The organism is Micromonospora sonneratiae, assembly GCF_042679305.1.
GTDB classification, from domain to species: domain Bacteria; phylum Actinomycetota; class Actinomycetes; order Mycobacteriales; family Micromonosporaceae; genus Micromonospora_H; species Micromonospora_H sonneratiae.
The window spans coordinates 54,850-112,314 of record NZ_JBHTMP010000014.1; the positions used below are offsets into that span (position 1 = coordinate 54,850).

The window sequence follows — 57,465 nt, forward strand, 5'->3', positions numbered from 1 at the left end:
CGGAAACCGGCGCCCGTTGCGCCGGCGCCATGGGAGGTTGGAGGTCATCCGGGCGGTAACGGGGACGGTGAGCATGGGCGAGGACGTCGGCACACAGACCTTCACCCGGGAGGACCGCGCCCGGCACCGCGAGAAGGTCCACGCCTGCCTCGACGTGTTCGCGGCAATGCTGCGTGAGGCGCGATTCGACTTCGAACAGCCGACCACCGGGTTGGAGATCGAGTTGAACCTGGTCGACGAGCGGGCGATGCCGGCGATGCGTAACGCGGACGTGCTGGCGGCCATCGCGGATCCCAGCTTCCAGACCGAACTCGGCCAGTTCAACGTCGAGATCAACATCGCGCCACGACTGCTGGCCGGCACCGGCACCGCGGAGTACGAGGAACACATCCGGGCCAGTCTCAACGCCGCTGAGCGCAAGGCCCGGGCGGTGGGCGCCGGAATGGTCATGATCGGCATCCTGCCGACCCTGGACGCCGACCACCTCACCGCCCGGACGTTGTCGACCAATCCGCGCTACGCCCAGCTCAACGACCAGATCTTCGCCGCCCGGGGAGAGGATCTACAGATCCACATCGACGGGGTGGACCATCTAAACACGACCGCCGACACCATCACCCCGGAAGCGGCATGCACCAGCACGCAACTCCACCTACAGGTCGGTCCGGCCCAGTTCGCCGCGTACTGGAACGCCGCTCAGGCCATCGCCGGCATCCAGGTCGCGCTCGGCGCCAATGCCCCCTTCCTGTTCGGCCGGGAACTGTGGCGGGAGACCCGGATCCCGCTGTTCGAACAGGCCACCGACACCCGGCCGGATGAGATCAAGACCCAGGGCGTACGTCCCCGGGTCTGGTTCGGGGAGCGCTGGATCAACTCGGTCTTCGACCTGTTCGAGGAGAACATCCGCTACTTCCCCGCCCTGCTGCCGGTCTGCGACGACGACGACCCCGCCCGGACCCTCGCCCACGGCGAGATCCCCACCCTGTCGGAGCTGCGGCTGCACAACGGCACGATCTATCGCTGGAACCGCCCGGTGTACGACGTCGTCGACGGCCGGCCGCACCTGCGGGTGGAGAACCGGGTGCTGCCGGCCGGCCCGACCGTGATCGACACGATCGCGAACAGCGCCTTCTACTTCGGTCTGGTACGGGCGTTGGCCGAGGCCGAACGCCCACTGTGGTCCCGGATGTCGTTCAACGCCGCCGAGGAGAACTTCCACACCTGCGCCCGGTACGGCATCACGGCCCAGGTCTACTGGCCGGGCCTGGGCTATCTCCCCGTCGCCGAACTGGTCCTACGCCGACTGCTGCCGCTGGCCAGGGAGGGCCTGACCGGACTGGGGCTGGCCGACAGTGAACAGGACCGACTGTTGGCGATCATCGAACAACGTTGCCTGACCGGCCGTAACGGTGCAAGTTGGCAGGTGGCGACGCTGCACCGGCTGCTGGACGACGGAAACCTTGATCGCCCGGCGGCTCTACGCGAGGTCCTGCGCCGCTACATCCCTCTCATGCACAGCAACCAGCCGGTACACGAGTGGCCGCTGGCCGGCTGACCAGAAGACCGGTCGGCCCGGCCTACCGCGAGGCTGCTCGGCTCAGCTTCCCGCGAGACTGCTCGGGCCGGGCAACCGTGAGACCGGTCGCCCCTCGGCCGCCCCGGCGACGGCTGGCGTAGACCAGGGCGGCGAAGGCAACGGTCGACGTCCACAGGACGTACACCCCGGTCATCAGCAGCAGGGCCGTGACCGCGCCGAACGACAGCACCGCCGCGCGTCGCGACCAGCTACCGCGCGGAAGCAGACGCACGGCGGCAGCTGTTCCCAGCACGTACACCAGGGTGAACGAAGCGCTGGTCAGTCGTACCAGCAGAGTCGATCCGATTCCGGTCACCGCCACCACCGCCAGGAACAGACCGGCCAGGGTGGCGAGGACCAGCAGGCTGCGGCGCGGCACCTGTCCCACCGCACTGCCCGGGGCGAACCAGCCAGGTAGTGCACCGTCGCGCCCCAGTGCCGCACCGAGCCGGGACGCTCCGGCGAAGTAGGCGTTCATGGTCCCCAGGGTCAACAGGACGGCTACCGCCGCAGTCAGCACTCGTGCCTCACCACCGACACCGATCACCAGCAGTTCCGCCAGCGGGGCCTCGGTGGATCCGGTGGCCGCACCGAGCACGAGCACACTGGCTGCGGCGACGCCGAGATACAGCACGCCGACGACCACGAGGGCGACGGCAGTGGCCCGGGGCAGGTCCCGCTCGGGACGGCGGAAGTCCGCGGCCAGCGAACTGACCGCCTCCCAGCCGGCGAACCCCCAGACGAGCACGGTTGCCGCCACGCCCACCGAAAGCCAGCCGTTCGGCGCGAACGGTTGCAGGTTCTCCAGCCGGGCATGCGGCAGGGCGGTGACCATGGCGACCAGCAGCAGCACTGCCAGCAGTCCGGCCAGGGCCAGTTGCACCCGTCCGGAGACCCGCAGCCCACCGGCGTTGGTCGCGGTGACACACACGATCAGCAGGGCCGCTGTGATCAACGTCGTACGCTGTCCGCCACCGAGCACCGACTCGACGTAGGCGCCCGCGAACATGGCTGCGGGCGGCGCACCGGCGGGAACCGCGAAGTAGAAGCACCAGCCGACGACCGTGGCGGCACGGACGCCGAACGCCCGGCGCACGTAGGTGGCGACCCCGCCGGTATCGGCGTTCCGGGTGCCGAGGGCGGCGAAGGTGGCCGCCAGCGGCACGGACAGGATGATCAACGCTAGCCACGCCAACAGCGCGGCGGGACCGGCGATCTGCGCCGCAAGCGCCGGTAGGGCGATCACTCCGGTGCCGAGCACCGCGCCGATCGACAACGCCGCCCCCTGCGGCACCGTCATGCCACTCATGGCTCTCTTCTCTCCCGGTCTCGTCGGTCGGCTTCTTCCGATGTCGTCAGTCGAAGCTCGGCGACCGGGTACGGGTGCGCTTGAGCTCGTAGAACCCGTCGGTGCCGGAGACCAGCAGCACGCCGTCCCACAGCCGCCCGGCGGCCTCACCGCGCGGGATCGGGGTCACCACCGGCCCGAAGAACGCGATCGGCCGGCCATCCGGACCGGGTGTGTGGATGACCGGGGTACCCACCTCGTCGCCCACCGGATCCATCCCGGCATGGTGGCTGGCCCGCAGGGCCTGGTCATGCTCGGTGGTCTCGGCCGCGGCGGCGAGTTCCGACGGCAGGCCGAGCTCGGTCAGCACCGCAAGGTAGAGGTCGTGACCGACCGGCATCTTCGCGTGGTGGATCCGGTCACCGAGCGCCGTGTAGAGGTCCCGCAGCACCTCGTTGCCGTACTTCTGCTCGACGGCGATCGCCAGCCGCACCGGTCCCCACCCGTGGCTCAGGAACTCCCGGTACCACTGGGGCAGGTCCTCGCGGCCCTCATTGAGCACGGTCAGGCTCATCACGTGGAAGCGGGTACGAACGTCACGTACCCGCTCCACCTCGAGCAGCCAACGTGAGGTGATCCAGGCCCACGGGCAGATCGGATCGAACCACATGTCTACGACAGTCAACGTTCATCCTCCTGGTCGACGCCGGGACAGGAGGATGAGCTGGCCCGCCTGCCCCCGCAAGGCGTACGAAGATCAGGCTAGGTGGCACATTGGCGCTGTCTTAGATCCAATTCACGGCTACTTGATTGGGCCAATATAGGTTTGGCCGATGGACTTCCACGTCAGCCTCGGCGGCCGGGGCGATCTGGCCGCCCGGATCTACCGCCAACTCCTCGACGCGGTACTGGACGGACGGCTCCGGCCCGGCGAACGCCTGCCGCCGACCCGCGAACTGGCCCAACGGCTCGACGTCTCCCGCAACACTGTCGCCGCCGCCTACGAACGGCTGGCCGCCGACGGGTTCCTGATCGGCAGGGTCGGCTCCGGCACGTTCGTCTGTGACCAGCCCCTGGGCCGGGTACGCAGCCGCAACGCGCCGAGCGGGACGGACGTCCGGCCCCGCCGGCACTGGACGTCGGTCCCCGTACCGGAAACCGCCGGGCCGGTCGAACCGGACTACAACTTCGACGTGGGCATCCCCGACCAGCGGCTCTTCCCGTTGGAGACCTGGCGTCGAATCGTCACCGGTGAGCTACGGGCCAGTGCCCTGCCCGGTCGGACCTACGGTGAGCCGGCCGGGCTCACCAGACTCCGGACCGCGATCGCCCGGCACATCGGCGTCTCCAGGTCGGTACGGGCGGGAGCCGACGACGTGATCGTCACCCAGGGCGCCCAGCAGGCGCTCGACGTCATCGGGCGGGTTCTGATCGAGCCGGGCGACTGCGTGGTGGTCGAGGAGCCGGGCTATCGAGCCGCCCGCCTGTTGTTCCAGTCGCTGGGTGCCAGGGTCGTCGGCGTACCGGTCGACGCGGAGGGACTCGACGTCACCGCCATCCCCCCGAACACGCGACTGGTCTACACCACGCCCTCCCACCAGTTCCCGGTCGGCATCCCCATGTCCCTGGCCCGCCGTGCCGCGCTGCTCGACTGGGCGGAACGACACAGCGCGGTGATCGTCGAGGACGACTACGACAGTGAATTCCGGTTCGACGACCGCCCGCTCGAACCCCTACAGAGCCTCGACCACAGCGGCCGGGTCGTCTACGTCGGCTCCTTCTCGAAGGTGATGCTGCCGATGCTGCGGCTCGGTTTCCTGGTGGCACCGGCCACGTTACGTCCGGCGCTACGCTTCGCGAAGCAGCTCACCGACTGGCACGGTGACCTCACCACCCAGGCGGCGATGGCCCGCTTCATCGAGGAAGGGCTGCTCGGTCGGCACGTCCGCCGGGCCAACCGGGAGTACGCGGCCCGGCACGACCGCATCGTCGGGATTCTGCGGCGGGACTTCAGCGAATGGCTCCAGCCCGTACCTTCCGCTGCCGGGCTGCACCTGTCCGCCCGGCTCGACCCGGCCGCGCCGGTCGACATCGCCGCGGTGCTCCGCCACGCCGGGCAGGCCGGCGTCCTGGTACGCGACATCGCCGACTACCACGCCGGGCGGGTCTCCCAGCCGGGCATCGTGCTCGGTTACGGCTCGATCCAACGGGACCGGATAGCGGAAGGGCTGCGCCGGCTGGCGGCAAGCTTCCGTACCCTGGCCGACGGCTGACCGCCCTGGTTGGTGGCTGACGCCGGTACGGCCGCCGCCCTGCCGGGTCGACGGCCGTACCGGACCGGGTCAGCGCTCGTCGATCGGCTGGTAGTTCCGCTCGTCCGAGCCGGTGTAGATCTGCCGGGGACGGCCGATCTTGGTCTCCGGGTCCGAGATCATCTCGCGCCACTGGGCGATCCAGCCGGGCAGCCGGCCGAGCGCGAACAGCACGGTGAACATCTTCGTCGGGAATCCCATGGCCTTGTAGATCAGGCCGGTGTAGAAGTCGACGTTCGGGTAGAGCCGACGGGACACGAAGAAGTCGTCCGCGAGGGCGATCTCCTCCAGCTGCATCGCGATGTCCAGCAGCGGGTCCGGCTTGGCCATCCGGGACAGCACGTCCTGCGCGGCCTGCTTCACGATCGCCGCGCGCGGGTCGTAGTTCTTGTAGACGCGGTGCCCGAAGCCCATGAGCTTGACGCCCTGCTCACGGTCCTTGACCCGGCGTACGAAGGACTGCACGTCGCCGCCCTCGACCCGGATCCGCTCCAGCATCTCCAGAACCGCCTGGTTGGCACCGCCGTGCAGCGGTCCGAACAGTGCGTTCACCCCCGCCGAGACCGAGGCGAACAGGTTGGCGTTGCTGGAGCCGACCAGCCGAACGGTCGAGGTGGAGCAGTTCTGCTCGTGGTCGGCGTGCAGGACGAAGAGCATGTCCAGCACCTTCGCCATCACCGGGTCGACCTCGTACTGCTCCGCCGGCACACCGAACGTCATCCGCAGGAAGTTCTCGACGTAGCCCAGCGAGTTGTCCGGGTAGAGCATCGCCTGCCCGATCGACTTCTTGTAGGCGTACGACGCGATCGTGGGGACCTTCGCCATCAGTCGGATGGTGGAGATCTCCACGTGTTCCTGGTCGAACGGGTCCAGGCTGTCCTGGTAGAACGTGGAGATCGCGCTCACCGCGGAGGAGAGCACCGCCATCGGGTGCGCGTCACGCGGGAAGCCGTCGAAGAAGCGACGCATCTCCTCGTGCAGCAGCGAGTGCCGGCGGATGCGCTCGGCGAAGTCCGCTAGCTGCTGCTCGGTCGGCAGCTGGCCGTAGACCAGCAGGTAGGAGACCTCCAGGAACGTCGACTTCTCGGCCAGCTGCTCAATGGGGTAGCCACGGTAGCGCAGAATGCCCGCATCGCCGTCGATATAGGTGATCTCCGAGGAACACGCGGCGGTGTTGACGAAGCCGGGGTCGTACGTTACGAGCCCGGTCTCCTTCAACAGCTTGCCCGTGCCGATGCCTGAGGGGCCTTCGACAGCAGGGTGCACCGGCATCGAAAGTTGCCCTCGGGGGTGCTCGAGCTTGACTTCCGTCATCTAATCCTCGTTTCGCCGGCAAGATTTTCACTGAATTGCCTTCGCTTTTACCGTAATTCGCGGGCGCTGCCTACCTCCCGTCATGGCCTCGCGGTGAGGGATACGTCACCCCGAGGCCGATTCACCAGGTCAACAGGGGTGCCGTGGCGCTCACAGGCGCAGCCGTCGCAGGGTGGACGTACCGTCGGCCACCTCGAACAGCTCAAGTCGGTTGGCCCCCGGATTGAACAGCGCATCGTCCCCGACCAGCGCGGCGAACCGGCGTCCCTGCGGGTCCGGCGACACGATCGGGACGACCGCCCCGATCCGCCCGTTGACCGCGACCGCCAGCCGGGTGCCGTCCGGAACCGAATCCGGCACCGTTCCGTAGAGCAACGCCGGCAGTTTGCCCTCGGTCGGATCGACCCGGCCGAGGGCGGCGACGTTCGCCACCCTGGCCGTCGTACCCGTGTCGACCACCGGGAACTCGGCGACGGACCGGCCCACCAGGTCCGGCTTGGCCGGCGGGGTGACCGCACCGCCGATCACGGCCGCGAAGGTGGGCGGACCCGGTACGACGATCCGCCGGCCCGGTTCGTCGTAGTAGTGCTTGTCGGTCCGGTCCCGAGTGCCCCGCGCTGCCGAGAGTCCGTCGACCCGCCACGGCACGTTGATGTTCACCTGGTCGGCGATGGTCGGCAGTAGGTCGACGTGTTCCCAGTTCCGATCGTCGACCCGGCCACTGCGCTGGCCGGGTTCCTTGACGAACATCGGCACCCAGAGCACCTCCGCCGGTGACCGCTGTACCGAGTCCAGTCCCCGCCCCTGTGCACCCGGGGTGAAGCTCACCCCGTGATCGGCGGTCACCACCACCAGGGAGTCGTCCCAGCCGCCGCTCTCCGCCAGGGCCCGCAGCGTCTCACCGATCAACCGGTCGGTGTAACCGAGTTGGGCGATATGGCGCTCGTACGCCAGCGTCACCCAACCGTCGCCGTCGTTGGCCAGGCCCTCCGGTGCGTCGTACCGGACGCCCGAGGGCAGGTAGCTCCACGGGCTGTGCGGCATCAACAGGTGCAGGAAGTTCAGGGTGGGACGGGCCGACGGGGCCGTACGCAGCCCGGTGAGGAACTCGCTGAACCGGGCCGGTTGGTTGTCGTCCAGGGTGTCCCAGCGGAACCGGGGATCGGTGGGTGCGGGCTGCTGGTCGTCGCGCTTCGCCGCCTCCCGGGTCACCTCCCGGTACGAGGCTGTCGGGTCACGGTCGTCGTCGGTCGGTGACAGCAAGCGGACCAGCAGACCGGCACTCTCCCGTAGCAGCGTGGGCAGACCGGAACCCGCCGTCGCGCTCCGCGGGCCACACCGGCTGGGTGGGCAGAGCTGGGCGATGCTCTCCTGTGCCCGAATGTCGTACAGGCCGCCGAGCAGGGTGAACAGATTGTCCGGGTACTTCGAGTAGTGCGGCGCGCCCCCGGTCGTGGGGTATCGACCGGTCAGCATCGCCGGCAGCGCATACGGCGTCCAACCGCTGACCCCGGTGGCGTTGCGGTACCAGGTCGACTGGCCTGCCAGCCGGGCGAAGTTGGGATATCGCCGCGCGTCGACGCGCCCATCCGGCCCGAGCAACGAGGTCAGCGGCAGTTCGTCCAACACGATCAGCACGACCGGTGGATGTCCGGCCGCCCGGGCCGTTCCGGGACCCGCCCCGGCCCGCTCGCCCGGCAGCACCACCGTGGCGGCCGGTGAGGCGAACACGAACAGCAGTACGAAGACCGGCGGTCCGGCCGAGGCGAATCTGAGCAGCTGGCCCGGTGCCGACCAGCGCCAGTGGGCGTACCCGCCGGCGACGCCGACCAGGATCGCGACCAGCACCAGCGGCACGCCCCGAAGCGGCAGCAACTGCTTACCCACCTGGGTCGCGAGCCCGGTCACCAGCACCACGACGGTCACCGTGTGCGTCGCCGTCCTCGTGGCCGGGCCGAACAGCCGGGTCGACACGCCGATCCCCCACAGAACCAGCGGCGGCACCAGGGCGCACATCGCCACGAAGAGCAGGATGTCGCGGGTGCCGGCCCCGTGGAAGAGGAAGAAGTCGGGACTGCGTCCGGTGATGTCGAGCAGCGGCTGGGTGACGACGAGGCCACACAGTGCGGTGATCTCCAGCGCCGCCCGCAGTTCGGATCGCCGGTGCGACGGTGGTCCGGCTGCGGAGACCAGGTCGGCAGCCGTCTCAGCCACGCGGAATCCCGACATACAGGGTACGGGTCCCCGACGGCAGCTCCTCCCGGCGGGCGATCACGCACCGCTGCCCGAGCAGCCGCTCGAACTCGTCGCGCCGATAGTCCGGGAACAACCCGGCCGGCTTGTTGGCCAGCAGGCGGCGCGCCATCGGATCCTCGGGATGCACGAACTCGGCGACCAGCCGGCCGCGTGGCCCGGCGCTGCGTAGGAAGCCGACCAGCCAGTCGACCACCGCGGCCAGTGGCACGTTGCGTCCGATCGCCAGATGGTGGATGACCGCCAGGGCGAGCACCACGTCGGCGTCGGCCCGGTCGGCGAACGAGGCCCGTTCCGTCCCCTGCCAGCCGCCACCCGGCGACGGGTCGGCCAGGTCCATCACCAGTGGCAGGATCCGCTGTTCCCGATCGGCGCGCAGCCTCTGGTAGAGCTGGTCGACGACGGCCGGATCGCTCTCCACCGCCACCACGTATCCGGCCCGTCGGGCAGCGATACGCGAGTAGGTGCCGTCATTGGCTCCGAGGTCGAGCACCAGCCCCGGCATACCGGCCTCGACGAGTGCGGCGTCGACGAATCGCTGTTTGGCGGCCCGGTCGTCGGTCGAGTAGCCGCATGTCTCCTGGTAGTCCGACCAGTGACTGTCCGGTGGCCGGCAGTCCAACCGGCGGATCAGCTTGGCCACCGCGCGGACGGTGGCCAGCACCAGTTCCCGGGAGAAACCGGCCGCCCGCAGCTGGTCCCGTACCTCCCCGGTGCTGGCGCTCGCGTGCCGGGACTGCATCGTGTCGTGCAGGTGGACGTGCTTGAGCACGCCGGCGGAGAAGCGGCGGGTGCCACGGAGGATCCGCCGCAGCTGCCCCGGCTCGATGCCATCTATCCGGGCCCGCAACCAGGGCTGGAAGTCCACGCCGAGATGCGCCTGCAGCAGCAACGGATAGAGCATCGTCTGGCAGAACTGTCGGTAACCGGCCCACGGTTCACCGTCGCGAGCCGGCTCGAACGAGCCCACGTCGATGAACACCGGGGCGGCCCCGCGCCACTGGAGGTTGTACGCCGAGCCGTCCTTGGTGGTGAACCCGGCGGGGAGCGCGGCGTCGAGGATCTCCAGGTGCAGCAGGGCGGCATCGCGCAGCATCGCGAACGACCACTCGTACGGGTACGAGACGAACGGAATCCGATCGTGGCGCAGCACCGTGGTCCAGCCGGTCACCCCGGTGGACAGCATCGCCGTCGGTTCGGTGGCCTCCGTACCGCAGATCTTGCCGGCGGCCAGCAGCGGAGGAAAGAAGTCACTGGCGGCGAGGGCCTGCCAGTCCTCGGCCGCCCGGGGACCGAGCCCACGCAACACCTGCTCCCCGGCGTAGAAGACCCGGTTGGCCGGGTCACGGAACGAACCGGGCTCCGGCCGGTGTCCGGCGTCGGGTGCGACGGGATGCGAGACCATGAGCCGGACCCGACTCAGTCCTGGTTGGCTGCTGGAGCCTGATTGGTCGATGGGGACTTGCGGAACCGTGCCACCAGGCGACGCCAGTAGAGTCTGGTCGCCACCGCCACGCCGGCCACGCCCCCGACCACGGCCTGCACGATCAGACTGCCGGATCCGGCATCCAGATAGGCCAGGTCCATCTCGGCCACCTCCTTCCAGTCACTGCCAGTCACTTCGCTGCTGGGAAGAGCCCGCCCAGAGCCGCGCCGCATCCGCCCGCATCGGTGACGGCATGACCTGGTACGTGGGACGGCAGGTGGAGAAAGAGGCCACAGGCCGCCCGACATATCCTGAACAATCATCGTTCACGTGCCGATAAGCCCACCGTACGCCGGAGATCGGCCGGCCACAGAGGCACACCAGAACCGGTGCCATGTGTCCGATTCGTTCAAGACGGGCCCGATCACGGACGGCTACGTTGGTCGCATGGCACCTAGATTCGACCTGATCGGCCTGGCAGTCGCCGACATGGGCCGCTCCCTCGCCTTCTACCGCAAGCTCGGGCTGGACATTCCGGCCAGCGCCGACACCGAGTCGCACGTCGAGGTGACCCTGCCCGGCGGCCTGCGGATGGCCTGGGACACCTTCGACGTGATCCGCTCCTTCCACCCGGGCTGGACCCCGCCCCCCACTGACGGCGGTGCCAGCGGCCCGAGCTTCGCCTTCGCCTGTGACATTCCCGCCGAGGTGGACGCGGTGTACGCCGAAATGACCGCCGCCGGCTACCACGGAGAGCTCAAGCCCTTCGACGCCTTCTGGGGCCAGCGGTACGCGGTACTACACGATCCGGACGGCAACGGCATCGACCTGTTCGCTCCCAACCCGACCAGCACCGACTGAACGGGTGCTGGTCAGCGAACACGGCTCAGCGGGCGCCGACCAGCACCCCGAGCGGTACGCCGGCCAACGCTCGCACGTCCCGGGACAGGTGCGGCTGGTCGGCGTACCCGCTCCGGACGGCGACCTCGGCGGCCGGCACCCCGGAGCGGGCCAGCGCCAGGGCGCGTTGCATCCGCAGGATCCGGGTCAGCATCTTCGGTCCGTAGCCGAAGAGCGCCTGGCAACGACGATGCAGTTGGCGTGGGCCGAGACCGAGTTGCGCGGCGGTCACCGCGACATCGTCACCTGCGGCGATGTGCTCGACCACGAGCGCGGCCAGCGGGTCGGGTCCGCCATGATCACGCAACCGGTCACGCGCGATGGACTCCAGTAGCCGGCCCGGCTGACGGGTCGTCGCCACGCGCTCCTCGAACTCCCGGACCAGCGAGGACGCCCAGACCGCCGACAGCGGAACGCGCCGGTCGCGAAGTTCGCTGGCCGGCATCCCCAACACGGCCGGGCCGGCGCCGGGTGCGAACCGGAGGCCGAAGTAGCGTGCGCCCGGCGGCCCGTCGTCCAGATAGGCGGCCGTGTCCGGACCGGCCACCAGCAGGCCGCCGTGTGCCGACCAGATCAGATCCATGCACCCGTCGGGCAGTATCCGGCCGGGCAGGGACTCGTCCGACCGGGTGCTGGACCACAGCATCGCGCCCGCCACCTGATGGGACACCGTCTCCTGGTACACACCCCCAGCCTGCCATCCCCGCCCAGCCGGCGGCAGGACGGACCGGTGCTGGTCGTCGCGGGCCAACCACTGACTGCCCGACGACCGGATGCGGTCGTCGGGCAGTCAGTGGATCCGTTGCGGAGGCTGTCGAGCTGCCCCGCCCAGCGCACTAGCCCTTGGTGATCACCTCGTGGCCAGCCAGGCTCTCGGTACGCTGCTGGATGAGGGTCTGCATCTGCTTGACCTCGGCGGCGACCGTCTCGGCCTGGTAACCATCGACGGTCGCCAGAACCGCGGCAACCTCGTCGATCACGCTCAGCGCCCGGCCGCTGCCGTACAGCTGCTGGTAGAGCTCGCGGTAGGCATCCTCGTAGACCTCCGTGAAGGCGGAGTTCTCCAGGAACCGTTCCTTGAGCTCGTGCCCCATCATGGGCCCGTTCTGCCGGCCCTGCCCACCCGGCCGGGCCGCCCCATCGTCACCAGCACCCGGCATCGTTCCCTGCGGAAACTGCGGCGGTGTTCCGGTGGCGGGTTGCTGCTCCGCGCCGCCACCGGGCGGAGCCCCCATGCCACCGGGCGGACCGCCCACGCCGCCAGGGCCTCCCATCGTTCCGGCATCGTGCGGTCCCCGCGTCGCGCTGCCGCTGAAGGCGAGGTTGTGGTCCCAACTGATCACGCTGAACTTCTTCGTGCCCAGGTCGTACCAGAGGTAGTAGTTGCGACCCGGGCCAGCCATGTCGTCGAAGTTGAGCAGCAGGTTCTGCAATGCGACGTAGCGGGCGAACGACGCCACGTCGACGTGATCGGCGAGCCGGGCCGCGAACTCCTCGTCAGAGGCCTCGGTGACCCACTTGATCAGGTTGATCACCGGTTGCAGGTCCTGGCTCCCCTTCTTGTTGATCTGCTTGAAGTCGTCCTGGTAGTCGACCGGATCCTCGCCCTGGTACTCGAACCGGCTGGTACTCAACGACTTGTACAGCACGCCCGGGGACTCGAACTCGTCGGCGAAGTGCTCGTCCGGATGTTCCACGATGAGCCGGGCGGTGGTGGGCCGGTCATTCACCGAGAACGAGCTGTAGGCGTATCGCTGGGCAGGTTCCCCGGCAAGGTCGATCAACGAGAGCGCGAGAGCCTCGTTGAGTACGGTGGAACCACCGCCCATCCCGCCGACCCGTACCGCGATCTCCTGATGCCCCTGGTAGCGCCGGCCCTCGACGAACTCGTCGAAGCTGATCAGCCACGGCAGGTCCTCGGGCTCCTCGGCCGCCAGGGACGCCCGGCCGGGCCCGCCGCTACCCGGACGTTGCCCGCCCCCGGCCGGGCCACCACCGGTCTGCGGCTGGTCACCTGTCTGCGGCTGGCCATCGGGCGGGTTACCCCCGGGTGGCTGACCATCCGGCATACCGCCCTCGGGGCGGACACCACCGCCGGGTCGGCCACCGCCAGGTCCGGCACCCCCCTGACTCTGTCGCGACTTACCGTCCCGGGTGAGGCCCATCAGGGTGGAGTTGCCCTTGAGCCGGATCCCCACACTCGGTACGGCCGTACCGTCGACCACCAGGTCCGCCTCGACGTACACCTTCTCGCCGTCGTCGAAGTAGCTGTCGAGCATCCGCTGGTAGTCCGAGTCGCGGAAGGTCAGCGAGATGCTGTGTGCCGTGCTCGCATCGAACAGGTCCCGACCCCCGGCGATGTCGATGGTGACCTCGTCACCGGTGGCATCGCTGGCGCTGGTGACGTACGGACGGACCCGACCGCTGCCGAACACGAGGGTGAGTACGGTCAGGAAGGCGACGCACACCACCAGCAGCTTCCAGTAGTGCCGCAGCCGTACCGGGACACGGTGTTTGAGCCGTCGGATCATCGATCGTCGAGGCGTCGGAGGCGGGCTGGTAGCCGGCATCGGCGCGATCATTACAGGTCCGTCTGGTCGTAGCCGGTCAGTACGGTCACCCGCTGCCCAGCGGTCCGCTCGCTCAACGCCGCGATCAGGTCCCCGGGCTTGGCGCCCTTCTTCAGCCGCACCGAGTACAGCAGCTCGGTAAGTGCCCCACCACGGATCGACTCCAGGCTCACCAGCTCGAACTCCGAGGTGTGCCTCAGCAACACGTCCTGGATGTCGTCGGTGTGGTCACCGGTCGGCGGCACCTGCACCTTGACCACCTGCCGCTGCACGTTCAGCTGGAACCAGCTGAACCGGTACATCACCAGAATGACCAGGCCGATCGCCACGGCAGCGACGACCGCGAGGGTGTAGAACCGGGTGCCGCAGGCCATTCCGACGCCCATGACGAGGAAGATGAACCCGACATCCCGGGTTTCCTTGATCGCGTTACGGAACCGCACCACCGACAATGCTCCGACCAGCGCGAAGGCGCGGGCGATGTTCGAACCGACCACGAGCATGATCAATGAGACCAGCATTCCGAGAATGACCAGGGTCTGGACGTACGACTGGCTGTAGGAAACATTGCGGTGGGTCGCGCGGTAGATCCAGCCGATCACCGAGCTCAGCACGAACGACAGGGCGAGGGCAATCGCGATGTCACCGACACTGAACGTGCCGGAAAGATCCTGAACGTTGAAGTCCATTGCTGTTCATGCCTCGCTTCGGGGTTCGGCCAACGACACTTCGCCGTCAGCATCGTCAGAAATATGGAAGATCGACCGGGGTGCACGGCCGAAAGCCTCGACGCTCTGGCAGTACTTCGACACCCGTACCACCGACAAATTGCTTCTGGCCGCCAGATCGGTCAGCCAGTACGGGACCCGTTCGTTGGCCTTGACCTCCATGACGGATTTGGACGGTGGGATGATGAGCCGGTTCTCGGAATCCGCACCGAGGTGGAAGTCCCGGTCCCGTCCCCGTACCCGGTGGTCCAGCGTCACCCGTAGACCGAGATCCGACTCCCGCCCGATGAAGGCCTGCCGCTGATAGCCGGTCATCGCCACCGGCCGTAGGTCCAGGCCGGATACCAGGCCGAGCACCTCCTCCGCGAACGCCTGCTGTCCGGGAGCGTGCTCGATCATCTTGCGCCCGTCACAGAGTTGCCGGGCGAGGTGATAGGGCAGGGCTATCCGCCGCTTCTGGGTGACCCGGTTGACCCGCTGCTTGATTTCGACGTAGACGGTGGTGTCGTCACCGATGCTGAACCGGTCACCGTAATGGCGGACCCGCAGTTTGCGGCGAAACCTCAGCCCTTCGATCTTCTCCCAGTAGAACCGCAGTTGCGTGGTGTCGTAGTAGACGCTCCACACGCCGTAACCACCGTCGACGCCGTGGCTGTCCCGGTCCATCCGGTTGGCCAACTCGTCACGCAGCACCGGCACCATCGCCGCATCCACCAGATACTTGACCTCGTACCGGTTGAATGCGTGCAACTTGCTCGGAGCACGCAGGGAGTGGCCAGCCTGGTCGGTGTCGGATTGCGCCGACCGGGACGGTCCGTCCGCCGGGGGCGGCGACGTCCCAGGAACAGGAGGTGCCGGCCCCGGGTCGTCCCTGGCGAAGCGGGCCGAAACGGCGTCGGATTGTCTGGCTCGGCGGCCGAGCGTGAAGCGCATCAGGTTCCGTCTCCTCTCCAACAACTGCGGAGATCAAGCGAAACCGGTTAACGTCAAAACGAGCTTTGAACGAGCTGTGAACTCCTGTGAACCGACACACGAGCACCTGTCCGCAACCTGTCGGCCGGCTGGGACGCCCTGATCAGTCGGAATGCCGTAGCCGCGCCACGTCGGCTCTGACACACCGCTGTGCGAGGCTGTGTCGTGTGAACGAGCCACGTCCCCTGCTTCTCGTCGACGCCCCGAGTCTCTACTTCCGGGCCTACTTCGGCATTCCGGAGTCGGCTGCCCGGGCACCCGACGGCAGCCCGGTCAACGCCGTACGCGGCTTCCTGGACATGCTGGCCACGCTGATCCGTAACCGCCGACCGGATCGGCTGGTGTGCGCGCTGGACTACGACTGGCGTCCCGCCTGGCGGGTGGCCCTGCTGCCGTCGTACAAGGCTCACCGGCTGGCACCGGCCGGCGGAGAGGTGGTTCCGGACACCCTGGTCCCCCAGGTGCCGCTACTGCTCGACGTGCTGTCCGCCGTCGGTATCCCGGCGATCGGGGCCGACGGCTACGAGGCCGATGACGTACTCGGCACGCTGGCGACCACCCAACCCGGGCCCATCGAGGTGGTCTCCGGCGACCGTGACCTGTTCCAGCTCGTCGACGACGCTCGCGGCGTCCGGATGCTCTACTGCGGACGGGGCGTGGCCAAGCTGGAGGACTGCGACGACGTCGCCGTGCGGACCAAGTACGGTGTGCCAGCCGCCGGCTATGCGGACTTCGCCGCACTCCGCGGCGACCCCAGTGACGGTCTGCCCGGTGTGACCGGCGTCGGGGAGAAGACGGCCGCCCGCCTGATCGACCGGTACGGCAGTCTCGACGGCATCCTGGCTGCCCTGGACGATCCGACGGCCGGTTTCGCCGCAGGGTTGCGGGCCAAGCTGCTGGCCGCCCGGGACTACCTGGCCGTCGCCCCCCGGGTGGTACGGGTCGCCCGGGACGTGCCGCTGCCGGAGCTGGCCACCGCACTGCCCCCGGCCCCCGTCGACGAGGACCGGCTGCTGGCCCTGGCCGAGCAGTGGAACCTTGCCGGATCCTGCCGCCGTCTGGTGGACGCGATCAGCAGCCAGGACTGAACGGCACGCCTGACCCGGCCGGTTCGGGTCCACCCGCAGTCAGCGCCCCGACCGGTCGGCTCATGGGGTCAGGAAGCGGCGTGGTAGGACAGGACCCCCCGGTTCACCGCCGCCATCGCCGCCCGGGCCGTGGACCGCAGGTCACTCGACGCTCCGCCGGAGTCCGCGAGCTGGCCGAGCAGGTCCACCACCTGGCGGGCCCAGCGGACGAAGTCCCCGGCCGGCATTTCGCCGTCAAGATCATGGCCGCTGGCCAGCACCTTCGCCAGTGCCTCCCCACGCGCCCAGCGGTAGATCGGCCAGACGAAACCGAGATCCGGTTCCCGGGTCACGTCCAGGCCCCGGCTTGCCTCGTCCGACTCCAGCTCGGCCCACAGCTTCAGCGTCGTGTCGACCGCCTCGGACACCCCGCCCCGGGGTACGGAGGCACGCTCGTCGGTGTCCCGCCGGGCCTCGTACACGATCACCGAGACCGCGGCGGCCAACTCCGCCGGGCTCAACCCGTCCCACACTCCCCGCCGTAGGCACTCGGCCACCAGCAGGTCCGCCTCGGTCCAGATCCGTCCGAGCATCCGACCCGCGTCGGTCACCTCTCCCTCGCCGGACAGGTAGCCCCGGGCCGTCAACAGCGCGCAGATCCGGTCGAAGGTACGGGCCAGCGATCCGGTACGGCCGGCGACCCGCTGACGTAGCTCGTCGGTGTCCCGCTCCAGCCGTCGACGCCGCTCCGCCCAGCGGGCGTGCTCCTCCCGTTCCGGGCAGGAGTGGCACGGATGCCGGCGCAGTTCGGTACGCAACTGGGTGAGCTGGTGGTCCTCGGCGCTGGTCCGGGACCGGCCGCCCCGGCGGCGCGGGTGCCGGTCCAGCCCGGTCGCGGTGACGGCCGCCGCCAGGTCCCGTCGGGCGGCGGGTGAGCGCGGGTTGAAGTGCCTCGGCACCCGGATCCGGGCCAGCACCTCGGCCGGGGTGGTGAAGTCGGCCGGAGTGACCCGGCCGGCCCACCGGTCCTGGGTGAGCACCAGCGGTCGGGGCTCTCCGAAACCACCACCGCTGGGATCGAGCACCACTGCCAGACCGGCCCGACGGCCCGACGGCACCCGGATCACGTCGCCGATCCGGAGCCGCTCCAGGGCGGCGATGGCGTCAGCCTTGCGCTGTGCCTGCCCCTGCCGGTTCAGCGCCCGTTCCCGGTCCGCGATGGCCACCCGCAGGGCGAAGTACCCGTCGAAGTCGCCGTGGTGGCACTGCGCCTCGACGCCGTACGCCTCCATGGTCTCGACGTTGCGTTGCACCTGTCGGGCCAGCCCCACCACCGACCGGTCGGCCTGGAACTGTGCGAACGACGATTCCAGCAGCGCCCGGGCCGGTTCGGCACCAACCGAGCCGACCAGGTTCACCGCCATGTTGTACGACGGTCGGAAACTCGACCGCAGCGGATAGGTACGGGTGGACGCCAGACCGGCGACGTGCCGTGGGTCGACCTCGGGCGACCACACCACGACGGCGTGCCCCTCGACGTCGATGCCCCGCCGACCGGCCCGGCCGGTCAACTGGGTGTACTCCCCCGGCGTCAGGTCGACGTGCGCCTCGCCGTTGAACTTGACCAGCCGTTCCAGCACCACGCACCGGGCCGGCATGTTGATGCCCAGGGCCAGCGTCTCGGTGGCGAAGACCGCCTTCACCAGCCCCCGTACGAACAGTTCCTCGACCACCTCCTTGAACGCTGGCAACATGCCGGCGTGGTGGGCGGCCAGGCCCCGTTCCAGTCCGTCGAGCCATTCCCAGTAGCCGAGCACCGACAGGTCCTCACCGGGGATGGTGGTGATCCGACTCTCCACCACGTGCCGGATCTCGGCCCGCTCGTCGGGGGTGGTCAGGCGCAGCCCGGCGGCCAGGCACTGCTGTACGGCGGCGGCGCAGCCGGCCCGGCTGAAGATGAACAGGATCGCCGGAAGCAGTCCTTCCCGGTCCAGCCGTTCGACCACGTCGGCCCGGAGCGGGCCACGCCAGCGGGGGCCGCGACGGTTCCAACCCGGCCCCGCCCCGCCGGAGGCGGCGTCGCCGAGTTCCAGCCGGCGCATGGTCTCCCGGGTGTAGCGCAGCAGTTCCGGATGCACGTCGTGCTTGCGGGCCGCGTCCGCGTCGTGGAACAGGTCGAACATCCGGCGGCCGACCAGCATGTGCTGCCACAGCGGCACCGGCCGGTGCTCGCTGACCACCACCTCGGTCTCCCCGCGGACGGTGACCAGCCACTCGGCGAACTCCTCGGCGTTGGAGACGGTCGCCGACAGGGACACCAGCGTCACCGACGGCGGAAGGTGGATGATCACCTCCTCCCAGACCCCGCCCCGGAACCGGTCGGCGAGGTAGTGCACCTCGTCCATCACCACGTAGGCGAGGCCCTCCAGGGTGGCTGAGCCGACGTAGAGCATGTTGCGCAGCACCTCGGTGGTCATCACCACCACCGGCGCGTCGCCGTTGATTGCGTTGTCCCCGGTCAGCAGTCCGACCCGGTCGGCACCGTAGCGGTCCACCAGGTCGTGGTACTTCTGGTTGGACAACGCCTTGATCGGGGTGGTGTAGAAGCACTTGCGGATCGGTGCGGTGCCCGCCGAGCCGGCCGGGACGCCGATCGCCGTCGTGGTGCCGGCCGAGGCTGCCGCCGGGGTCGGGGACAGGGCCAGGTGTACGGCGAACTCGCCGACCACGGTCTTGCCCGCACCGGTCGGTGCGCACACCAGCACCCCGCTGCCACGTTCCAGTGCCTGGCATGCCTCCCGCTGGAAATCGTCAAGGTCAAACCCGAGGTCGAGGGCGAACTCGTCCAGGGCGGGGAACGTACTGGCCTGCGCGGCCCGGCGGCGCGCCGCGGCGTACCGCTCGGCGGGGCTCGACATACCCCCAAGATTAATGCGTGCCGGCCGGATCCACGCGGCAGGCCGTCGAGCGGTCCCGTCCGACCCGGTCGGTAGGGTGCTCGGCGTGCCGGACCATCTCGAACCACCCAAGTCTCGTACGACGAGCGAAACCGCCAGCGATGCCCGCCCGGCGCTTCCGCGCCGCCCGGTCGACGCCGTGCTCTTCGATTTCCATGGCACGTTGGCCCAGGTGGAAGACCCGGTCGCCTGGGTCCTGGCCGGTGCCACCGCGTGCGGTGCCACCCTGGAACGGGCCAGAGCCACCGCACTGGCCGACCGGCTGCTCACCGCCGGGCGGGCGGGCGGGCCGCTACCGGCTCGCGTCCCGCCGCACCTGGCCGAGGTGTGGGCCGACCGGGATCTCTACCCGTCCGCCCATAGGGAGGCCTACACCGGGCTGGCGGCCACGGTCGACACGGGCGTCGACGGGCTCGCCGAGGCCCTGTACGAGCGTCTGCTGCGCCCCGAGGGCTGGCTGCCGTACGCCGACACCGCCGCCACGCTGACCGCGCTGAAGGCGGCCGGCGTGCCGGTGGCGGTGGTCAGCAACATCGGGTTCGACATTCGGCCGCTCTTCGACGCCTGGGGGCTCACCGACCTGATCGACGCCTTCGTGCTGTCGTACGAGGTGGGTCGCTGCAAACCCGACCCGGCAATCTTCTACCGGGCGTGCGGGATGCTCGGGGTCGAGCCCGAACGGGCGTTGATGGTCGGCGACACTCCGGCGGACGCGGGGGCGGTACGGGCCGGCCTCGCCGTGCTGGTGCTGCCGGCTGCGGAAGCCGGCCTGGCCAACGGGCTGACCGCCGTGCTGGACATCGCCCTGGCCGGACGATGAGCCGGTAGGCCCGGTCAACCATCGGACAGGCTCGGTCCGCTGCCAGGTCGGTCCGGTGGAGCATGTTCGCCGAAGGGTATTCGGTTGCTGACCGTACGTCGGTAACTCCATGCTCTCGTCATGCTGCGCGACGAGATCATGGAGTTCTATCGGCAAGGCGGTGAGCACAGCCGCCTCGCCGAGGGGCAGGGCAGGTGGGAGTACCTGCGCACCTGGGACGTGCTGAGCCGGGTGCTGCCGACCGCACCGGCCAAGGTGCTGGACGTGGGCGGCGCGACCGGGGTCTACGCCGAGCCGCTGGCCGCCGCCGGTTACACCGTGCACGTGGTGGACCCGGTGCCGGAGCAGGTAGCGGCGGCCGGGAGACACCCGGGGGTCACCGCAGCCGTGGGTGACGCCCGGGCACTTCCCGCTGCTGACGGCAGTACGGATGCCGTCCTGCTGCTCGGCCCGCTGTACCACCTGGTCAGCCGGGTCGAGCGGGTTCAGGCCTGGCGGGAGGCCGCCCGGGTGGTACGCCCCGGGGGTCCGGTCGTGGCCGCGACGATCAGCCGGTTCGCGTCCCTGTTCGACGGCTTCACCAAGGGTTACTTCGACGATCCGCAGTACGGCCCGATCGTCGATCGTGCGCTCACCGACGGGGTACACGCCAACGACGAGAGCGCCGATCGGACCTGGTTTACCACCGCCTACTTCCACCGCCCCGAGGAGATCGCCGACGAGGTCGCCGAGGCGGGACTGGACCTGGAACGCATCGTGGCGGTCGAAGGTCCGGTGTGGTTGGCGGACTCGCGCCTGGCGGAGTTACTCGCCGACACCGGCCGTACCGAACTACTCCTGCGTAGGCTGCGCGACATCGAGGCCGAACCGAGCCTGCTCGGGGCCAGCAGCCACCTGCTGGCGGTCGCCCGCCGCCGCCAGCCGCCGGGCGCCGGGTCAACGTAGCAGGTGCAGCGCACCGGGCACGGCGGTCACGGTCACCGGTAGCTGGGCCAGCCGTTCCCCGTCGGCGTACGCGACGATGCCGTCGGCCTGCAACTCGACGGTACGCGCGCGATAGCTGTGCACCTGCGGATGCTCCACATGGGTGCCCCGGTAGACCCGTGGCTTGATCCGTACCAGGGTGCCCCGACCGACTGCCCCGGCGACCACCACGTCCAGCAGTCCGTCGGTGGGGTCGGCCGCCGGGCAGATCCGCATCCCGCCGCCGTAGCTCGCGCAGTTTCCGACCGCCACCAGCACCGCGTCCAGCTGATGCTCCACATCGTCCAGGCGCAACGTGTAGCGGCGTGGCCGCAGCCGGGCCAACTCGACCAGGATCGCGATGTCGTACCGGCGGGGGCCACGCGGCCACCGCATCCGGTTGGCCCGCTCGTTGACGATCGCGTCGAAGCCGGCGGCCAGCACCGCGCCGTACCAGCGTTCGCCGCCCTCGGCACTGGTCGTCCGGGCGAGGTCGACCGGGCGGGTACGCCCGGTGGCCAACGCGGCGGTGATCACGTCGACCGCGGCCAGCGGGTCGGCGGGGAACCCGGTCTCCACCGCGAAGTCGTTGCCGGTCCCCGCCGGCACCGGCCCGAAGGCCACGCCGGTGCCGGCGACCGCCTGCAACGCCACGTGCACGGTGCCGTCGCCGCCTACGGTCACCACGGCTGCGGCGCCGTCGTGGACCGCCGTCCGGCAGGCGGCCTGCGCTTCGTCGACGGTACGGGCGTCGAGCAGCCGTACCTCCCGGCCGGCGGTGCCGAGCCGCTCCAGGACGGTGGGTAGCAGTGCGCGGTACCGGCCCCGACCGGCGGCGGGATTGGCCAGCACCGCCACTGGGCCGTCGGCCAGCGAGCCGGTGGGCGCAACACCGGAGAGGTGATCGTGTGCGGTCACGGCGAGCACCGTACCGCCCAGCGGTTCGGTTACGGTGCTCGCCGTCGACGCGTCGGGCCTGACTGCCCGATCAGGTCATGTCGTCGTAGCGTCGGTCGATCGGAGCCGGTTCGGCGACCGGAGCCACCGCTTCGATCCGTTCGCCCGCGGTGACCGGCTCCCGGTCGTCCTCCAGCGGGGAGACCTCGTCGTCGTCCAGGCCGGCGTAGATCTCCTTGCCACGACCACGACGCTTGTCGTTGATGAAGGCCACACCGACCGCCGCGAAGTAGAGCGCCGAGAGACAGATGGCCAGTGCCGTCATCCCGAACGGGTCGGGGGTCGGCGTGACGACGGCGGAGAACGCGAAGAAGATGAAGACCGCGACCCGCCACCAGCCGAGGAGCCGCTTGGCGCTGGCGACCCCGGTGAAGTTGAGCATCAGCACCAGCAGCGGGAACTCGAACGCCACCCCGAAGATCAGGATCAGGTTGGTGACGAACGAGATGTAGCGGGTGACCTCCAGGCTGGTGTCGAGCCCGGTGACGCCCGAGGTGAGAAGGAACTCGAGCCCCTTCTGCACCACGAAGTAGGCCAGGACCGCGCCCGCTGCGAACAGCGGTGCGGCGATCCCGGCGAACGCGTAGGCGTACCGGCGCTCGTGCCGGTGCAGGCCGGGGGCGACGAACGCCCAGAGTTGGTAGAGCCAGACCGGCGCGGCGACGATCAGGCCGACCCACAGCGCGATCTTCAGCTTGAGCAGGAAGCCGTCCGCCGGACCGAGCTGCACCATCTGACAGGTGCCGTCCGCAGCCCGGAAGTTCGGCAGGTCGCAGTAGGGCTGCTGGAGCAGGTCGAAGACCGGGTCGGCCAGCCACATACCGACGACGAAACCGACCACGATCGCCAGCGAGGCCCGGAACAGGCGGTTACGTAGCTCGCGGATGTGCTCGACGAGGGTCATCGAGCCGTCGGCGGCCCGTTCGAAGTTGCTCGGTCCCCGCTTACGGAGGGCGAAGCGCACGGCCCGGTCAGTGGTTGTCGCGGACGCGCTGCGGGTCGTTCACCGGCGGCGCGGGCGGCTGGTAGCCGGGCTGGTGCACGCTGGTCGGGTGGACCACCTCGGGCGACAGCGGCTGGCGGCCGTGCTGGGCGTCGGCCTTCTCGGCCAGATCCTTGTCATCATCAGCGAGGCTCTTCGTCTCGGCCTTGATGATCCGCAGCGATCGACCCAGCGAGCGGGCCGCGTCCGGAAGCCGCTTCGCGCCGAACAGCAGGATCAGCACAACCACGAGCACGATGATGTGCCACGGCTTGAGGGCACCCATGGGAAGCTCCTGTTGGTCTTTTGTCAAACGTGAGGAGTAACCAGCCCATCGTACGTGTGTCGACGGCCCGTGCTACCCGCCGGGCTGATGACATTTCGCCCCGCCGGTGAAGTCTTGACCAACGAAGAGTTGCCGTCAACCCATGTCACCAGCGGATTCGCGGGCGGACAGAACATCGTCGCGGCTGCCGTTCCCGTCGGCAGCATCGGACGGTCAACTGCCCCGCTTCGCTCTGATCACGGCGATCCGCTGCTGGGTGATCTCGGCCCGCTGCTGTAGGTCCGCCACGCGCTCCTGCACCGCGAGTGCGCTGGCCTGCAACGACCCGGCCCGGTCCTGATGGGCCAGCAGGGTCAGCGCGGCTCGACGTAGGGGCACCAGCCGGGCCTGCAGCGACCGGACCGCCAGGGCCAGTACGACCAGCGCGAGCACCACCACCGCGAGCACGATCCACTTCACCACGGCGGTCAGCCTAGTGCCTGTCGGCGCGCTGCGCCCGGTCGGCCACTACGTGGGCACGGCGTACGCGTCGAGCGCAGCCGCCGCCTGGTCGCGTACCTGCACGGCGAGTTCCGCCGGCGACACCACCGTGGCGTCCGGCCCGAGGCCGAGTACGAACCGGCGGGCCCAGTCCAGGTCGCTGACCCGCAGCGACACCAGCCACTCCTCGCCCTCGGTCCGTTCGACCCGCTCACACGAGTAGTACTCGGTGATCCACCGGCCGGCCCGGCCCACCCGTAACGTCACCAGTGTCAGGTCCGGTGCGGGTTGGAAGAGCCCGGCACTGAGGTCGTGCAGCCGGGCCTGCGGCGGGGTCACCGCCGGTTCCTCGAGTTCGAGCAGTGCGTCGATGCGGTCGACCCGGAACAGCCGCATCGCCTCGGCCTGGCGGCACCACGCCTCGACATACGCCTTGCCATCGACCATCAGCATCCGTACCGGGTCGATGACCCGTTCGGTCGTCTCGTCCCGAGCGGCCGTGTAGTAGGTGATCCGTAGCGCCCGCTGGCGCTGCACCGCCCCGCGCAGGGCCTCGACCTGGTCGCTGCCGCCCGACATCTCGACGGCCACCGGAGCGTCGGCGAGATCCCCGGCCGCGTGCTCGATCTTCGCCAGTGCCCGGTCGATCGCGTCCCGGTTGGCCATCCCGGGGGTCTCGGCCAGCATCCGCAACGCCACCACCAGTGCCAGCGCCTCGTCCGGAGTCAGCCGCAGTGGCCGATCGATGCCCGCGTCGTAGGTGATGGTGACCCGATCACCGTCGAACGCCATGTCGATCAGGTCGCCCGGACCGTAGCCGGGCAGGCCGCAGACCCAGAGCAACTCCAGGTCCTCACGCAACTGACGGTCACTGACGCCGAGGTCGGCAGCCGCCTCGGCGATCTCGATGCCGGGCCGGGCCAGCAGGTAGGGCACCAGGTTGAGCAAGCGCGCCAACCGGTCGGCGGAGGCACGGGAACCGCCGCCGCGCTGCACTGGAGTGCTCACAGCGTCCCCTCGCCGGCCGGGCAGGCGGAGGCGGCGATCACTTCGTCGTGGCGGACCGCAATCTCCTTGAGCCGCTGGATGACCGCTTCCCGGACCTCGGGTGGATCGAGCACTCGCACGTCGGGACCGTAGCGGACCAGGGTGCCCGCCAGCGACTCGGCGTCGGCGTACGGCAGGACCAACCGGTCCCCGTCAGGACCGGGGTGGGACTCCCGCGCCAACCGACGCAGGCCCGCGCCCCGGCCGGGCAGGACCAGGACCGTGGCCCGACGGGTGCGCTCGACCGGACCGGACCAACGGGCCACGTGGCTGATCAGGTCGACACCGACGGGGGCCTGATAGGCGCCCGGCTTGCCGACGGCCCGGACCGCGCCGACGATTCGGGACAGCCGGAAGCAGCGGGTGGCGGCCCGGTCCAGGTCATGACCGACGACGTACCACCGACCGCGCCAGCAGACGACCCCCCAGGGCTGCAACCGCCGACTGGTGGACACGTCGTCGTCCGGCACCCGGTATTCGAAGGTGACCGTACGCCGTTCCCTGGCCGCTGCGGTGAGCGGCGCGAACGCCGGGTCGACGGTGACCACCGGCTCCATGCCGAGGGTGGCCTGCGGGTCGACGTCTATGCCGGCGGCCCGCAGCTTGGCCAGTCCGGAGGAGGCTGCGGCGGCCAGCCCGGCGTGCCGCCAGAGCCGGGCGGCGATCCCGACGGCTGCCGCCTCATCCGGTTCGAGGGGAATGTCAGGAAGGGCATATTCGCGGTGTGCGATCCGGTATCCCGGCTCGGTGTCGAAGACGCTGGCCGTACCGGTCTCCAGCGGCACCCCCAGTTCGCGCAGCTCAGCCTTGTCCCGCTCGAACTTGCGCTGGAAGGCTTCATGGTCGCGCGTGTCGTCCGGGTCGTGCTCGTAACCGGGTACGGTCGCGGCGATCTGCGCGGCGGTCAGGAACCGCCGCGTGGACAGCAGGCAGATCACCAGGTTGACCAGGCGTTCGGTACGAGTCCGCGACACGGCTATGACGCTAGCAGTGTGGCAACGACGACCGTGCACCCGTACAGGCCGAAATCAGTCGGAATGCAGCCGGCGGCCCCGACGAGCGCCGTCGCCACCAACCGGACTAGCGTGCTAGCGGCAGCGGCTTGGCATAGGAGCAACGCATGGTGCGATGGCGGTCGGGCACGGTAACAGCAGTACGGCGCAGCTGGCGCGGCGCGGTGGAACTGGACGTGGCGCTGCCCGACGCCACCCAACTGCGGGCGCTGGCCTATCCCGAGCTGGTCGGCTCGCCAGAACCCGGGGACCGGGTCCTGCTCAACGTCGGTGCGCTGGTGATGGGGCTGGGCACCGGCGGCTACGCCCTGGTCGTGGCACTGCCCGACCGGCTACCCGCCGATCCGCCCGGTACGGGCACCACCCGCGACACCGGGCACCTGGTGAAGGCGCGCTACACCCCGCTACAACCGATCATGCTCGGCGTCGACGAGGAGGCCTCGCCCCACCGGTCCGTACTCGCCGACGCCGACGACGTGACGGGGATGCCGGTGGTCACCGCCGACCTGCACTCCGCCCTCCCGGCGATCGTCGCCGGCATCCGGGCAGACGCACCGGCGGCCCGGATCGCCTACCTGATGACCGACGGCGGCGCCCTGCCGGCCTGGTTCTCCCGCACCGTCGACGGGCTACGCGACGAACTCGTCGGTACGGTCACCGTCGGGCAGGCCTTCGGCGGTGACCTGGAGGCAACCAACATCCACAGCGGCCTGCTGGCGGCGCGACACGTCCTCGGCGCGGACATCACGATCGTCGCCCAGGGGCCGGGCAACCTGGGCACCGGCACCCGGTGGGGATTCTCCGGCGTCTCCGTGGGTGAGACGGTCAACGCCACCGCCACCCTGGGCGGACGAGCGGTGGGCTCGCTGCGTATCTCCGGTGCCGACCTGCGGGAGCGCCACCGTGGGCTGTCCCACCACAACGTCACCGCGTACGGCCGGGTCGCGCTCGCCCCGGCCGAACTGGTGCTACCCGTCGGGCTGGAACCGGAACTGGCCACCCTCGTGGAGGCGGCGCTCGCCCCCCTCGCACAGCGGCACCGCATCGTCCGGATCGACACCTCCGGACTCGACGCCGCGCTGCGGGCGGCACCGGTCCCGCTGGCCACCATGGGACGCGGGCTGGACGCCGACTACGCCTACTTTCTGGCGGCGGCTGCAGCTGGCCGCCACGCCGCCGCGCTTACCAGCTGAAACGTTGGACCTGATCGGCTCGACCGCCACTGGGTGGAACGAACCGGGACGGCTGGCACAGTCAGGAGACCAGGGCGGGATCAGGCCAGGAAGATCAGGGCGAGCCATCCGCCGACGATCAGCACCAGAGCCGCCGCCAGCACCCAGGTCGGCACGGTGTACTCGCCCCGGCGGTTACGGGCGATCTCGTCGGCGACCTTCTGACGACGACGCTGGACCCAGTTCGGACGCGGCTCGTCGGCACCACGCCCGCTGCGGTCGGAAGGTTCTGGAGAGGCCATAGCGCGCACCAGCGTACCCGGTGGGCAGCCGGCAGCCCGGTCCGGGCGAAGATCGAACACCGGTGCCGACGGGTCGGCGGGGTGACCGCCGTCGAGGTGGACGGCCACCACCCGCCGATGTCGTCCCAGCCGGCGATCCCCGTTTCCGGAATGCCGGTCATGACCTGCGGTTACATGCTGGCGATCAGGCGCTCCACCCGCTCGTCGTACGCCCGGAACGGGTCCTTGCAGAGCACGGTGCGTTGCGCCTGGTCGTTCAGCTTCAGGTGCACCCAGTCCACGGTGAAGTCGCGCCGCTTCTCCTGGGCGTGCCGGATGAACTCGCCACGCAGCCGGGCCCGGGTGGTCTGCGGCGGCGTCTCCTTCGCCTCGAAGATCTCCAGGTCGGTGGCGACCCGGTCGACCTGCCCCCGCCGCTCCAGCAGACCGTAGAGGCCCCGCCCCCGACGCAGGTCGTGATAGGCGAGATCCATCTGCGCGACCCGGGGATGCGACAACGGCAGGTCGTGCTTCTTCTGGTACCTCTCGATCAGCCGCAGTTTGGTCACCCAGTCGATCTCACGCGACACCGGCTCGAGATCACCGGTCTCCACCGCCCGCAGTACCCGCCCCCAGAGCTCGACGACCCGCTTGGCGGTCTGGTCACCACCCCGGCGCTCGACGAACTCGGTGGCCTTCGCCAGGTACTCCTGCTGGATCTCCAACGCGCTGACCTCCTTGTTCGAGGCCAGTCGCACCTTACGGCGGCCGGTTATGTCGTGCGAGACCTCGCGGATGGCCCGGATCGGATTCTCCAGCGACAGGTCACGCATCACCACGCCCGCCTCGATCATGCGCAGCACGATGTCGGCGCTGCCCACCTTGAGCAGGGTGGTCACCTCGTTCATGTTGGAGTCGCCGACGATGACGTGCAACCGGCGGTAGCGCTCGGCGTCGGCATGCGGCTCGTCCCGGGTGTTGATGATCGGCCTACTCCGGGTGGTCGCCGACGAGACGCCCTCCCAGATGTGCTCCGCCCGCTGCGACAGGCAGTAGACCGCCCCCCGCGGGGTCTGCAACACCTTGCCCGCGCCGCAGATGAGCTGGCGGGTCACCAGGAACGGAATCAGCACATCGGCCAGTCGGCCGAACTCGCCGTGCCTGGAGACCAGGTAGTTCTCGTGGCAGCCGTAGGAGTTACCGGCCGAGTCCGTGTTGTTCTTGAACAGGTAGATCTCTCCGGCGATGCCCTCGTCGTGCAGCCGCTTCTCCGCATCGACCAGCAGCCCCTCCAGGATCCGTTCGCCGGCCCGGTCGTGGGCGACCAGATCGGCGACCGAGTCGCACTCGGGCGTCGCATACTCCGGGTGGGACCCGACGTCCAGGTAGAGCCGGGCGCCGTTACGCAGGAAGACGTTGCTGGACCGCCCCCAGGACACCACCCGGCGGAAGAGGTAGCGGGCCACCTCGTCCGGGGAGAGCCGTCGTTGTCCGCGATAGGTACAGGTGACGCCGTACTCGGTCTCGAGGCCGAAGATTCGCCGCTCCATGATGAGACATTAGCCCTCCGAGGCCCCTCTTGGTCACTTTCCTGTCCGGGCAATCTGACCGCCGGTGACGAAACCGCCACCCAGTCGCGGAACGCGACCAACAGGACACCCCGGCCGTACGGAGCACGCAGTTCGTGGGCGGGTCAGGCCACGGTCAGGCGGTACCCTTCTCGGCCAGCCGATCAAGGAGATAGTTGCCGTAGCCACTCTTGGTCAACGGCTCGGCCAACGCCGCAAGCTGTGCATCGGTGATCAGACCGGCCCGCCACGCCTCCTCCTCGACACAACCGATCTTCATCCCCTGGCGCTCCTCGATCACCCGGACGAATTCCGCGGCCTGCATCATCGAGGCGAAGGTGCCGGTGTCGAGCCAGGCGGTACCCCGGTCGAGCACGGTCACGGTCAGCTGTCCCACCTCCCGGTACGCCTCGTTCACCGCGGTGATCTCCAGCTCGCCCCGATCGCTCGGCTTGAGCCCAGCGGCGATCTCCAGCACCCGGTTGTCATAGAAGTAGAGGCCCGGCACCGCGTACCGGCTCTTCGGCTTGGCGGGTTTCTCCTCGATCGACAGCACCCGTCCGGCCTCGTCGAAGTCGACCACGCCGTACGCCTCGGGGTTGGCCACCGGATAGGCGAAGACCCGGCCACCGACCAGCCCGCTGTGGTCGGCGAGCTGCCGGCCGAGGCCGACCCCGTGGAAGATGTTGTCCCCCAGGATCAACGCGACCGACTCGTCACCGACGAAGTCGGCACCGAGAACGAACGCCTGCGCGATGCCCTCCGGGCGGGCCTGCACGGCGTAGTCGAGTCGGAGACCGAACTGGCTGCCATCGCCCAGCAGACGCCGGAACTGCGGCTGATCCTCCGGCGTGGTGATCACCAGGATCTCCCGGATGCCGGCCATGATCAGGGTGGACAACGGGTAGTAGATCATCGGCTTGTCGAAGATCGGCATCAGCTGCTTCGAAACTGCCCTGGTGATCGGCCACAGCCGGGAGCCGGTGCCGCCGGCAAGAAGGATTCCGCGCACCGGGGGAGCCTACCCATAGACCATGCTCCCAGCACACGGCACGTCGGGCTACCGACGGTGCCGGCCTGTCGACCCGATGGTCGCGTAGACTCCCGATCCCGTGAGGATCCTCGTTACCGGCGGAGCCGGATTTATCGGGTCTGAGTACGTTCGGATGCTGCTGAGCGGCACCGGCCCCGAACTCGCGCCCAGCGCCGTCACCGTCCTCGACAAGCTCACCTACTCGGGCAATCGGGCCAACCTCGACCCGGTCGCCGACGACCCCCGGCTGCGCTTCGTCCAGGGCGACATCTGTGACGCCGAGGTGGTCGACGAGGTGGTCGCCGGACACGACGTCATCGTGCACTTCGCCGCCGAGTCGCACGTCGACCGCTCGATCCACGGAGCTGCGCCGTTCGTCACCACCAACGTGCTGGGCACCCAGACACTGCTCGACGCCGCCCTGCGGCACGGCACCGGTCGGTTCGTGCACGTCTCCACCGACGAGGTCTACGGCTCGATCGACGAGGGCTCGTGGACCGAGGAGTGGCCGCTGTCGCCCAACTCGCCGTACTCCGCCTCGAAGGCCGGCTCGGACCTGCTGGCGCTGGCGTACCACCGTACCCACGGCATGGATGTGGTGATCACCCGCTGCTCCAACAACTACGGGCCGTACCAGTTCCCGGAGAAGGTCATCCCGCTGTTCGTCACCAACCTGCTCGACGGCGGCACGGTGCCGCTCTACGGCGACGGTGGGAATGTGCGGGACTGGCTGCACGTACACGACCACTGCGTCGGTATCGCGCTGGTCCAGGACAAGGGCCGGCCGGGCGAGGTCTACCACATCGGCGGCGGCACCGAGTTGACCAACCGCGAGCTGACCCAGCAGTTGCTCGACGCCTGCGGCGCAGGCTGGGACCGGGTCGTGCCGGTCGCCGACCGCAAGGGGCACGACCGCCGCTACTCGCTCGACATCAGCAAGATCAGCCAGGAACTCGGGTACGCCCCGAGCATCGACCTGGACCGCGGCCTCGCCGAGACCGTGCGCTGGTACCGGGAGAACCGGGCGTGGTGGCAGCCGCTCAAGGCCGGCGCCAGCGTCAACCCGACCGCATGAGCAAGCCGCAGCCGTGGCTGGTCACCGGGGCCGCGGGCATGCTCGGCCAGGATCTGGTGGCCGTGCTGACCGGTCGGGTCGGGCGTCCGGTCACCGCCACCACCCGGGCGGAGCTGGACCTGACCGATCCCACAGCGGTCCGGGCCGCCGTCGCCGGTCACGCCGTAGTGATCAACGCCGCGGCCTGGACCGACGTCGACGGGGCGGAGTCCCGGGAGGCCGAAGCCACCGCGATCAACGGTGACGGGGTGGCCAACCTGGCCCAGGCCTGCGCGGAGACCGGTGCCCGGCTCCTCCACGTCTCCACCGACTACGTCTTCCCGGGCAATGCCACCCGGCCGTACCCGGAGGACGCGCCGACCGCACCGGTCAACGCGTACGGGCGCAGTAAACTGGCCGGTGAAGTGGCCGTGGCCAAGCTCCTGCCGGACACTGGATACGTGGTGCGGACCGCCTGGCTCTACGGTGCCCACGGGCCCAACTTCGTCGCCACCATGCTGCGACTGGCCGCCGAACGTGAACAGCTCGACGTGGTGGACGACCAACTCGGCCAGCCCACCTGGTCGTACGCGCTGGCCGGACGGCTGGTGGAACTCGGCGAGGCGGCCCTGGCCGGCACCGCTCCGGCCGGCACGTATCACGGCACCGCATCCGGCCAGACAACCTGGTACGGCCTGGCCCGCGAGGTATTCGCAGTGAGCGGCCTCGATCCGGACCGAATCCGTCCGACTACCAGCGACCGCTATCAACGGCCCGCGAGCCGGCCAGCGTACAGTGTGCTGGGTCACGGTCGATGGTCGGCGGCGGGAATGGCTCCGCTACCGCATTGGCGCGTGATGCTGGCCGAGGCACTCCCCTTGTCCGGTCCGCCCGCACCGTGGAAGGTCGCATGAAACTCACCCTTATCACCGCGCTCACCGGCCTTGTCCTGGTGGCCACCATCGTGGAGTTGCTGCGCCGCCGCCAACTCCGCGAGAAGTACGCGATGCTCTGGCTGGGCGTTGGCCTGCTCGTCATTCCGCTGGCTGTCTTCCCCCGCCTGTTGGACCGGCCCGCCGAGTTCATCGGGGCGAAATCCGGCGTCAGCCTCGTCCTCTTCCTCGGAATCGTCTTCCTGCTGCTGGTCTGTGTACACCTGAGCTGGGAGGTCAGCCGGCTGGAGGAGGAGACCCGGACCATCGCGGAAGATCTGGCCCTGTTGCGGGCCAAGACGGAAGAACTCCAGCGCGAAAAGAACGAAGTGATGGCGGGCAATGATTAACAACAAGCGCGTCCTGATCGTCATTCCGGCCCTGAACGAATCAGGGTCCATCGGTGACGTGGTACGTGAGGTCCGCGGCGAACTTCCGTCGGTCGACGTGCTCGTCGTCGACGACGGATCGACCGACCAGACCGCAAAGGTGGCCGCTGCCGCCGGTGCCGCCGTCGCCAAACTGCCGTTCAACCTCGGGGTCGGCGGCGCCATGCGGCTGGGCTACCGCTACGCCCGGGACAACGACTACGACGTGGCGATCCAGGTCGACGCCGACGGCCAGCACGACCCCCGTTACGTCCCGAAGCTCGTCGACGCGCTCGACGAGGCCGACCTGGTGATCGGTGCCCGGTTCGCCGGAGAGGGCGACTACCGGGTCGGCGGACCCCGCCGGTGGGCGATGATCATGCTTTCCGGGGTGTTGTCCTCGATCGCGAAGACCCGGCTGACCGACACCACCTCCGGATTCCGGGCGGCCAACCGGCGGGTCATCGAGATGTTCGCCGCCTGGTACCCGGTGGAGTACCTCGGCGACACGGTCGAGACGCTCGTACACACGGCCCGCCGTGGTTACAAGGTCCGCCAGGTCCCGGTCGCCATGCGTAAGCGCATGGCGGGCACCCCCAGCCAGTCCCCGCTGAAGGCGATGATCTACCTGGGGCGCGCCTTCGCCGTACTTACCCTGGCGCTCGTCCGACGGTGATGAAACGTCTGCTCAACCTGCTTCCACCCGGCACCATTGCGGTAGGGGGCGGCCTCGCCCTGCTCGGTGCCGCCTCCTACGTGCACCTCGGGGTGGCCGGCCACCTGCTGGAGGCCAGTGACTATTCGTCGCTGTCCGTCCTCTGGTCGATCGTGTTCACCATCGGCCTGGGCCTGTTCATGCCGATCGAGCAGGAGGTGGCCCGACTGGTCGCCGCCCGCCGTACCGGTGGCCTGCCCCCGGGGCAGGTGCTGACCCGCGGAGCGGCGATCGCCGCCGCCATGCTGGGGTTGTTCGGATTGATCCTTCTCGGCCTGGGTGACCTGCTCACCGAACGCCTGTTCGCCGGGGACGCCTCACTGGTCTGGGTACTGGCCGGGGCGCTGGCGGCGCTGGCCGTCGCGCACACCACCCGGGGCCTCCTCTCCGGACTGCAACTGTTTCCCTGGTACGGCACCCAACTGGGCATCGACGGAGGGCTGCGGATCGGTCTGGTCGCGGCCCTGGGGCTGGCCGGGATCCGCTCCCCGTTCTGGTACGGGCTGGTGCTGGTGGTGGCTCCGCTGGTCTCGGTCGTGTGCACCGCACCGCCGGTGCTACGCGCTATCGGTGGTGGCCCACCGGCCCCGTGGCGCTCCCTGCTGCGCGGGCTCGGCCTGCTCATCGTGTCCAGCCTGCTCGCTCAGGTCGTGGTGAACATCGGCGTGATCAACGCCAAGCTCCTCAACCCTGACGACGTCGCTACCGCCGGTGCGCTGCTGTCCGCGCTGGTACTGGTCCGTATCCCGCTCTTCGTCTTCGCCTCGTTGCAGGCATCCCTGCTACCCGGTCTGGCAGCCGCCGCCACCGCTGGGAATCAGGCGGCCTTCCAGTCCCTGCTACGCCGCGCCCTGGGGATCGTCACCGCGCTGGGTGCGGTCGGTTCCGTGGTCGCCACCCTGCTCGGCCCCTGGCTGGTACGAATCCTGTTCGACGCTCCCGAGGTACTGACCCGGGTCGACTTCGCCTGGCTCTCCATCGGCACGCTGGCCTACCTGTGGGCGATGGTTCTCGGTCAGGCGATCCTGGCCCGGAACGGACACCGGGCACAGGCGCTGGCCTGGGTGGTCGGCACGATCGCCCTGGCCGCCGTCACCCTGGTCCCGATGTCGACCGCCCTACGGGTCGAGGTCGCCTACACGGTGGGCTCGATCGTGGTGGCCGCCAGCATGGCCGTACTGCTCCGCCGTTCGACGCAAACGATCAGTCCAGTGCCGCCCCTCGAAACCGTGGCGTCTTCCCTCGCCCCCGGAGACTACCGTTGACCCCACCACTCGTAACCGCGGTGATGCTCGCCTACGGTGCCGAGCCATGGCTCGCTGACGCCGCCCGCGCCGTCCTGGCCAGCAACGACGTAGAGGTAGACCTCGTCGTCGTCGACAACGGCTGTACCGGTGACGGCGTGGAGGTGGTCAAGGGCCTCGCCGGGGTACGCGTCCTGCGGCCGGAGGAGAACACCGGCTACTCGGGCGGCTGCCGGGTCGGCGCGGCCGAGGCGACCGGCGACTTCCTGGTCTTCGTCAACTCCGACGCGATCGTCGAGCCGGACGCCCTGGCCAAGATCGTCGCGGTCGCCGCCGAGGACGGTGTCGGCGCGGCGATGGCCTCGATCCGCTTGGCCGACCGGCCCGACACGATCAACACCTCCGGCAACCCACTGCACTTCACCGGGCTGTCCTGGGCCGGCGGCAACGGTGAACCGGCCAGCCAGCACATGCAGCGGACGACCGTACCGTCGGTGAGCGGATGCTGCTTCGCCATGCGAGCCGAGGTGTGGCGACGGCTGGACGGCTTCGCAGCCGAGTACTTCGCCTACCACGAGGACACGGAGCTGAGCCTCCGGTTGTGGCAGCAGGGCTTCCGGATCGAGTACGTCCCCGACGCCGTGGTCCGCCACTACTACGAGTTCTCCCGTAACACCTTGAAGCTGTACCTGGTCGAGCGTAACCGGCTGATCACGCTGCTCACTGCCTACGAGGGCCGTACGCTGGCGGTCCTTGCGCCGATGCTGCTGACCACGGAGGTGGCGATGCTCGCCGCCTCGGTGGCCGGCGGTTGGGGTCGGCAGAAGGTACGCGGCTGGGGCTGGCTGTGGTCGAACCGGGGGTGGCTACGCGCCCGGCGGCGACAGTTGCAGTCGGAGCGGCGGGTACCCGACGGGGTCGTCGCCAAGCTGATGACCGCCAGGGTCGCCCTCAACGAGGCTGCTCCGCCCGGCATGGGACTGTTCAACCTGCTGGCCGGTGCCTACTGGAAGCTGTCCCGGCCGTTGCTGAAGCGGAGCTGATCCGCCATCGGCGCAACCAGTGCAACGCGGAAGGGCCCGCCCCACGACTGGGGCGGGCCCTTCCGCTGTTGACGTCGGCGCTCAGGATTCGGGCTGCTCGGTTTGCTTCTCCTGACCCTCCAGGTCCGCGGAGGCGGCCGAGGTGGTGGGCTTGTCGGGGCCACTCGCCGGGGCCTTCGGCTCTTCGGGGCGGCTCTCGGCTGCCACCTCCGCCTCGGCGTTCTTCGCAGCCGCGCCACCGTCGAGCAACGCGGTGAGCGCGGACCCGGTTATCCGCCGGAAGGTACGACCAACCTTGCGTCGGTCCAGAAGCGCAACCTCCAGCTGGTTGGCTGCGATCGTACGGGCGGCACCGGCTTCACCACCGACGGTACCCAGGGCCCGTACGGCCAGTTGCACCGCCTCGCTCAGCGACATGTCGGACCGGTGGTTGGTGCGCAACACACCGGAGATCGCCTCCGCCTGTCCGCCCATCGCCATGCAACCCGGTTCGTCGTTGACCGATCCGTCGTAGGTGAGCCGGTAGAGCTCGTCGTCGTCCGGCTCGGCGCCGACCTCCGCGACGCAGATCTCCACCTCGAACGGCTTCGACTGCTCGGTGAAGATCGCGCCCAGCGTCTGCGCGTACCCGTTGGCGAGCGCCCGACCGGTCACGTCACGCCGGTCGTAGCTGAACCCGTTCAGGTCGGCCATCCGCACGCCGGCCCGGCGCAGGTTCTCGAACTCGTTGTACCGGCCAACGGCTGCGAAACCGATCCGGTCATAGATCTCACTGACCTTGTGCAGGGCGCTGGAGAGGTTCTCCGCGACGAAGAGCACCCCACCCTCGTAGCTGAGTACCACCGTGCTGCGTCCTCGGGCGATGCCCTTGCGGGCCAGCTCGGAACGGTCGCGCATGATCTGCTCGGGCGAGGCGTAGAACTGCATGGCCACGGCGGCGGTTCTCCTTTGAGCTGTGGGTACGGCGTACGGGTACGGTGGGGACGGGATCAGCCGCCCGGGTTCTCCATCCGGGCTGCGACCACGGCTTCGGCGATCGATCCGGCCTCAGCGTCGGTGAGTCGGCGCGTTCCCTCGGCCGTCGCCGTCATCACCACCGGGAAGATGCGACGGGCCAGATCCGGCCCACCGGTGGCGGTGTCGTCATCGGCGGCGTCGTACAACGCCTCGACTGCGATCCGTACTGCCTCGTCGGTGCTCAGCCCGGGGCGGAACCGCTTCTTCAGCGCCGCCTTGGCGAACAACGAGCCGGACCCGATCGCGTCGTAGCCGCGCTCCTCGAAGGGGCCGCCGGTGACGTCGAAGCTGAAGATCCGACCGGCCCGGGCCGGGTCGGTGACGGACAGGTCGAAGCCGGCGAAGAGCGGGATCACGGCCAGTCCCTGCATCGCGGCTCCGAGGTTGCCACGGATCATCGCCGCCAGGCGGTTGGCCTTGCCGTCGAGGGAGAGCATCGCTCCCTCGATCTTCTCGTAGTGTTCGAGCTCGACCTGGAACAGCCGCATCATCTCGATGCCGATACCGGCCGTACCGGCGATCCCGACCAGCGAGTACGCGTCAGCGGGGTGCACCTTCTCGATGTCCCGACTGGCGATCAGGTTTCCCATGGTGGCCCGGCGGTCGCCGGCCATCACCACACCGCCCAGGCTGCTGATCGCCACGATGGTGGTGGCGTGCGGGGCGAGATCGGCGGCCATGCCTGGCGGCAGCGGCCGACGACCGGGCAACAGATCGGGGGCTGCCACGCTCAGGAACTGCGTGAAGGAGGACGTCCCCGCGTTGGTGAACACATCTGGTAGACGGCCGGATGGATCAAAACCCGCTGCCACGTGGTTCCTCTCAGGTACGTGATCGCCTCGACCGAAGGCTCCACACGTTGGTCGCGCAGAGCCGGCAAGGCCACCGTTGCGGTTGAAGCAGATTATCCCCCGGCTTCAGGCCGGACGATGATCGTGGTCCTCGTGTCCACTCCCCCGCCGGGTCACGGTCGATGGTGCTGCCGGACCACCGGAAGAGTACGCCGATACTAGCTGCGGATGATCACTGCCCGCCCTTTTGCACGTACCCCCGGACGAACTCCTCGGCGTTCTCCTCGAGTACCGAGTCGATCTCGTCGAGGAGGTCGTCCACATCCTCGGTGATCTCGGCGTGCCGCTCGGCGACCTCGGGGTTGGCCTCGGTGGTAACGTCCTCGACCTCCTCGTCCCGGCGCGCCTTGCCGGACTGGGACTGACCGCCGGTGTCACGGGTAGCCATCAGGGTGCCTCCTCCACGATCGCTTGCAGAAAACTTACCCCGTACGGCCGACGAATTGGGCGGTCGGCACTCCACATCCGGGTGCCGGCAGCCCAAGTTCGCCCGAAGCGGAAGCTGTGCCGAGTTGGCCCGCCGGCCCGCTCGGCTGACGGGCCGATCCGCATGCACTCCGAACCCGGCCAGCCGGTGCTGGACGGGAACGAGTAGACGTAGACCGAGTGTGGACACCCTGGACGGGCCGGTGGCCGGCAACCGGTCACTGTAGAGTTCGGCCACCGCGCAACCCGGAACGAGTCCGCGGAAGCCGAACCGTCGGGCCGAGCGGTCTACGCCCTGACCAGCGGTACGGACATCGCCGCACGCCTGGCGACGCGTGGCCCGGGAGATGACCAGAGGATCCCCGAAGGGGGTCAGGCTACGGGAAGCGACCCAGGATCCCACACCGGTCGGCCCAGGTGCACCCGGCCGCCTCCCGGTGCCGCCCTCACCCCCCGGTAAGTGTCTCCAGCAGGTCCTTTGCGCTCGCACACCGGTCGAAGAGCGCCCCGACGTGCTTGCGGGTGCCCCGTTCCGGCTCCATCATCGGCACACGTACCAGGGATTCCCGACCGACGTCGAAGATGACCGAGTCCCAACTGGCGGCCACGACCTCGGAGGCGTACTGGGCCAGACAGCGGCCACGGAAGTAGGCCCTGGTGTCCTCCGGGGGCTCGACCATCGCCGTACGGGTCTCCTCCTCGGGCAGCAGGGTGGCCATCGAGCCCCGGGCCACCAACCGGTGGTAGAGCCCCTTCTCCGGGCGCACGTCCGAGTACTGCAGGTCGACCAGTTGCAACTTGTGCGACGCCCACCCGAGACCCTCCCGCTCCCGGTAGCCCTCCAGCAGCCGCAGCTTGGCCACCCAGTCCAGCTCACCGGCGCACAGCATGGCATCGCGGCCCAGCCGGTCCAGCACGTTCTCCCAGCGGTCGAGCACATCGAGGGTCATCTCGTCAGCATCGCTGCCGTACCGGTCCTCGACGAACGAGCGGGCCCGCTCGAGGTAGGCCCACTGTAGGTCGAGGGCGGTCAGACGACGCCCGTCCCGCAGCCGGATCAAATGCGTCAACGAGGGATCGTGGCTGACCGCCCGCAGTTCGGCGACCGGATCGGCGATGCCGAGGTCCGGGGTGAGCGCCTTCTCCTCGATCATGGTCAGGACCAGTGCGGTGGTGCCGACCTTGAGGTAGGTGGAGATCTCCGACAGATTGGCGTCACCGATGATGACGTGCAGCCGCCGGTACTTGTCGGCGTCCGCATGCGGCTCGTCCCTGGTGTTGATGATGGGTCGCTTGAGCGTCGTCTCGAGCCCCACCTCGACTTCGAAGAAGTCGGCCCGCTGGGAGATCTGGAAGCCCGGTTGCGACCCGTCCTGACCGATGCCGACCCGGCCGGCGCCGCAGACGACCTGCCGGGTCACGAAGAACGGCGTCAGGTACGAGACGATGTCGGCGAACGGGGTCTGCCGACGCATCAGGTAGTTCTCGTGTGCGCCGTAGCTGGCGCCCTTGTTGTCGGTGTTGTTCTTGTAGAGGTGGATCGGGTGGGTGCCGGGAATGGTCGCTGCCCGCCGCGACGCCTCCGCCATCACCCGTTCTCCAGCCTTGTCCCAGCGCACCAGGTCCAGCGGGTTGGTCACCTCGGGTGTGGAGTATTCGGGGTGCGCGTGGTCGACGTAGAGCCGTGCACCGTTGGTCAGGATGACGTTGGCCAGCCCCAGGTCCTCGTCAGCGAGGGCCTCCGCCGGATCGTAGGCCGCGCCCGAGTAGGTGAACCCCCGGGCGTCCCGCAGTGGTGACTCCTCCTCGTAGTCCCACCGTGCGCGGCCACCCCGGGTCAGTTCGGGGCGTGCTCCGTAGGCGTTGACCACCTGTGAGGAGGTCACCATCGGATTGGCTCCGGTCTGGCTGGGCACCGAGATGCCGTACTCCACCTCGGTGCCCATGATCCGTCGTACGCTCATGCCACTGCCCCGCTCTGCTCGCTACAGATGCGTGACCGGGTTGGCCCGATACGCTCGCTCATGCTCTCGCCCCACTTCGCCGGCCGTGGCCTTCAGCGTAGTCCGCGATCGGCCTCCGGGACCGGTGGCGCGTCCGCATGATCGGCCGTGCCGGCTGATACCGCGGTGCCGGCGACTGCCCACCGGACCACGGGCGGGGACGGGGTGGCGGACAAAACTGCTTCGTGACCCAGCGCCTGGACACCGGTGGATGCACGCCCCGCCGCCGGCAGCACACCATCGGGATGCCCGAACGACGAGGGTCCGTGACGGAATTCCGTCACGGACCCTCGTCGGACAGCTACAGGTATTGACCGGTGTTGCTGGCAGTCTCGATGGAGCGGCCTGCCTCGGTGCCCTTGCCTCCCGAGACGAGCGTACGGATGTAGACGATCCGCTCGCCCTTCTTGCCGGAGATCCGAGCCCAGTCGTCGGGATTCGTGGTGTTGGGCAGGTCCTCGTTCTCCCGGAACTCGTCGACGCATGCGTCGAGCAGATGCTGGAGACGCAGCCCCTTACGGCCGGAGGACAGGAACTCCTTGATAGCGGACTTCTTGCCCCGGTCGACGATGTTCTGGATCATGGCACCCGAGTTGAAGTCCTTGAAGTAGAGGACCTCCTTGTCACCGTTGGCATAGGTGACCTCCAGGAACCGGTTCTCCTCGGTCTCGGAGTACATCCGCAGCACCACGGCTTCGATCATGGCAGCGACGGTGGCCTGGGCATCGCCACCGTGCTCCGCCAGGTCGTCCGGATGCAACGGCAGACCGGTGAGGATGTACTTGGAGAAGATGTCCTTGGCCGCTTCGGCGTCCGGACGCTCAATCTTGATCTTTACGTCCAGTCGCCCCGGACGCAGGATCGCCGGGTCGATCATGTCTTCCCGGTTGGATGCGCCGATGACGATGACATTCTCCAGCCCCTCGACGCCATCTATCTCGCTGAGCAACTGCGGGACGATGGTGTTCTCCACGTCCGAGGAGACCCCGGAGCCACGGGTACGGAAGACCGAGTCCATCTCGTCGAAGAAGACGATGACCGGAGTACCCTCGCCCGCCTTCTCCCGAGCCCGCTGGAAGACCAACCGGATGTGCCGCTCGGTCTCGCCCACGTACTTGTTGAGCAGTTCCGGGCCCTTGATGTTGAGGAAGAAGCTGGTGTGCTTCTCCTCCCCCCGCCGCTCGGCGATCTTCTTCGCCAACGAGTTGGCGACCGCCTTGGCGATCAGGGTCTTTCCACAGCCGGGCGGGCCGTAGAGCAGGATGCCCTTGGGCGGTCGCAGTTGATGCTCACGGAACAGGTCGGCATGCAGGAAGGGCAACTCCACCGCATCCCGGATCTGCTCGATCTGGGTGTGCAGGCCACCGATGTCGGTGTAGTCGACGTCGGGAACCTCCTCCAGCACCAGTTCCTCGACCTCGCTCTTGGGGATGCGCTCGTACGCGTAGGCCGAGCGCGGTTCGATCATGAGCGAGTCACCGGCGCGCAGTGGCGTGCCGATCAACGTCTCGGCAAGGTGGACGATCCGCTCCTCGTCGGCGTGGGAGATCACCAGTGCCCGGTCACCCGGACCCCCGGTGGGGTTCTCCAGCACCTCCTTGAGCATCATGACCTCGCCGACCCGCTCGTAGCCGAACGCGTCCACGATGTTGAGCGCGTCGTTGAGCAGGACTTCCTGACCTCGACGTAGCTCAGCCACCTCGAGCGAGGGCGAGACGGCGACCCGCAACTTCCGGCCACCGGTGAAGACATCCACCGTGCCGTCCTCATGCTGGGCCAGGAAGACGCCGTACCCGCTGGGCGGTTGCGCCAGCCGGTCGATCTCCTCCTTGAGCGTGACGATCTGGGCTCGGGCCTCCTTGAGAGTGCTCACGAGCCGCTCGTTGTTCTCGGTCAGCCGAGCGAGCTGCGCCTGCGTCGCCGCAAGCCGCTCCTCGAGCTGACGGACGTGTCGGGGGCTTTCGGTCAGCTTGCGCCGCACCAGAGCGAGTTCCTCCTGAAGGAACGCGACCTGGGTGGAGAGATCGTGGGCCTCCTTCTCCCACCGTGCGGCGCGCGAGTCCGCGTCGTCGCTGCGTGCCACGTCCCACCTCCCCGGGGGCTTGAACGTTCTGCCATAACACTAACCGGTATGACGCCGATTCGGTCCCATGCAACACCCTCGTCACCGAAGCTTGATCGACGTGGGGACGCCGTCCGAGGGGTCGTACCAGCTTTCGGGTACCGTCGGTGTGTTGGTAGCCGAGAACATGGGGGCGTGTCGTGACGACGCAGACCGAGACCGACGAACTGCGGGTATGGGTGGATCAGGACCTGTGCACCGGGGACGGTCTTTGCGTGCAATATGCGCCGGAGGTCTTCGAACTCGACGTCGACGGGCTAGCCTATGTCAAGGACGGCTCGGGCGAGCTCCTGATGTCCCCCGGCAGCCGGGTGGATGTGCCCGCCCACCTGCGCCTCGACGTGATCGACTCGGCGAAGGAATGCCCCGGTGAGTGCATCCACGTCGTACGCGCCCAGGACGACGTCGAGGTCGTCGGCCCCGACGTGTCCTGACGCCGACGGTCACCGGACCGGCTGACCGATCGCCGACGCGACCACCTGGGCGAACTCCCGGAGCCGGGCGATCTGTCCCGGCCCGCCGTCGTCCAGCGTCTTGCCGAACCGCAACGCGTCGTGCCGGGCCTGCATCGACCCGTCCTCCCCCGGGACCGCACCCTCGTCCATCGAGCTGAGCAGCATGTACACGTCGATGCTGTCCACCCGGACGCGCCCGCTCGGGGTACGACACATCCGTTGACGGCAGCCGACCTCGGTCACCGTCGAGACCGGAACCACCCGTAGCGAAGAGGTCATCGACCCGGCCGGACCGTCGTCCTCCGGCACGTCCTCACCGTGCCAGAGGAGCAGGCGGTGGCCGTCGCAGACGACCGCCTCCTGCCAGACCCCGTTCACCTCGTTGACGAACCGTTCGAGGGTGAACCCCAGTACCGACGCGCCCCGCAACACCCCGTCGAGCGCCTCCAGGGCCACGTCGGGGTCGCGTAGGTAGGCCCGGGCGGCAGCCTCCAGATCGTGGTACGGCGACCAGTCCGGAAACACGGCGGAGGGCTCGGCCCCACCGAACGCGGAGTCACTCATGTCCGCCTCACGTGGCTGGTGGTCACCGGCCAACCTTCTCCCCTACCGCCTCGTCGACATCGCCCACGGCGTCCTGCTGCCGGGTGGCAGCCTCCCGCAGGCCCTGTTTGCGCAGCGCGTACGCTTCCGCGCCCTTGCTCGGCTTGCGCCGCCGTGGTGGGGCGGTCACCCCGGGTGCCAGCTTCCGGGTGGAGACCAGGAACGCGGTGTGCGCGATCATCCGGTGGTCCGGACGGACCGCCAGGCCGTCGGCGTGCCAGTCCCGTACCAACGACTCCCAGGCCCGGGGCTCGGTGAATCCGCCGCGTTCGCGCAGCGCCTCGACCAGTTCCGACAGTTGCGGGGTGGTGGCCACGTAGCCGATGAAGACACCGCCGGGCACCAGCGCCCGCTCCACCAGGTCGAGCACCTCCCACGGAGCCAGCAGGTCAAGGATGATCCGGTCGAAACCGGACTCCTGGCAGGTCGCCACGTCGCCCACCTGTAGTTGCCACGTCGGCTGCGGTCCGCCGAAGAAGGACTCCACGTTACGACGGGCGATCTCGGCGAAGTCCTCCCGCAGTTCGAAGGAGTGCACCTCGCCGGTGGGACCGACGGCCCGCAGCAACGAGCAGGTCAGCGCCCCGGAACCGACGCCGGCCTCGAGCACCTTCGCCCCGGGGAAGATGTCGCCCATCGCCACGATCTGAGCGGAGTCCTTGGGGTAGATCACCTGAGCGCCGCGGGGCATGGAGAGCACGTAGTCCGAGAGCAGGGGGCGCAGCGCCAGGTAGGCCGTACCACCGGTAGAGGTCACCACGCTGCCGTCCGGCAGCCCGATGAGGGCGTCGTGCTCGAGCGCTCCCCGATGGGTGTGGAACGACTTCCCGGGCTCGAGGGTGATGGTGTGCATCCGCCCCTTGGGGTCGGTCAACTGCACCCGGTCACCTACCTGGAACGGTCCCCGGCGCGCCGCCGACGGGACCGTTGTGGGCTGGGCGGTCACGCCGCTCCCTCGATCCGTTCGACGACGCCACGGCCAATGGTGCTGCCCAAGGGGTTCCCTCGCTTCACGTTCTCATCTTTCGTTTCGGTTCCAGGAGCTGTGCCAGATCGGCGACGTACAGAACGCCGATCACATCTTCGCCTGACATCACCAGGTACTGCGCGCCCGGGTGGGTCTGCACCTCCCGGATCACCTCCTCCCCCCGGAGACCGACCGGAAGCCGGGGCACCCCGTCCAGGCCACGCGCCACCGTGTCCACCGAGACCCAGGGACGTCGGTCGACCGGTACGGCGTTGGTGGCAACCAGGTCGACCAGGGCCACCAGGGCGCCGGACGAGTCGGCGACCCCCAGCGCGGCGGCCGGTTGCCCGGCTTCCCGGCTGCGGCGCTGCGCTTCGGCCAGCGGGGTACCGGTGGGTACCGGGAACACCGGCCGGGCCATCCGAGCAAGATCGATGAGCGGGAAGCGCCGGCTGATCCGGGCCACCCGGATCGACTGGCCCGCCCCCTGCCACAGGGTGAGGGCGACCAGCAGCATCAACGCCAGGCCCAGCGGTGCGAGCACCCCCACCCAGGTCAGCAGCGCGACCAGCGCGACGGTGCCGACCGCGACCGCCCGCCCCACCCAGCCGGCCACCTCGGTGCCCAGGTGCCGGTCCCGGGTGAGCGCCCAGACCGCAGCCCGCAACGCCCGGCCGCCGTCCAACGGCAGACCCGGCAGGATGTTGAACACCGCCACGATCACATTGCTGACCGCCAACTGGAAGGCGAGCTGGTTGAACAGTGTCCGGTCGGGCAGGGCCAGGGTGGCGAGCACGGCTGCGACGCCGAGCACGGCGGAAACCGCCGGTCCGGCCAGCGACACCAGCAGGTCGACCCGCGGGCTCGGCGCATCCCGGTCCATCTCGGTGTAGCCGCCGAGCAGTTCCAGGGTGATGCCCCGGACACCGATGCCGTACCGCCGGGCGGTCAACGCGTGGCCCAGTTCGTGCAGGAACACCGAGCCGAGCAGACAGACCACGAACCCGAATCCGATCGCGTACCCGGTCAACTGGGACAGACCGAGCTGGCGACGGACGAACTCGCCGTACATCACCGTCACCAGGACTGCCAGCAGCACCATGGAGAGGTTCACATGGACCGGTACGCCGAAGACCCGGCCGAGGGTCAGTCCCGGGCGTCGGCGCGGTCGTTGACTGTCTTGCACCGGGTCGATGCTACGGAACGTCCGCAGACGCGGCCCGCCGACTGCGGCGCCCGGCCGTGCAGCGGTCTCGTCGTACCGGTGGCTTAGCCTTTCGGTCATGACGGCGGAGACGGTGACGACGCAGGCGAACGGGCAGACTCAGGATGTGCTTCAGGCACCGGTCGGCGCCTCACTCTCGCCGTCGCGGGCAGCGGACTTCAAGACCTGCCCGCTGCTCTACCGGTTCCGCAGCATCGACCGGCTTCCGGAACGCACCACACCCGAGCAGGCCCGGGGCACCCTGGTGCACGCGGTGTTGGAACACCTGTTCGACCTGCCCGCCGCCGAGCGCACCGCGGCGGCGGCGACCGAACTGATCGCTCCGCAGTGGGACCGGCTGACCACCGAGCAACCGGAGCTGACCGAGCTCTTCACCGATGCGGCAGCCGCCGCCGAGTTCCTGGAGTCCGCCCGTGGGCTGCTCGACGGCTACTTCGCCGTCGAGGACCCCCAGCGGCTCGAGCCGGCGGAGCGGGAGAGCCTGATCTCCGCCGTCGTGGACGACCAGCTACTCATCCGGGGCTATCTGGACCGGCTGGACGTCTCTCCCGACGGGGCCCTGCGGGTGGTCGACTACAAGACCGGCGGCGCCCCCCGTGAGGCGTTCGAGGCACGTGCCCTGTTCCAGCTCAAGTTCTATGCCCTGGTGTTGTGGCGGACCCGGGGCGTCGTCCCCCGGGTGCTCCGGCTGCTCTATCTGAAGGACGCCGAGATCTGCGACTACAGCCCGGACGCGGACGAGCTGGCCCGGTTCGAGCGCACCGTGGTGGCCCTGTGGCGGGCCATCGAGCAGGCCACCGCAGCCCGGGACTTCCGCCCCAAGCCAAGTCGGCTCTGCGACTGGTGCAACCACCAGGCCCACTGCCCCACCTTCGGGGGCACGCCCCCGCCGTTCCCGGAGCTGCCGTCGTCCGGCGAGGACCGCAGGAGCAGCCACCCGGCCCGGCCGATCCCGCGCCGCGGGGACGACTAGACCTCCTCCGACAGGAGGACGCCCGGCTCACCATCGGTGATGATCCTTCGGTCGCAACAACGGCTAGCGTCGCCTATATGACAGAGCGCTTCGCTGGCTGGGGCCGGAACCGGCAGTTGCTGGCCGACACCCTGCTGGCGGCCCTGCTGGCGGTGGTGCCGATCGTGCTGATCCTGCCGTTGCCCCGGGAACTGTGGCCGGACCCGTTCCTCGGGCACCTCGGCTGGACGGTGTTCTGCGCAGCCCCGGTGGTGTTACGCCGGGCTGCGCCCTGGGTCGCGGTGGCCACCGCCGTGGTGACCCTGGTCGCACCGGCGGTCTTCCAGATCGTGCCCCTCGCCCAGGCGCTCACCTTCACCGTGCTGACCTACACGATGGCGGCACAGCGTCCATTGCGGTCGGCGGTCCTCGCCGCCGTGGTGCTGTGGACCCCCGTCGCCGTACTCAACGTACTGACGTCGAACATCGACAATGCCCTCGACATCGGCCCCGGCTACCTGGTCGTGAACAACCTGCTGACGGCGCTCGTCTCGTTCTTCGTCGGTCGCACGGTGCACGCCCGCCGGGCCGCCAACCTCGTGCTGCAGGAGCGGGCGCGGGTCGCGGAGGAGAACCAGCGCTCCCTGGCCGAGCAGGCGGTCGCCGACGAACGCCGACGCATCGCCCGCGAGCTGCACGACGTGGTGGCCCACCACGTGAGCGTGATGGGTGTGCTGGCCACCGGTGCCCGGCGGGTACTCAAGCGTGATCCGGTGTCGGCCGACGAGGCGTTGGGCACCATCGAGGACACCAGCCGTACGACGTTGCGCGAGATGCGGCGGTTGCTCGACGTACTGCGTACGGACGCGGAACCGGCTGCCGACCTGACCCCGCAACCGGGGTTGACCGGCATAGCGGCCCTGGTGGAGCAGGTTCGCGAGGCCGGGCTGCCGGTGTCCCTACGGGTGGACGGGTCGCCCGGCCTACTGGACCCCGGTGTGGCGCTGACCATCTTCCGGATCGTGCAGGAGGCACTGACCAACGCGCTCAAGCACGCCGGTGCGGCCACCGCCGAGGTCCGGCTCAGCTTCGGCGTGTACTGGCTGATCGTTGAGATATTCGACACCGGACGGGGTCCGGGTCCGGCCCCGAGCCGGGTCGGGCACGGCCTAGTCGGTATGCGGGAACGGGTCGCCCTCTACGGTGGAACCCTGCGCACCGGACCACGGCCGGGCGGCGGCTTCCGGGTGTACGCGAAACTTCCGATGGAGCAACTGGGCGCAGCAGGTAACGAGGGGACGGCATGACCGACAGGGCAACACCGACGCGACCGGTGCGTATCCTCCTCGTCGACGACCAGCCGCTACTGCGTACCGGGTTCCGTATGGTGCTCGGCGCGGAGGATGACCTGGACATCGTGGGCGAGGCCGGGGATGGCGTCGACGCCGTCGACCTGGCCCGCCGGCTGCTCCCCGACGTGGTCCTGATGGACATCCGGATGCCCCGGCTGGACGGGGTGGCTGCCACCCGGGCGATCGTCGATGCCCGGCTGCCGGTACGGGTGCTCATCCTGACCACGTTCGACCTCGACGAGTACGTCGTCGGCGCGCTGCGGGCCGGGGCCAGCGGCTTCCTGGCCAAGGACGTGCCGGCCGAGGATCTGGTGACGGCGATCCGTACCGTCGCCGCCGGGGACGCGGTGGTCGCCCCGCGCATCCTGAAACGGCTGCTGGACCGGTTCGCCGACACGCTGCCGGACCCGTCGGCCACTCCGCCGAAGGCGTTGAACGTGCTGACCGAACGGGAACGGGAGGTCCTGGTGCAGGTCGCCCGGGGGCTGTCCAATGCGGAGATCGCCCGTGCCCTCTCGGTGAGCGAAACCACGATCAAGACGCACGTCGGGCACGTGCTGACCAAGCTCGGCCTGCGCGACCGGGTACAGGCCGTGGTCCTGGCCTACGAGTCCGGCCTGGTACGCCCCGGCAGCTGAGCCGCCGGACCATCGCCCCACGCCGGCGTGGGGTCCGTCGCCGGGCGGGCCGACGGCCAGGGGCATGACTCACGCCCGCCAGCCTTCGTTGCCGCACCGGCTGGTCCCTGTCACCTGACCGACAGGGCCCGGAGGATGCGACGTACCCGTTCTCCTCCTGTCACCTGACCGACAGGGCCCGGAGGATGCGGGGTACCGGTTCTCCTCCTCAGGTGGGATGGCGTCCGCTGCGATGGTCGTAGGCGAAGACCGTTCCGACGTACGACGGTTCAGGGCAATGTTGCGCCTAGTTTGAATACAGACGGTGACCGCCGTCGGCCGCACGGGGGGACGATGCGGCACGGTTCCGGTGCGCGCTAGCAGTCGGGGGCAACCCTGATCCGGCATCGGGGCTCACCCGCAGCGGGAAATCCGCGTAGTGCTCCCTCCGAAGGTGGACGGATCAGGCTCAGCTGACACCGACGATTGACATCGCCGGCCGGATCGAGGGATCCGGCCGGTCCACGGCTTCGGTGAAAGGACGTTCCAGTGACTGCGACGGTAGTCCGCGCTCCGCAGGCAGCGGCCCGTGCAAACGACGTGTGGAAGGTGTACGGGTCGGGCGAGGCTCAGGTGATCGCGCTGCGCGGCGTCAGTGCCGAGTTCGAGAGCGGCCGGTTCACGGCGATCATGGGACCTTCCGGCTCGGGCAAGTCCACCCTGATGCACTGCCTCGCCGGGCTCGACTCGGTGACCCGGGGTGAGGCGTGGGTCGGCGACACCCGGATCACCGGACTCGGTGACAGCGGCCTGACCAACCTCCGCCGCGACAAGATCGGCTTCATCTTCCAGCAGTTCAACCTGCTGCCCACGCTCACCGCCAAGGAGAACATCCTGCTGCCGTTGTCGATCGCCGGCCGCAAACCCGACCCGGCCTGGTACGACATCGTGATCCGGACGGTGGGTCTGGCCGACCGGCTGGGGCACCGCCCCAACCAGCTCTCCGGCGGTCAGCAGCAGCGCGTGGCCTGTGCCCGGGCCCTCGTCTCCCGCCCTGAGGTGATCTTCGCCGACGAGCCGACCGGTAACCTCGACTCCCGCTCCGGTGCCGAGGTCCTCGGCTTCCTGCGCAACTCCGTACGCGAACACGGGCAGACGATCATCATGGTCACCCACGACCCGGTCGCCGCGTCGTACGCCGACCGGGTGGTCTTCCTGGCCGACGGTCAGATCGTCTCCGAACTGATCGAGCCGACGCCGGAGACCGTGCTGGACACGATGAAAAAGCTCGACTCGCTCACCGAGGCGGCCAACTGATGCTGCGGGCGACCCTGCGGAGCCTGCTGGCCCGCAAACTACGACTGCTGCTGTCCGCCCTGGCGGTGGTGCTGGGCGTCATGTTCGTCTCCGGCGCGTTCGTGCTGACCGACACCCTCGGGCGCTCGTTCGACTCGGTGTTCGCCGACGCCTACGCCGAGACCGACGTGGAGGTCAGCGCCAAGCCGAAGATCGCGACCAGTGAACTCGAAGGCGAGCAGGTGGCCACCACCTTCCCGGCGGCGACGCTGGACAGGGTCCGCGCGGTGCCCGGTGTCGAGCAGGCGACCGGACTGGCCGCCGCCGACGGGGCCCGGGTCATCGGCCGCAACGGCAAGGTGCTGGTCTCGTTCGGGCCACCGCAGCTGGGCAGCAACTGGACCGGTGAGAGCGATCTGGTCCAGTTGCGCGAGGGCCGGGGACCGACCGCCGACGACGAGATCGTGGTCAACGTGACCGTCGCCGAGGCTGCCAAGCTGGCCGTCGGCGACCGGGTGGGCGTACTCACCCTGGAACCCAAACGCGAGTTCACCGTGGTCGGCATCTTCGGCTACAGCGGTGGCCGGGACAGCCTCGGCGGGGTGCAGGAGGTCGGCTTCACCGAACGCGCCGCACAGCAGTTGATGCTCGGCGAGACCGGCGTCTACAGCACGATCAGCGTACGGGCGGCCAAGGGGGTCGATCCGGCGAAACTGCGCGACGACGTGGCCGCCGCCCTCGGGGACGGATACGTGGTGAAGACCGGTGAACAGCTCTCGAAGGATGCCGCCTCCGGGTTGAAGGAGGGCCTCGGCTTCTTCAACAAGATCCTGCTCGGCTTCGCCGGGGTGGCGTTGTTCGTCGGCATCTTCCTGATCCTCAACACCTTCTCGATCATCATCGCCCAACGCACCCGGGAACTGGCCCTGATGCGGGCGATGGGGGCCAGCCGCCGTCAGATGATCGGCTCGGTGCTGCTGGAGGCCGTCGCCATCGGCCTGGTGGCCTCGGTGCTCGGCCTGGGTGCCGGGATCGGTGTGGGCGCGCTACTGGCCTTCGTCTTCGGGCAGATGGCGGGTGGGCTGACGCTGGCCGGCCTGGGTGTACCACCGACCGCGGTGGTGAGCGCGTTCGTCGTCGGTCTGCTGGTGACCGTGGTCGCCGCGGTCCTGCCGGCGCTACGGGCCTCCCGTATCCCGCCGATCGCCGCGATGCAGGAGGTCGCCACCCCGGACCGGCCGTTGACCCGGATCACCGTGGCCGGCGCGGTGGTGGGCGCCGTGGGCGGAACGCTGCTTGCCCTGGGGCTGAGCGACAACGCCGGCGACAACACGCTCTGGACGATCCTCGGCGGAGTGCTGATCTCCTTCATCGGTGTGGCGCTGCTGACCCCGATGATCAGCCGGCCGGTGGTGTCGCTGCTCGGCCGCCTGTTCGCCTGGTCGGTGCCGGGCAAGCTGGGTCGGCTCAACTCGGGTCGCAATCCGCGTCGTACGGCGATCACCGCCGCCGCCCTGATGGTCGGCATCGCCCTGGTCACCGGGGTGAGCGTCATCATCACCTCGGCCAAGAGCAGCCTGACCGCGCTGGCCGAGGACACCATCCAGGCGGAACTGGTCATCGCCGGTAACCAGACCGGGCCCCGGCCGCCGAGTTTCGACCCGGCGGTGCTGGACCGGGCTGCGGCCGTACCGGGGGTCAAGGCGGTGGCCGGCCTGTACGGTGACGTGGCGATGGTCGGCGGACAGCGGACGTACGTGAGCGCGACCAGCAACGTGCCGGCGCTGCGGGACATCTTCAAGGCCACGCCCACCGCCGGCAGCATCGACGCACTGGGACCGAACCAGCTCATGGTCGACGCGGGCACCGCGAAGGAACACAACCTGTCGGTCGGCTCCACCGTGCCGGTGCAGCTGTCCCGGGGTGACCCGCAGACCTACACGGTGACCGGCATCTACGCCGAGACGGACCTGTTCGGCGGGTTCGTGCTGCCGGCCGGGGCGGCGGCGAACTTCGCGGTGCCGATGCCGACGCAGGCGTACCTCCAGCTGACCCCGGGCACCTCGGTCGACCGGGTGCTCCCGCAGGTCGAGGCGCTGCTGGCAGACAGTCCGGAGGTGTCGGTCGCCGACCGGGCAGCCTTCATCGAGCAGCAGACCGGCATGTTCGACCAGCTCCTGATGATGATCCAGGTGCTGCTGGCGCTGGCCATCCTGATCGCCGTACTCGGCATCATCAACACGCTGGCTCTGTCGGTGCTGGAACGGACCCGCGAGCTGGGCCTGCTGCGGGCCATCGGCCTCCGGCGTGGTCAGACGATGCGCATGGTGACCGTCGAGTCCGTGGTGATCTCGGTGTTCGGGGCGCTGCTCGGCGTCGTGGTCGGTACCGGCCTCGGCGCGGCGGTGGTCCAGGCGCTGAGCGAGGACGGCATCGGCGATGTGGTTCTCCCCTGGTCGCAGATGGGGCTCTACGTGGGGCTGGCAGCCGTCATCGGAGTGGTCGCCGCAGTGCTGCCGGCGATCCGCGCCGCGAGGATCAACGTCCTCGGGGCGATCGCCCACGACTAGCTCGGATCGGGGGTGCAGGTGGGGCGGTGTCGCGAGGGGGCACCGCCCCACCTCCATGTTCCCCGTGATCAGGGCGCGACTCGCGTGATCAGGGAGCGACTCGCGAGGGTCGACGCGCCAACCCGTCGGGCCAGGGTCAACGCGTCAGCAGGCCGGTCAGCAACTCCAGGTCCGCGTTGGCCAGGCTCTCCAACAGGTGTACGCCCTCCGTCACGTCCAACGGCACCTCACCGGGCACGGCCAGCACCGCAGCGCCGGCGGCCAGCGCACTGGTCACACCGGCCGGCGAATCCTCGATCGCCACGCACCGCCCGATCGGCACCGCCAGCAGCCGGGCCGCCGTCAGGTAGGGCAACGGATCGGGCTTCTGCGCGATCACCTCGTCGCCGCAGACCACCACGTCGAACCGGTCCCGGCCGAGGGTGTCGAGGGCGACGTCGACCAGCACCCGAGCGGTCGAGGTGACCAGGGCGGTGGGAATGCCGGCGACGCGTACCGCCTGGAGCAGGGCCAGCGCCCCGGGACGCCAGGGCAGCCCGTCGACGAACAGTTCGGCGACCCGCTGCTCCAACCAGGCGGTGCCGGCTGCCGGGTCACGCCATGGCTGGCCGAGGTCGTCGTGCAGGATCTGCATCGAAACGGGCATACTGGTGCCGACCATCGCCAGCCGGGCGGCCGGCGACAGGTTGCCACCGTAGTTCTCGGCCAACTCGTGCAGCGCGATCTCCCAGAGCCGTTCGCTGTCGACGAGCGTGCCGTCCATGTCGAAAAGTACCGCAGCCGGGTAGCTGGACAGGGTGTCCTCCTGGAGAAGTGCCGCCCCGGTCACCCCACCGTCGGGCGAGGTGGGGTTCCTGCCACCCCGGTTACCGGAGCCGGTTTCCCCGATCATCCCCCGGCGGACGGCCGTGCCACCAGCAGCGACCATCGGATGTGGCCCGTACCTCAGCTCCCGGCTGGTGGCACGGCAGCGGCCAGCGGCGTCCAGTGGCCGATCGCCTTGACCGGTACGAGCAGGGTGCTCGTCGCCGGCCGGACCGTAGCCAGCGGGGGCAGGGTCAGCGTGTAGTCCCGAACGATCGTCGCCACGGCGATGGCCAACTGCACCGGTCCCAGCCGGGCCCCCGGGCAGATCCGGGTGCCCGCGCCGAACGGCAGGTACGCGTGCTCGGTGTGCGGCCGGGCCCCGGTCAGCCATCGCTCCGGGTGGAACACCTCGGGATCGGTCCAGTGGCGCGGGTCCCGATGGATCAGATAGGGACTGAAGAGCACCCGCTCACCGGCCCGCAGCCGGTGCGGTCCGAACGGGGTGGGAACGACCGCGGTCCGGCCCATCATCCAGTTCGGCGGGTGCATCCGCAGCGTCTCCTTGAGTACGGCGGAGGTCAGCGGCCAGTCCTCGCCGGGGAGCCGGTCGGGGCGGACCGGGGTGGTGGCGATCTCCTCCCGTACCGCCCGCAGCAGGTTCGGCTGCTCGGCGAGGCTCAGCAGGCACCAGGCCAGGGCCGCGCCGGCCGGGCCGTGCGACGTGACGATGAGCAGCCGGACCACTCCGACGATCTCCCGGTCCGGCAGGTTGAGTGGATGGTCCAGCAGTCGGTCGAGCACGTCCCGGGGCGTGTCCGGGCGGGGTGCGGCCCGGCGACGGCGAACCAGGTCGGTCAGCAACTCCACCAGGCCGGTGTTGAGCGCCCGGGCGCGGCGGGCCACCGGTCGACGCCCGATCGGCAGTCGGGACTCGTTGCTGTCGGTGACCTCGAGCGAGGCCCAGAACACCTCTTCGACCGCGCTGGCCACCTCGTCCACGTCATCGTCCCCGCCGCCGATGCAGTAGTCGGCGGTGGCGGTGCCGAGCAGCCGCTGTGCCTCGAAGAAGAGGTCGACCTCCCGGCCGGCCAGCAGGCTGACGGTACGACTCATCCGCTGCTCGATCCGCCCGACGTGGGCCAGCAGCACCGGCCGGACGACGCCCCGGTTGAGGTAGCGGCGTACCGACATCCACTCCGGTAGCCCGGCGAGAAGCTCCTGCCGCCCCCGCCGGCCGCCTACGAAGGAGTTGTCGAGGATGAAGTCGGCGTTCGTCTCCACCAGGACGTGGTGCACGAGTCGTGGATCGTGCACCACGATGCTCTCCGGGTCCAGCCGTACCACGTCGCCGTACTCGGCCCGGGTCCCGATCATCCAGCCGAGCGGGTCATCCTCGTAGTCGAGAGCGGAGCCCACGTAGGGCAGCCCTCTGGGGCCCGGCACCTCGACGGCTCCGGATTCTCCATCGGGGCGTCTACCCAGACCCAGACGCGTCAGCCACGACACCGGACCGCTCCCTACGCATCGTCGTATGTCCAGGCACACCGATGTCCATCGCCAGGTCGGGCCATCCGGGTGAGCCCGGGCTGCTGACCAGGACGGTGGACATCGGAGTGCTGGTACCGGTCAGTAGATCGGGTAGTAGTACCAGATGCCCCGAGTAGCGCGGGTCGCGCGCCGCTTGACTGCGGTCAGGTAGCGAACCATGTCGTCTCCCTCCAGCTCCATCGAAGAGTCAATGCATGGAAATTGCTAGATAGCTTAGACAGCTGAGGTCAATCAGCACCAGCCCCAGATTCATCTCAGCTCACAGGCGGCCAGTGACCGCTGGTAGCCGGCGAAGAAGGAGTCGTTGCGCTGCTGCGCCGTACCGTGGGCGCCCGGGGCGAACCAGGGCTGCCCTGGGTCGTCGGCGACCGAGACCAGCCCGTTACGCAACTCCTCGAGGTCACCATCGGCCAGGGCCAGCGTCCGAGCCTTCACCGAGTCACCGATGTACGCCCCGGCCATGCAGTCGGCCTGCAACTCCTGCTGGATCGTGAACTCGTAGCGGATACCCAGCCGTACCTGGACACCGTGGGCGTACTCGTGGCCGAGCAGATAGAACAGGAACGCGTCGCCGATCTGCCGGAACGCCGCCACCGCCCAGTTGACGTCGTACGCGATGAAGTCCCCGGCCGGGCAGTAGACGGCATTGTTACGCGGTACCGCCTCCCCGGCACAGGACAGTTCCCCGTCCCGCTGATAGGTCAGCACCCGCCGGATCGCCTCGAAGTCCCGCCCGGACTCCTCGAACCGCTGCTGCCAATACCGTTCGGCGACCTCGACCGCTCCCTGGATGTCACGCTCGAACTCGTCGACCGTCATCGTGCCGTCGTCAGTCCCGCCGGAGGCGGCCGACGAGTCCGGTGCCCCACCCGGACGTTCCCCACCGGGACTCAACCCGCAGGCCAACGCCACGACCAGTACGACCAGCAGACCCCCCACGGTGAGCATCCGCTTCGACGGACGCCCCGAAGTTCCCACCACCACCGGTACCCTCCTCGCTACCTGGTGACACCGGACCATGCCGATGATTCCCGCCCGTACCCCGGCCCACCACCTTCCACCGGCCCATGTCGCACGATCCGCCACCTCGGGTACCGCCCGGCCGGACCCCATCCACCGACACCGGCACAATCCGGTGGCAGCACGGCCTGTACGGCCGGGGCAAGCGAGACCGCGACGGTCGCGAACTCCAGGTCGTCCACGTGGAGGACCGGCGGCCACGACCGGCCGGGCAGTGAGTCACAAGGGACGGTGACCGGGCCGGGCATTCCCCGCGTTCCGGTAGGTCAGCCCCTTTTGGATCTTGCACGTCCAAAGCGTGCCCGAACGCCAGACTTCGCACTCCACAGCGGATGGTGCGGCGGCGATCTGGGTTCCGCGAGGCCAGCCCGGAGGAGTACCGTACTCGCACTATCGCTCCGTCCCCGAGATGGTCCTCGGCGGCGACGACCACTACCACCATTCGCTGTGGCCGTCGACCATGCCGTACCTCTTCTCAATGATGCTGCCCATGGAGGCCAGAGGTGACAGTCGCAACGGCACGGTTGGGGTTCGGGGTCACGTTCACCGACCACATGGTGGTGGCCAACTGGAGCCAGGCCACCGGCTGGACACCACTGTCGCTGACCCGCAACGCGCCGCTGAGCCTGCATCCGGCCGCCATGTCCCTGCACTACGGCCAGGCCATCTTCGAGGGCCTCAAGGCGTACCGGCAACCCGACGGGACGGCGGCTCTGTTCACCCCGCACCGCAACGCGGAGCGGTTCGCCCGTAGCGCGGCACGGTTGGCCATGCCACAACTGCCACCCGACGCCTTCATCGAGGCGTGCGAACTCCTGGTACGCGCCGACGCCGAGGCGATTCCCGGCGGATTCGGGCAGAGCCTCTACCTACGTCCCTTCATGATCGCCACCGAGGCCAGCCTCGGCGTACGCGCCGCCACGGAGTACCTCTTCGCCGTGATCGCTTCACCCGTGGACCACTTCTTCGCCTCGGGGGCCGCCGCCATCGACGTGTGGTGCGAGAGCCGACACTCCCGCGCCGCCAGCGGTGGCACCGGTGAGGCGAAGTGCGCCGGAAACTACGCCGGCAGCATGCCGGCCAAGGCCGCAGCCGTCGCCCGTGGCTGCCACGAGGTGCTGTGGCTCGACGCGGCCGAGGGCAACTGGGTCGAGGAACTCAGCGCGATGAACTTCTTCTGCGTCCGGCAACCGGCGGGCGACCAGCCCGAACTCCTCACCCCGCCGCTCGGCGGCACCATCCTGCACGGCTCGACCAGGGCCGCGCTCCTGACCCTGGCCGGTGACCACGGTGTCAAGGTGACCGAGCGCCCGATCGCGCTGGCGGAACTCCTCGACCCCGACTCCCCGATCACCGAGGCGTTCGCCTGCGGCACCGCCGCCACGGTCGTACCGATCGGCGGCTTCGCCAGCGAGAACGGCCAACGCCGGTTGCCGACCGAGGGTGTGGGTCCGGTGACCACGATGATGCTCGAGGCCCTGATGGCGATCCAGTACGGGCGCTCGCCGGATACCCACCGCTGGATGCACCGGGTCGACGGCGTCAGCCTGCCCTGAGCCCGGGTGGAGCGGAGGCACAGGGCGTGCCTCCGCTCCACCGTCACTTGGCGTTGAAGTAGCTCGCCTCCGGGTGGTGGACGACGATCGCGTCGGTGGCCTGCTCCGGCACCAACTGGAACTCCTCCGACAGCTGCACACCGATCCGCTCCGCACCGAGCAGGTCGACGACCTTCGCCCGGTCCTCCAGATCCGGACACGCCGGATACCCGAAGGCGTACCGGCAGCCCCGGTAGTCGGTGCGTAGCAGACCCGCCAGGTCGGCCGGATCGTCGTCGGCCACCGTACGGCCACCGGGCAACACCAGCTCGGTACGGATCCGGCGGTGCCAGTACTCGGCCAGCGCCTCGGTGAGCTGCACGGAGAGGCCGTGCACCTCCAGATAGTCGCGGTACTCGTCGCGGGCGAACATCTTCGCCGTGTACTCGCTGATCGGCTGCCCCACGGTGACCAGTTGCAGCGCCACCACGTCCAACGTCTCCCCACGCGGCTTGAAGAAGTCCGCCAGGCACAACCGCCGTTCCTGCCGCTGCCTGGGGAACGCGAACCGGGCCCGCTCGGCATGCCCGTTCTCGTCGAGCACGACCAACTCGTTGCCCTCCGAGTAGGCCGGGAAGAAGCCGTAGACGACGGCCGCCTCCAGCACCTTGTCGGCGGCCAACCGGTCCAACCAGTACCGCAGCCGGGGCCGTCCCTCGGTCTCCACGAGTTCCTCGTAGGACGGTCCCGACCCGCCCCGGGCACCCCGTAGACCCCA

At 69.3% G+C, this 57,465-nt stretch carries 52 protein-coding genes (1 of these 52 only partly in view); 20 read left to right on the forward strand and 32 right to left on the reverse strand.

Annotated elements, in window-relative coordinates; all coding sequences use genetic code 11:
* Window positions 1-73: 73 nt before the first annotated feature.
* Entirely contained in the window at window positions 74-1,555 is a 1,482-nt protein-coding gene (locus ACFQ4H_RS11765) for a glutamate--cysteine ligase (RefSeq protein WP_377570029.1), read from the forward strand.
* Between the two features lie 22 nt (window positions 1,556-1,577).
* On the opposite strand, the gene ACFQ4H_RS11770 is transcribed toward ACFQ4H_RS11765, so the two are convergent.
* Together ACFQ4H_RS11770 and ACFQ4H_RS11775 are read right to left on the reverse strand one after the other, a co-directional pair.
* Entirely contained in the window at window positions 1,578-2,885 is a 1,308-nt protein-coding gene (locus ACFQ4H_RS11770; RefSeq protein WP_377570031.1) for an APC family permease, read from the reverse strand.
* A gap of 46 nt (window positions 2,886-2,931) precedes the next feature.
* A complete protein-coding gene (locus ACFQ4H_RS11775; protein WP_377570164.1) occupies window positions 2,932-3,534 on the reverse strand; it encodes a mycothiol-dependent nitroreductase Rv2466c family protein in 603 nt (200 codons plus the stop codon).
* Between the two features lie 163 nt (window positions 3,535-3,697).
* Here ACFQ4H_RS11775 and pdxR point away from each other — a divergent pair, with 163 nt between their 5' ends.
* Window positions 3,698-5,137 (forward strand): MocR-like pyridoxine biosynthesis transcription factor PdxR, encoded by a 1,440-nt coding sequence (pdxR, locus tag ACFQ4H_RS11780; protein WP_377570032.1) that lies wholly within the window; start codon window positions 3,698-3,700, stop codon window positions 5,135-5,137.
* 69 nt (window positions 5,138-5,206) lie between these two features.
* On the opposite strand, the gene ACFQ4H_RS11785 is transcribed toward pdxR, so the two are convergent.
* From ACFQ4H_RS11785 to ACFQ4H_RS11800, 4 genes are all read right to left on the reverse strand, one after another.
* Window positions 5,207-6,490, reverse strand: coding sequence for a citrate synthase (locus ACFQ4H_RS11785; RefSeq protein WP_377570033.1), 1,284 nt, complete (start codon window positions 6,488-6,490; stop codon window positions 5,207-5,209).
* 150 nt (window positions 6,491-6,640) lie between these two features.
* Window positions 6,641-8,719 carry a sulfatase-like hydrolase/transferase gene (locus tag ACFQ4H_RS11790; RefSeq protein WP_377570034.1) on the reverse strand — a complete coding sequence of 693 codons (2,079 nt, stop codon included), beginning with the start codon at window positions 8,717-8,719 and terminating at the stop codon, window positions 6,641-6,643.
* Complete coding sequence (locus tag ACFQ4H_RS11795) at window positions 8,697-10,148, reverse strand: class I SAM-dependent methyltransferase (protein WP_377570036.1); 1,452 nt, start codon at window positions 10,146-10,148, stop codon at window positions 8,697-8,699. The genes ACFQ4H_RS11790 and ACFQ4H_RS11795 overlap by 23 nt, the downstream gene beginning before the upstream one ends.
* 14 nt (window positions 10,149-10,162) lie before the next feature.
* Window positions 10,163-10,363 carry a hypothetical protein gene (locus ACFQ4H_RS11800; protein ID WP_377570177.1) on the reverse strand — a complete coding sequence of 67 codons (201 nt, stop codon included), beginning with the start codon at window positions 10,361-10,363 and terminating at the stop codon, window positions 10,163-10,165.
* 253 nt (window positions 10,364-10,616) lie between these two features.
* On the opposite strand from ACFQ4H_RS11800, the gene ACFQ4H_RS11805 reads away from it, so the two are divergent.
* A complete protein-coding gene (locus ACFQ4H_RS11805) occupies window positions 10,617-11,030 on the forward strand; it encodes a VOC family protein (RefSeq protein ID WP_377570039.1) in 414 nt (137 codons plus the stop codon).
* A gap of 25 nt (window positions 11,031-11,055) precedes the next feature.
* On the opposite strand, the gene ACFQ4H_RS11810 is transcribed toward ACFQ4H_RS11805, so the two are convergent.
* The 4 genes from ACFQ4H_RS11810 to ACFQ4H_RS11825 form a co-directional block, all read right to left on the reverse strand.
* Window positions 11,056-11,754, reverse strand: coding sequence for a helix-turn-helix domain-containing protein (locus ACFQ4H_RS11810; RefSeq protein ID WP_377570041.1), 699 nt, complete (start codon window positions 11,752-11,754; stop codon window positions 11,056-11,058).
* A 151-nt stretch (window positions 11,755-11,905) separates the two neighbouring features.
* A complete protein-coding gene (locus ACFQ4H_RS11815) occupies window positions 11,906-13,600 on the reverse strand; it encodes a CotH kinase family protein (RefSeq protein ID WP_377570042.1) in 1,695 nt (564 codons plus the stop codon).
* A 50-nt stretch (window positions 13,601-13,650) separates the two neighbouring features.
* A complete protein-coding gene (locus ACFQ4H_RS11820) occupies window positions 13,651-14,328 on the reverse strand; it encodes a DUF4956 domain-containing protein (protein WP_377570045.1) in 678 nt (225 codons plus the stop codon).
* A 6-nt stretch (window positions 14,329-14,334) separates the two neighbouring features.
* Window positions 14,335-15,300, reverse strand: a complete 966-nt coding sequence (locus tag ACFQ4H_RS11825) for a polyphosphate polymerase domain-containing protein (RefSeq protein ID WP_377570046.1) — start codon at window positions 15,298-15,300, stop codon at window positions 14,335-14,337.
* A gap of 176 nt (window positions 15,301-15,476) precedes the next feature.
* Here ACFQ4H_RS11825 and ACFQ4H_RS11830 point away from each other — a divergent pair, with 176 nt between their 5' ends.
* Entirely contained in the window at window positions 15,477-16,427 is a 951-nt protein-coding gene (locus ACFQ4H_RS11830; protein WP_377570165.1) for a 5'-3' exonuclease, read from the forward strand.
* Window positions 16,428-16,495: 68 nt separating this feature from the next.
* Here the strand turns inward: ACFQ4H_RS11830 and ACFQ4H_RS11835 are convergent, their stop codons facing one another.
* The gene (locus tag ACFQ4H_RS11835) at window positions 16,496-19,324 is read right to left on the reverse strand and encodes a DEAD/DEAH box helicase (protein ID WP_377570048.1); all 2,829 of its coding nucleotides are present in this window, start codon (window positions 19,322-19,324) and stop codon (window positions 16,496-16,498) included.
* Between the two features lie 85 nt (window positions 19,325-19,409).
* Between ACFQ4H_RS11835 and ACFQ4H_RS11840 the strand changes: the two genes are divergently transcribed.
* Window positions 19,410-20,183, forward strand: a complete 774-nt coding sequence (locus ACFQ4H_RS11840) for an HAD family hydrolase (protein ID WP_377570050.1) — start codon at window positions 19,410-19,412, stop codon at window positions 20,181-20,183.
* Window positions 20,184-20,303: 120 nt separating this feature from the next.
* A complete protein-coding gene (locus ACFQ4H_RS11845; protein ID WP_377570053.1) occupies window positions 20,304-21,128 on the forward strand; it encodes a class I SAM-dependent methyltransferase in 825 nt (274 codons plus the stop codon).
* Here ACFQ4H_RS11845 and ACFQ4H_RS11850 read toward each other — a convergent pair.
* The 6 genes from ACFQ4H_RS11850 to ACFQ4H_RS11875 all read right to left on the reverse strand — a co-directional run bounded on the left by ACFQ4H_RS11850 (window position 21,120) and on the right by ACFQ4H_RS11875 (window position 25,872).
* Window positions 21,120-22,064, reverse strand: a complete 945-nt coding sequence (locus tag ACFQ4H_RS11850; RefSeq protein WP_377570054.1) for a diacylglycerol kinase — start codon at window positions 22,062-22,064, stop codon at window positions 21,120-21,122. The genes ACFQ4H_RS11845 and ACFQ4H_RS11850 overlap by 9 nt on opposite strands.
* 70 nt (window positions 22,065-22,134) lie before the next feature.
* Window positions 22,135-23,067 (reverse strand): twin-arginine translocase subunit TatC, encoded by a 933-nt coding sequence (tatC, locus tag ACFQ4H_RS11855; protein ID WP_377570057.1) that lies wholly within the window; start codon window positions 23,065-23,067, stop codon window positions 22,135-22,137.
* Window positions 23,068-23,074: 7 nt separating this feature from the next.
* A complete protein-coding gene (gene tatA / locus ACFQ4H_RS11860) occupies window positions 23,075-23,371 on the reverse strand; it encodes a Sec-independent protein translocase subunit TatA (RefSeq protein ID WP_377570058.1) in 297 nt (98 codons plus the stop codon).
* A gap of 213 nt (window positions 23,372-23,584) precedes the next feature.
* A complete protein-coding gene (locus tag ACFQ4H_RS11865; RefSeq protein WP_377570059.1) occupies window positions 23,585-23,833 on the reverse strand; it encodes a hypothetical protein in 249 nt (82 codons plus the stop codon).
* Window positions 23,834-23,878: 45 nt separating this feature from the next.
* A complete protein-coding gene (locus ACFQ4H_RS11870) occupies window positions 23,879-24,859 on the reverse strand; it encodes a helix-turn-helix transcriptional regulator (protein WP_377570061.1) in 981 nt (326 codons plus the stop codon).
* Complete coding sequence (locus ACFQ4H_RS11875) at window positions 24,856-25,872, reverse strand: helix-turn-helix transcriptional regulator (RefSeq protein ID WP_377570063.1); 1,017 nt, start codon at window positions 25,870-25,872, stop codon at window positions 24,856-24,858. Before ACFQ4H_RS11875 ends, ACFQ4H_RS11870 begins: the two co-directional genes overlap by 4 nt.
* 146 nt (window positions 25,873-26,018) lie before the next feature.
* On the opposite strand from ACFQ4H_RS11875, the gene ACFQ4H_RS11880 reads away from it, so the two are divergent.
* Window positions 26,019-27,104: a DUF3866 family protein gene (locus ACFQ4H_RS11880; protein ID WP_377570065.1), complete on the forward strand. Its 1,086-nt coding sequence runs from the start codon at window positions 26,019-26,021 to the stop codon at window positions 27,102-27,104.
* Window positions 27,105-27,184: 80 nt separating this feature from the next.
* On the opposite strand, the gene ACFQ4H_RS11885 is transcribed toward ACFQ4H_RS11880, so the two are convergent.
* From ACFQ4H_RS11885 to rfbA, 3 genes are all read right to left on the reverse strand, one after another.
* Complete coding sequence (locus tag ACFQ4H_RS11885; RefSeq protein ID WP_377570067.1) at window positions 27,185-27,385, reverse strand: hypothetical protein; 201 nt, start codon at window positions 27,383-27,385, stop codon at window positions 27,185-27,187.
* A gap of 170 nt (window positions 27,386-27,555) precedes the next feature.
* Complete coding sequence (gene pafA / locus ACFQ4H_RS11890; RefSeq protein WP_377570068.1) at window positions 27,556-28,914, reverse strand: Pup--protein ligase; 1,359 nt, start codon at window positions 28,912-28,914, stop codon at window positions 27,556-27,558.
* A 154-nt stretch (window positions 28,915-29,068) separates the two neighbouring features.
* Complete coding sequence (gene rfbA / locus ACFQ4H_RS11895; RefSeq protein WP_377570069.1) at window positions 29,069-29,944, reverse strand: glucose-1-phosphate thymidylyltransferase RfbA; 876 nt, start codon at window positions 29,942-29,944, stop codon at window positions 29,069-29,071.
* Between the two features lie 100 nt (window positions 29,945-30,044).
* Here rfbA and rfbB point away from each other — a divergent pair, with 100 nt between their 5' ends.
* The 6 genes from rfbB to ACFQ4H_RS11925 are packed head-to-tail and all read left to right on the forward strand — an operon-like array spanning window position 30,045 to window position 35,321.
* Window positions 30,045-31,040 carry a dTDP-glucose 4,6-dehydratase gene (rfbB, locus tag ACFQ4H_RS11900; protein ID WP_377570071.1) on the forward strand — a complete coding sequence of 332 codons (996 nt, stop codon included), beginning with the start codon at window positions 30,045-30,047 and terminating at the stop codon, window positions 31,038-31,040.
* Window positions 31,037-31,933: a dTDP-4-dehydrorhamnose reductase gene (gene rfbD / locus ACFQ4H_RS11905; protein ID WP_377570073.1), complete on the forward strand. Its 897-nt coding sequence runs from the start codon at window positions 31,037-31,039 to the stop codon at window positions 31,931-31,933. The genes rfbB and rfbD overlap by 4 nt, the downstream gene beginning before the upstream one ends.
* On the forward strand, window positions 31,930-32,301 hold the full coding sequence (locus ACFQ4H_RS11910) for a DUF2304 domain-containing protein (protein WP_377570075.1): 372 nt from the start codon (window positions 31,930-31,932) through the stop codon (window positions 32,299-32,301). The genes rfbD and ACFQ4H_RS11910 overlap by 4 nt, the downstream gene beginning before the upstream one ends.
* A complete protein-coding gene (locus tag ACFQ4H_RS11915; RefSeq protein WP_377570077.1) occupies window positions 32,294-32,995 on the forward strand; it encodes a glycosyltransferase family 2 protein in 702 nt (233 codons plus the stop codon). The genes ACFQ4H_RS11910 and ACFQ4H_RS11915 overlap by 8 nt, the downstream gene beginning before the upstream one ends.
* On the forward strand, window positions 32,995-34,299 hold the full coding sequence (locus ACFQ4H_RS11920) for a polysaccharide biosynthesis protein (protein WP_377570167.1): 1,305 nt from the start codon (window positions 32,995-32,997) through the stop codon (window positions 34,297-34,299). Before ACFQ4H_RS11915 ends, ACFQ4H_RS11920 begins: the two co-directional genes overlap by 1 nt.
* The gene (locus tag ACFQ4H_RS11925) at window positions 34,296-35,321 is read left to right on the forward strand and encodes a glycosyltransferase family 2 protein (RefSeq protein WP_377570079.1); all 1,026 of its coding nucleotides are present in this window, start codon (window positions 34,296-34,298) and stop codon (window positions 35,319-35,321) included. Before ACFQ4H_RS11920 ends, ACFQ4H_RS11925 begins: the two co-directional genes overlap by 4 nt.
* An 81-nt stretch (window positions 35,322-35,402) precedes the next feature.
* Here ACFQ4H_RS11925 and prcA read toward each other — a convergent pair whose 3' ends face one another.
* The 5 genes from prcA to arc form a co-directional block, all read right to left on the reverse strand.
* Window positions 35,403-36,254, reverse strand: coding sequence for a proteasome subunit alpha (gene prcA / locus ACFQ4H_RS11930; RefSeq protein WP_377570081.1), 852 nt, complete (start codon window positions 36,252-36,254; stop codon window positions 35,403-35,405).
* Between the two features lie 56 nt (window positions 36,255-36,310).
* Window positions 36,311-37,150 carry a proteasome subunit beta gene (gene prcB / locus ACFQ4H_RS11935; protein ID WP_377570083.1) on the reverse strand — a complete coding sequence of 280 codons (840 nt, stop codon included), beginning with the start codon at window positions 37,148-37,150 and terminating at the stop codon, window positions 36,311-36,313.
* A 211-nt stretch (window positions 37,151-37,361) separates the two neighbouring features.
* Window positions 37,362-37,577, reverse strand: a complete 216-nt coding sequence (locus ACFQ4H_RS11940) for a ubiquitin-like protein Pup (RefSeq protein WP_377570085.1) — start codon at window positions 37,575-37,577, stop codon at window positions 37,362-37,364.
* Window positions 37,578-38,061: 484 nt separating this feature from the next.
* On the reverse strand, window positions 38,062-39,579 hold the full coding sequence (gene dop / locus ACFQ4H_RS11945) for a depupylase/deamidase Dop (RefSeq protein ID WP_377570087.1): 1,518 nt from the start codon (window positions 39,577-39,579) through the stop codon (window positions 38,062-38,064).
* 340 nt (window positions 39,580-39,919) lie between these two features.
* On the reverse strand, window positions 39,920-41,701 hold the full coding sequence (arc, locus tag ACFQ4H_RS11950; RefSeq protein ID WP_377570088.1) for a proteasome ATPase: 1,782 nt from the start codon (window positions 41,699-41,701) through the stop codon (window positions 39,920-39,922).
* 179 nt (window positions 41,702-41,880) lie between these two features.
* On the opposite strand from arc, the gene ACFQ4H_RS11955 reads away from it, so the two are divergent.
* Window positions 41,881-42,174: a ferredoxin gene (locus ACFQ4H_RS11955; RefSeq protein ID WP_377570090.1), complete on the forward strand. Its 294-nt coding sequence runs from the start codon at window positions 41,881-41,883 to the stop codon at window positions 42,172-42,174.
* A 9-nt stretch (window positions 42,175-42,183) separates the two neighbouring features.
* On the opposite strand, the gene ACFQ4H_RS11960 is transcribed toward ACFQ4H_RS11955, so the two are convergent.
* From ACFQ4H_RS11960 to ACFQ4H_RS11970, 3 genes are all read right to left on the reverse strand, one after another.
* On the reverse strand, window positions 42,184-42,759 hold the full coding sequence (locus ACFQ4H_RS11960; protein ID WP_377570092.1) for a hypothetical protein: 576 nt from the start codon (window positions 42,757-42,759) through the stop codon (window positions 42,184-42,186).
* Between the two features lie 22 nt (window positions 42,760-42,781).
* On the reverse strand, window positions 42,782-43,744 hold the full coding sequence (locus ACFQ4H_RS11965) for a tRNA (adenine-N1)-methyltransferase (RefSeq protein ID WP_377570094.1): 963 nt from the start codon (window positions 43,742-43,744) through the stop codon (window positions 42,782-42,784).
* A 64-nt stretch (window positions 43,745-43,808) separates the two neighbouring features.
* Window positions 43,809-44,867, reverse strand: a complete 1,059-nt coding sequence (locus ACFQ4H_RS11970; protein WP_377570169.1) for a site-2 protease family protein — start codon at window positions 44,865-44,867, stop codon at window positions 43,809-43,811.
* A gap of 181 nt (window positions 44,868-45,048) precedes the next feature.
* Here ACFQ4H_RS11970 and ACFQ4H_RS11975 point away from each other — a divergent pair, with 181 nt between their 5' ends.
* From ACFQ4H_RS11975 to ACFQ4H_RS11995, 5 genes are all read left to right on the forward strand, one after another.
* A complete protein-coding gene (locus ACFQ4H_RS11975; protein WP_377570096.1) occupies window positions 45,049-45,963 on the forward strand; it encodes a RecB family exonuclease in 915 nt (304 codons plus the stop codon).
* A gap of 77 nt (window positions 45,964-46,040) precedes the next feature.
* On the forward strand, window positions 46,041-47,249 hold the full coding sequence (locus tag ACFQ4H_RS11980; protein WP_377570098.1) for a sensor histidine kinase: 1,209 nt from the start codon (window positions 46,041-46,043) through the stop codon (window positions 47,247-47,249).
* A complete protein-coding gene (locus ACFQ4H_RS11985; protein WP_377570099.1) occupies window positions 47,246-47,932 on the forward strand; it encodes a response regulator in 687 nt (228 codons plus the stop codon). Before ACFQ4H_RS11980 ends, ACFQ4H_RS11985 begins: the two co-directional genes overlap by 4 nt.
* Before the next feature lie 528 nt (window positions 47,933-48,460).
* Complete coding sequence (locus tag ACFQ4H_RS11990; protein ID WP_377570101.1) at window positions 48,461-49,228, forward strand: ABC transporter ATP-binding protein; 768 nt, start codon at window positions 48,461-48,463, stop codon at window positions 49,226-49,228.
* On the forward strand, window positions 49,228-51,777 hold the full coding sequence (locus ACFQ4H_RS11995; protein WP_377570103.1) for an ABC transporter permease: 2,550 nt from the start codon (window positions 49,228-49,230) through the stop codon (window positions 51,775-51,777). Before ACFQ4H_RS11990 ends, ACFQ4H_RS11995 begins: the two co-directional genes overlap by 1 nt.
* Before the next feature lie 136 nt (window positions 51,778-51,913).
* Here ACFQ4H_RS11995 and ACFQ4H_RS12000 read toward each other — a convergent pair whose 3' ends face one another.
* From ACFQ4H_RS12000 to ACFQ4H_RS12010, 3 genes are all read right to left on the reverse strand, one after another.
* Window positions 51,914-52,573: an HAD family hydrolase gene (locus ACFQ4H_RS12000; RefSeq protein WP_377570171.1), complete on the reverse strand. Its 660-nt coding sequence runs from the start codon at window positions 52,571-52,573 to the stop codon at window positions 51,914-51,916.
* 149 nt (window positions 52,574-52,722) lie between these two features.
* Window positions 52,723-54,027, reverse strand: a complete 1,305-nt coding sequence (locus ACFQ4H_RS12005) for a cytochrome P450 (protein WP_377570105.1) — start codon at window positions 54,025-54,027, stop codon at window positions 52,723-52,725.
* A gap of 354 nt (window positions 54,028-54,381) precedes the next feature.
* Window positions 54,382-55,110, reverse strand: coding sequence for a neutral zinc metallopeptidase (locus tag ACFQ4H_RS12010; protein WP_377570173.1), 729 nt, complete (start codon window positions 55,108-55,110; stop codon window positions 54,382-54,384).
* Between the two features lie 545 nt (window positions 55,111-55,655).
* Between ACFQ4H_RS12010 and ACFQ4H_RS12015 the strand changes: the two genes are divergently transcribed.
* Window positions 55,656-56,708 carry a branched-chain amino acid aminotransferase gene (locus ACFQ4H_RS12015; RefSeq protein ID WP_377570106.1) on the forward strand — a complete coding sequence of 351 codons (1,053 nt, stop codon included), beginning with the start codon at window positions 55,656-55,658 and terminating at the stop codon, window positions 56,706-56,708.
* A 43-nt stretch (window positions 56,709-56,751) separates the two neighbouring features.
* On the opposite strand, the gene metH is transcribed toward ACFQ4H_RS12015, so the two are convergent.
* On the reverse strand, window positions 56,752-57,465 hold the final stretch of the coding sequence (metH, locus tag ACFQ4H_RS12020; protein ID WP_377570107.1) for a methionine synthase. The gene runs 2,799 nt beyond the window's last position; 714 of the gene's 3,513 nt are visible here — the last part of the coding sequence; the start codon falls outside the window, past its right edge — the gene reads right to left on this strand; its stop codon occupies window positions 56,752-56,754.

Excerpts from the sequence above, each read along its gene's own strand:
- ACFQ4H_RS11765 (WP_377570029.1), top strand. The coding sequence starts at position 74 with ATGGGCGAGGACGTCGGCACACAGACCTTCACCCGGGAGGACCGCGCC.
- ACFQ4H_RS11770 (WP_377570031.1), bottom strand. The coding sequence starts at position 2,885 with ATGAGTGGCATGACGGTGCCGCAGGGGGCGGCGTTGTCGATCGGCGCG.
- ACFQ4H_RS11775 (WP_377570164.1), bottom strand. The coding sequence starts at position 3,534 with ATGTGGTTCGATCCGATCTGCCCGTGGGCCTGGATCACCTCACGTTGG.
- pdxR (WP_377570032.1), top strand. The coding sequence starts at position 3,698 with ATGGACTTCCACGTCAGCCTCGGCGGCCGGGGCGATCTGGCCGCCCGG.
- ACFQ4H_RS11785 (WP_377570033.1), bottom strand. The coding sequence starts at position 6,490 with ATGACGGAAGTCAAGCTCGAGCACCCCCGAGGGCAACTTTCGATGCCG.
- ACFQ4H_RS11790 (WP_377570034.1), bottom strand. The coding sequence starts at position 8,719 with ATGTCGGGATTCCGCGTGGCTGAGACGGCTGCCGACCTGGTCTCCGCA.
- ACFQ4H_RS11795 (WP_377570036.1), bottom strand. The coding sequence starts at position 10,148 with ATGGTCTCGCATCCCGTCGCACCCGACGCCGGACACCGGCCGGAGCCC.
- ACFQ4H_RS11805 (WP_377570039.1), top strand. The coding sequence starts at position 10,617 with ATGGCACCTAGATTCGACCTGATCGGCCTGGCAGTCGCCGACATGGGC.
- ACFQ4H_RS11815 (WP_377570042.1), bottom strand. The coding sequence starts at position 13,600 with ATGATCCGACGGCTCAAACACCGTGTCCCGGTACGGCTGCGGCACTAC.
- ACFQ4H_RS11820 (WP_377570045.1), bottom strand. The coding sequence starts at position 14,328 with ATGGACTTCAACGTTCAGGATCTTTCCGGCACGTTCAGTGTCGGTGAC.
- ACFQ4H_RS11825 (WP_377570046.1), bottom strand. The coding sequence starts at position 15,300 with ATGCGCTTCACGCTCGGCCGCCGAGCCAGACAATCCGACGCCGTTTCG.
- ACFQ4H_RS11835 (WP_377570048.1), bottom strand. The coding sequence starts at position 19,324 with ATGTCGAGCCCCGCCGAGCGGTACGCCGCGGCGCGCCGCCGGGCCGCG.
- ACFQ4H_RS11845 (WP_377570053.1), top strand. The coding sequence starts at position 20,304 with ATGCTGCGCGACGAGATCATGGAGTTCTATCGGCAAGGCGGTGAGCAC.
- tatA (WP_377570058.1), bottom strand. The coding sequence starts at position 23,371 with ATGGGTGCCCTCAAGCCGTGGCACATCATCGTGCTCGTGGTTGTGCTG.
- ACFQ4H_RS11880 (WP_377570065.1), top strand. The coding sequence starts at position 26,019 with ATGGTGCGATGGCGGTCGGGCACGGTAACAGCAGTACGGCGCAGCTGG.
- ACFQ4H_RS11885 (WP_377570067.1), bottom strand. The coding sequence starts at position 27,385 with ATGGCCTCTCCAGAACCTTCCGACCGCAGCGGGCGTGGTGCCGACGAG.
- pafA (WP_377570068.1), bottom strand. The coding sequence starts at position 28,914 with ATGGAGCGGCGAATCTTCGGCCTCGAGACCGAGTACGGCGTCACCTGT.
- rfbD (WP_377570073.1), top strand. The coding sequence starts at position 31,037 with ATGAGCAAGCCGCAGCCGTGGCTGGTCACCGGGGCCGCGGGCATGCTC.
- ACFQ4H_RS11910 (WP_377570075.1), top strand. The coding sequence starts at position 31,930 with ATGAAACTCACCCTTATCACCGCGCTCACCGGCCTTGTCCTGGTGGCC.
- ACFQ4H_RS11915 (WP_377570077.1), top strand. The coding sequence starts at position 32,294 with ATGATTAACAACAAGCGCGTCCTGATCGTCATTCCGGCCCTGAACGAA.
- ACFQ4H_RS11920 (WP_377570167.1), top strand. The coding sequence starts at position 32,995 with ATGAAACGTCTGCTCAACCTGCTTCCACCCGGCACCATTGCGGTAGGG.
- ACFQ4H_RS11940 (WP_377570085.1), bottom strand. The coding sequence starts at position 37,577 with ATGGCTACCCGTGACACCGGCGGTCAGTCCCAGTCCGGCAAGGCGCGC.
- dop (WP_377570087.1), bottom strand. The coding sequence starts at position 39,579 with ATGAGCGTACGACGGATCATGGGCACCGAGGTGGAGTACGGCATCTCG.
- ACFQ4H_RS11960 (WP_377570092.1), bottom strand. The coding sequence starts at position 42,759 with ATGAGTGACTCCGCGTTCGGTGGGGCCGAGCCCTCCGCCGTGTTTCCG.
- ACFQ4H_RS11970 (WP_377570169.1), bottom strand. The coding sequence starts at position 44,867 with ATGGTGCTGCTGGCAGTCCTGGTGACGGTGATGTACGGCGAGTTCGTC.
- ACFQ4H_RS11975 (WP_377570096.1), top strand. The coding sequence starts at position 45,049 with ATGACGGCGGAGACGGTGACGACGCAGGCGAACGGGCAGACTCAGGAT.
- ACFQ4H_RS11980 (WP_377570098.1), top strand. The coding sequence starts at position 46,041 with ATGACAGAGCGCTTCGCTGGCTGGGGCCGGAACCGGCAGTTGCTGGCC.
- ACFQ4H_RS11985 (WP_377570099.1), top strand. The coding sequence starts at position 47,246 with ATGACCGACAGGGCAACACCGACGCGACCGGTGCGTATCCTCCTCGTC.
- ACFQ4H_RS11995 (WP_377570103.1), top strand. The coding sequence starts at position 49,228 with ATGCTGCGGGCGACCCTGCGGAGCCTGCTGGCCCGCAAACTACGACTG.